General features: G+C 65.0%; 54 protein-coding genes and 2 pseudogenes (1 of these 56 running past the window's edge). 25 read left to right on the forward strand and 31 right to left on the reverse strand.

Annotated elements, in window-relative coordinates:
• Nucleotides 1-307 precede the first annotated feature (307 nt).
• Both QM682_RS10550 and QM682_RS10555 read left to right on the forward strand, forming a co-directional pair.
• Nucleotides 308-1,690, forward strand: coding sequence for an MFS transporter (locus QM682_RS10550; protein WP_415129477.1), 1,383 nt, complete (start codon nt 308-310; stop codon nt 1,688-1,690).
• A 46-nt stretch (nt 1,691-1,736) separates the two neighbouring features.
• A pseudogene (locus QM682_RS10555) lies at nt 1,737-1,960 on the forward strand (MaoC/PaaZ C-terminal domain-containing protein); the annotation flags it as partial.
• 182 nt (nt 1,961-2,142) lie between these two features.
• Here QM682_RS10555 and QM682_RS10560 read toward each other — a convergent pair.
• A complete protein-coding gene (locus QM682_RS10560) occupies nt 2,143-3,306 on the reverse strand; it encodes a M24 family metallopeptidase (protein WP_415129479.1) in 1,164 nt (387 codons plus the stop codon).
• A 12-nt stretch (nt 3,307-3,318) separates the two neighbouring features.
• The gene (locus QM682_RS10565; protein ID WP_415129481.1) at nt 3,319-4,497 is read right to left on the reverse strand and encodes a M24 family metallopeptidase; all 1,179 of its coding nucleotides are present in this window, start codon (nt 4,495-4,497) and stop codon (nt 3,319-3,321) included.
• A gap of 632 nt (nt 4,498-5,129) precedes the next feature.
• On the opposite strand from QM682_RS10565, the gene QM682_RS10570 reads away from it, so the two are divergent.
• The 3 genes from QM682_RS10570 (at nt 5,130) to QM682_RS10580 (ending at nt 7,738) form a co-directional block, all read left to right on the forward strand.
• Nucleotides 5,130-5,927 carry an amino acid ABC transporter ATP-binding protein gene (locus QM682_RS10570; protein WP_415129483.1) on the forward strand — a complete coding sequence of 266 codons (798 nt, stop codon included), beginning with the start codon at nt 5,130-5,132 and terminating at the stop codon, nt 5,925-5,927.
• Nucleotides 5,924-6,583 (forward strand): amino acid ABC transporter permease, encoded by a 660-nt coding sequence (locus QM682_RS10575; protein WP_415129485.1) that lies wholly within the window; start codon nt 5,924-5,926, stop codon nt 6,581-6,583. Before QM682_RS10570 ends, QM682_RS10575 begins: the two co-directional genes overlap by 4 nt.
• A gap of 360 nt (nt 6,584-6,943) precedes the next feature.
• Nucleotides 6,944-7,738, forward strand: a complete 795-nt coding sequence (locus tag QM682_RS10580) for a transporter substrate-binding domain-containing protein (RefSeq protein WP_415129487.1) — start codon at nt 6,944-6,946, stop codon at nt 7,736-7,738.
• An 84-nt stretch (nt 7,739-7,822) separates the two neighbouring features.
• Here the strand turns inward: QM682_RS10580 and pxpB are convergent, their stop codons facing one another.
• The 12 genes from pxpB to QM682_RS10640 form a co-directional block, all read right to left on the reverse strand.
• A complete protein-coding gene (pxpB, locus tag QM682_RS10585; protein ID WP_415129489.1) occupies nt 7,823-8,578 on the reverse strand; it encodes a 5-oxoprolinase subunit PxpB in 756 nt (251 codons plus the stop codon).
• Nucleotides 8,579-8,868: 290 nt separating this feature from the next.
• A complete protein-coding gene (locus QM682_RS10590) occupies nt 8,869-9,285 on the reverse strand; it encodes a DUF1284 domain-containing protein (RefSeq protein WP_415129491.1) in 417 nt (138 codons plus the stop codon).
• On the reverse strand, nt 9,282-9,869 hold the full coding sequence (locus QM682_RS10595; protein WP_415129493.1) for a biotin transporter BioY: 588 nt from the start codon (nt 9,867-9,869) through the stop codon (nt 9,282-9,284). Before QM682_RS10595 ends, QM682_RS10590 begins: the two co-directional genes overlap by 4 nt.
• A 159-nt stretch (nt 9,870-10,028) precedes the next feature.
• On the reverse strand, nt 10,029-10,679 hold the full coding sequence (locus QM682_RS10600) for a GntR family transcriptional regulator (RefSeq protein WP_415129652.1): 651 nt from the start codon (nt 10,677-10,679) through the stop codon (nt 10,029-10,031).
• 175 nt (nt 10,680-10,854) lie between these two features.
• Entirely contained in the window at nt 10,855-11,004 is a 150-nt protein-coding gene (locus tag QM682_RS10605) for a hypothetical protein (RefSeq protein WP_415129495.1), read from the reverse strand.
• Nucleotides 11,005-11,116: 112 nt separating this feature from the next.
• Nucleotides 11,117-12,370 (reverse strand): MFS transporter, encoded by a 1,254-nt coding sequence (locus QM682_RS10610; RefSeq protein WP_415129497.1) that lies wholly within the window; start codon nt 12,368-12,370, stop codon nt 11,117-11,119.
• Nucleotides 12,367-13,062 (reverse strand): ABC transporter permease, encoded by a 696-nt coding sequence (locus tag QM682_RS10615; protein WP_415129499.1) that lies wholly within the window; start codon nt 13,060-13,062, stop codon nt 12,367-12,369. Before QM682_RS10615 ends, QM682_RS10610 begins: the two co-directional genes overlap by 4 nt.
• Nucleotides 12,953-14,098 carry an ABC transporter permease gene (locus tag QM682_RS10620; protein WP_415129501.1) on the reverse strand — a complete coding sequence of 382 codons (1,146 nt, stop codon included), beginning with the start codon at nt 14,096-14,098 and terminating at the stop codon, nt 12,953-12,955. The genes QM682_RS10615 and QM682_RS10620 overlap by 110 nt, the downstream gene beginning before the upstream one ends.
• A gap of 84 nt (nt 14,099-14,182) precedes the next feature.
• Nucleotides 14,183-15,250 carry an ABC transporter substrate-binding protein gene (locus tag QM682_RS10625; protein ID WP_415129503.1) on the reverse strand — a complete coding sequence of 356 codons (1,068 nt, stop codon included), beginning with the start codon at nt 15,248-15,250 and terminating at the stop codon, nt 14,183-14,185.
• Between the two features lie 53 nt (nt 15,251-15,303).
• A complete protein-coding gene (locus QM682_RS10630; protein WP_415129505.1) occupies nt 15,304-16,455 on the reverse strand; it encodes an ABC transporter ATP-binding protein in 1,152 nt (383 codons plus the stop codon).
• An 86-nt stretch (nt 16,456-16,541) separates the two neighbouring features.
• The gene (locus tag QM682_RS10635) at nt 16,542-17,768 is read right to left on the reverse strand and encodes an acyl-CoA dehydrogenase family protein (RefSeq protein ID WP_415129507.1); all 1,227 of its coding nucleotides are present in this window, start codon (nt 17,766-17,768) and stop codon (nt 16,542-16,544) included.
• A 117-nt stretch (nt 17,769-17,885) separates the two neighbouring features.
• Nucleotides 17,886-18,770 (reverse strand): LysR substrate-binding domain-containing protein, encoded by an 885-nt coding sequence (locus tag QM682_RS10640; RefSeq protein ID WP_415129509.1) that lies wholly within the window; start codon nt 18,768-18,770, stop codon nt 17,886-17,888.
• A 102-nt stretch (nt 18,771-18,872) separates the two neighbouring features.
• Here QM682_RS10640 and QM682_RS10645 point away from each other — a divergent pair, with 102 nt between their 5' ends.
• Both QM682_RS10645 and QM682_RS10650 read left to right on the forward strand, forming a co-directional pair.
• A complete protein-coding gene (locus QM682_RS10645; protein WP_415129511.1) occupies nt 18,873-19,385 on the forward strand; it encodes a flavin reductase in 513 nt (170 codons plus the stop codon).
• Between the two features lie 710 nt (nt 19,386-20,095).
• A complete protein-coding gene (locus tag QM682_RS10650; RefSeq protein WP_415129513.1) occupies nt 20,096-20,944 on the forward strand; it encodes a 5'-nucleotidase, lipoprotein e(P4) family in 849 nt (282 codons plus the stop codon).
• A gap of 196 nt (nt 20,945-21,140) precedes the next feature.
• On the opposite strand, the gene QM682_RS10655 is transcribed toward QM682_RS10650, so the two are convergent.
• The 3 genes from QM682_RS10655 to QM682_RS10665 form a co-directional block, all read right to left on the reverse strand.
• Nucleotides 21,141-22,124 carry a formylglycine-generating enzyme family protein gene (locus QM682_RS10655; RefSeq protein WP_415129515.1) on the reverse strand — a complete coding sequence of 328 codons (984 nt, stop codon included), beginning with the start codon at nt 22,122-22,124 and terminating at the stop codon, nt 21,141-21,143.
• Nucleotides 22,125-22,158: 34 nt separating this feature from the next.
• Complete coding sequence (locus QM682_RS10660; protein ID WP_415129517.1) at nt 22,159-23,538, reverse strand: sulfatase-like hydrolase/transferase; 1,380 nt, start codon at nt 23,536-23,538, stop codon at nt 22,159-22,161.
• Nucleotides 23,539-23,615: 77 nt separating this feature from the next.
• The gene (locus QM682_RS10665; protein ID WP_415129519.1) at nt 23,616-24,554 is read right to left on the reverse strand and encodes a LysR family transcriptional regulator; all 939 of its coding nucleotides are present in this window, start codon (nt 24,552-24,554) and stop codon (nt 23,616-23,618) included.
• Nucleotides 24,555-24,648: 94 nt separating this feature from the next.
• Between QM682_RS10665 and QM682_RS10670 the strand changes: the two genes are divergently transcribed.
• The 5 genes from QM682_RS10670 to QM682_RS10690 are packed head-to-tail and all read left to right on the forward strand — an operon-like array spanning nt 24,649 to nt 30,339.
• Complete coding sequence (locus QM682_RS10670; protein WP_415129521.1) at nt 24,649-25,998, forward strand: ABC transporter substrate-binding protein; 1,350 nt, start codon at nt 24,649-24,651, stop codon at nt 25,996-25,998.
• A gap of 10 nt (nt 25,999-26,008) precedes the next feature.
• Nucleotides 26,009-26,938: a carbohydrate ABC transporter permease gene (locus tag QM682_RS10675; protein ID WP_415129523.1), complete on the forward strand. Its 930-nt coding sequence runs from the start codon at nt 26,009-26,011 to the stop codon at nt 26,936-26,938.
• On the forward strand, nt 26,931-27,761 hold the full coding sequence (locus QM682_RS10680) for a carbohydrate ABC transporter permease (protein WP_415129525.1): 831 nt from the start codon (nt 26,931-26,933) through the stop codon (nt 27,759-27,761). Before QM682_RS10675 ends, QM682_RS10680 begins: the two co-directional genes overlap by 8 nt.
• 8 nt (nt 27,762-27,769) lie before the next feature.
• Nucleotides 27,770-28,831, forward strand: coding sequence for an ABC transporter ATP-binding protein (locus QM682_RS10685; protein WP_415129527.1), 1,062 nt, complete (start codon nt 27,770-27,772; stop codon nt 28,829-28,831).
• 5 nt (nt 28,832-28,836) lie between these two features.
• Nucleotides 28,837-30,339: a sulfatase gene (locus tag QM682_RS10690; protein WP_415129529.1), complete on the forward strand. Its 1,503-nt coding sequence runs from the start codon at nt 28,837-28,839 to the stop codon at nt 30,337-30,339.
• Nucleotides 30,340-30,503: 164 nt separating this feature from the next.
• On the opposite strand, the gene QM682_RS10695 is transcribed toward QM682_RS10690, so the two are convergent.
• From QM682_RS10695 to QM682_RS10710, 4 genes are all read right to left on the reverse strand, one after another.
• Nucleotides 30,504-31,322 carry an ABC transporter permease subunit gene (locus tag QM682_RS10695; protein ID WP_415129531.1) on the reverse strand — a complete coding sequence of 273 codons (819 nt, stop codon included), beginning with the start codon at nt 31,320-31,322 and terminating at the stop codon, nt 30,504-30,506.
• Nucleotides 31,322-32,140, reverse strand: coding sequence for a taurine ABC transporter ATP-binding protein (locus QM682_RS10700; RefSeq protein ID WP_415129533.1), 819 nt, complete (start codon nt 32,138-32,140; stop codon nt 31,322-31,324). The genes QM682_RS10695 and QM682_RS10700 overlap by 1 nt, the downstream gene beginning before the upstream one ends.
• Nucleotides 32,137-33,123: a taurine ABC transporter substrate-binding protein gene (tauA, locus tag QM682_RS10705; protein ID WP_415129535.1), complete on the reverse strand. Its 987-nt coding sequence runs from the start codon at nt 33,121-33,123 to the stop codon at nt 32,137-32,139. Before tauA ends, QM682_RS10700 begins: the two co-directional genes overlap by 4 nt.
• Before the next feature lie 248 nt (nt 33,124-33,371).
• Nucleotides 33,372-33,974, reverse strand: coding sequence for a nitroreductase family protein (locus QM682_RS10710; protein WP_415129537.1), 603 nt, complete (start codon nt 33,972-33,974; stop codon nt 33,372-33,374).
• Nucleotides 33,975-34,222: 248 nt separating this feature from the next.
• Here QM682_RS10710 and QM682_RS10715 point away from each other — a divergent pair, with 248 nt between their 5' ends.
• A complete protein-coding gene (locus QM682_RS10715) occupies nt 34,223-34,513 on the forward strand; it encodes a hypothetical protein (RefSeq protein WP_415129539.1) in 291 nt (96 codons plus the stop codon).
• A gap of 244 nt (nt 34,514-34,757) precedes the next feature.
• The gene (locus tag QM682_RS10720) at nt 34,758-34,955 is read left to right on the forward strand and encodes a DUF1127 domain-containing protein (protein WP_415129541.1); all 198 of its coding nucleotides are present in this window, start codon (nt 34,758-34,760) and stop codon (nt 34,953-34,955) included.
• A gap of 118 nt (nt 34,956-35,073) precedes the next feature.
• Here QM682_RS10720 and QM682_RS10725 read toward each other — a convergent pair whose 3' ends face one another.
• Entirely contained in the window at nt 35,074-35,226 is a 153-nt protein-coding gene (locus QM682_RS10725; RefSeq protein ID WP_415129543.1) for a hypothetical protein, read from the reverse strand.
• 405 nt (nt 35,227-35,631) lie between these two features.
• Between QM682_RS10725 and QM682_RS10730 the strand changes: the two genes are divergently transcribed.
• The 4 genes from QM682_RS10730 to QM682_RS10745 are packed head-to-tail and all read left to right on the forward strand — an operon-like array spanning nt 35,632 to nt 38,980.
• A complete protein-coding gene (locus tag QM682_RS10730; protein WP_415129545.1) occupies nt 35,632-36,705 on the forward strand; it encodes an ABC transporter substrate-binding protein in 1,074 nt (357 codons plus the stop codon).
• Nucleotide 36,706: 1 nt separating this feature from the next.
• Nucleotides 36,707-37,747, forward strand: a complete 1,041-nt coding sequence (locus tag QM682_RS10735; protein ID WP_415129547.1) for a FecCD family ABC transporter permease — start codon at nt 36,707-36,709, stop codon at nt 37,745-37,747.
• Entirely contained in the window at nt 37,744-38,538 is a 795-nt protein-coding gene (locus QM682_RS10740) for an ABC transporter ATP-binding protein (RefSeq protein ID WP_415129549.1), read from the forward strand. The genes QM682_RS10735 and QM682_RS10740 overlap by 4 nt, the downstream gene beginning before the upstream one ends.
• 4 nt (nt 38,539-38,542) lie before the next feature.
• Nucleotides 38,543-38,980, forward strand: a complete 438-nt coding sequence (locus tag QM682_RS10745) for a pseudoazurin (RefSeq protein ID WP_415129551.1) — start codon at nt 38,543-38,545, stop codon at nt 38,978-38,980.
• Nucleotides 38,981-39,329: 349 nt separating this feature from the next.
• On the opposite strand, the pseudogene QM682_RS10750 reads toward QM682_RS10745, so the two are convergent.
• Nucleotides 39,330-39,450: pseudogene (locus QM682_RS10750) on the reverse strand (IS5/IS1182 family transposase); the annotation flags it as partial.
• A 154-nt stretch (nt 39,451-39,604) separates the two neighbouring features.
• On the opposite strand from QM682_RS10750, the gene QM682_RS10755 reads away from it, so the two are divergent.
• From QM682_RS10755 to QM682_RS10765, 3 genes are read left to right on the forward strand one after another with little or no spacing between them, the layout of a single operon-like run.
• Entirely contained in the window at nt 39,605-40,096 is a 492-nt protein-coding gene (locus tag QM682_RS10755) for a TRAP transporter small permease (RefSeq protein WP_415129553.1), read from the forward strand.
• Nucleotides 40,093-41,373 carry a TRAP transporter large permease subunit gene (locus tag QM682_RS10760; protein ID WP_415129555.1) on the forward strand — a complete coding sequence of 427 codons (1,281 nt, stop codon included), beginning with the start codon at nt 40,093-40,095 and terminating at the stop codon, nt 41,371-41,373. Before QM682_RS10755 ends, QM682_RS10760 begins: the two co-directional genes overlap by 4 nt.
• Nucleotides 41,374-41,402: 29 nt before the next feature.
• Nucleotides 41,403-42,377, forward strand: coding sequence for a DctP family TRAP transporter solute-binding subunit (locus QM682_RS10765; protein WP_415129557.1), 975 nt, complete (start codon nt 41,403-41,405; stop codon nt 42,375-42,377).
• Nucleotides 42,378-42,429: 52 nt separating this feature from the next.
• Here QM682_RS10765 and QM682_RS10770 read toward each other — a convergent pair whose 3' ends face one another.
• From QM682_RS10770 to QM682_RS10790, 5 genes are all read right to left on the reverse strand, one after another.
• Nucleotides 42,430-43,443 (reverse strand): LacI family DNA-binding transcriptional regulator, encoded by a 1,014-nt coding sequence (locus tag QM682_RS10770; protein WP_415129559.1) that lies wholly within the window; start codon nt 43,441-43,443, stop codon nt 42,430-42,432.
• Between the two features lie 85 nt (nt 43,444-43,528).
• Complete coding sequence (locus QM682_RS10775) at nt 43,529-43,861, reverse strand: hypothetical protein (protein WP_415129561.1); 333 nt, start codon at nt 43,859-43,861, stop codon at nt 43,529-43,531.
• Nucleotides 43,858-44,745, reverse strand: coding sequence for an NAD(P)-dependent oxidoreductase (locus QM682_RS10780; RefSeq protein ID WP_415129563.1), 888 nt, complete (start codon nt 44,743-44,745; stop codon nt 43,858-43,860). Before QM682_RS10780 ends, QM682_RS10775 begins: the two co-directional genes overlap by 4 nt.
• Nucleotides 44,742-45,239, reverse strand: coding sequence for a gluconokinase (locus QM682_RS10785; protein ID WP_415129565.1), 498 nt, complete (start codon nt 45,237-45,239; stop codon nt 44,742-44,744). Before QM682_RS10785 ends, QM682_RS10780 begins: the two co-directional genes overlap by 4 nt.
• On the reverse strand, nt 45,236-45,991 hold the full coding sequence (locus tag QM682_RS10790; RefSeq protein WP_415129567.1) for an SDR family oxidoreductase: 756 nt from the start codon (nt 45,989-45,991) through the stop codon (nt 45,236-45,238). The genes QM682_RS10785 and QM682_RS10790 overlap by 4 nt, the downstream gene beginning before the upstream one ends.
• Nucleotides 45,992-46,113: 122 nt before the next feature.
• Here QM682_RS10790 and QM682_RS10795 point away from each other — a divergent pair, with 122 nt between their 5' ends.
• From QM682_RS10795 to gndA, 3 genes are all read left to right on the forward strand, one after another.
• Entirely contained in the window at nt 46,114-47,061 is a 948-nt protein-coding gene (locus tag QM682_RS10795) for a 2-hydroxyacid dehydrogenase (RefSeq protein WP_415129569.1), read from the forward strand.
• Between the two features lie 9 nt (nt 47,062-47,070).
• Entirely contained in the window at nt 47,071-48,102 is a 1,032-nt protein-coding gene (locus QM682_RS10800; protein WP_415129571.1) for an L-idonate 5-dehydrogenase, read from the forward strand.
• A gap of 102 nt (nt 48,103-48,204) precedes the next feature.
• Nucleotides 48,205-49,605: an NADP-dependent phosphogluconate dehydrogenase gene (gene gndA, locus QM682_RS10805; protein WP_415129573.1), complete on the forward strand. Its 1,401-nt coding sequence runs from the start codon at nt 48,205-48,207 to the stop codon at nt 49,603-49,605.
• Between the two features lie 691 nt (nt 49,606-50,296).
• Here gndA and QM682_RS10810 read toward each other — a convergent pair.
• The 3 genes from QM682_RS10810 to QM682_RS10820 all read right to left on the reverse strand — a co-directional run bounded on the left by QM682_RS10810 (nt 50,297) and on the right by QM682_RS10820 (nt 55,519).
• Nucleotides 50,297-52,894: a DNA translocase FtsK 4TM domain-containing protein gene (locus QM682_RS10810; RefSeq protein ID WP_415129575.1), complete on the reverse strand. Its 2,598-nt coding sequence runs from the start codon at nt 52,892-52,894 to the stop codon at nt 50,297-50,299.
• Between the two features lie 3 nt (nt 52,895-52,897).
• Nucleotides 52,898-54,091, reverse strand: coding sequence for an aminotransferase class I/II-fold pyridoxal phosphate-dependent enzyme (locus tag QM682_RS10815; protein ID WP_415129577.1), 1,194 nt, complete (start codon nt 54,089-54,091; stop codon nt 52,898-52,900).
• A gap of 102 nt (nt 54,092-54,193) precedes the next feature.
• Nucleotides 54,194-55,519, reverse strand: coding sequence for an amidase (locus tag QM682_RS10820; RefSeq protein ID WP_415129579.1), 1,326 nt, complete (start codon nt 55,517-55,519; stop codon nt 54,194-54,196).
• A 107-nt stretch (nt 55,520-55,626) separates the two neighbouring features.
• Between QM682_RS10820 and QM682_RS10825 the strand changes: the two genes are divergently transcribed.
• Nucleotides 55,627-55,637, forward strand: the beginning of a protein-coding gene (locus QM682_RS10825) for a UbiH/UbiF/VisC/COQ6 family ubiquinone biosynthesis hydroxylase (protein WP_415129581.1). Its footprint extends 1,243 nt past the window's final position; 11 of the gene's 1,254 nt are visible here — the first part of the coding sequence; its start codon is at nt 55,627-55,629; its stop codon lies beyond the right edge, outside the window.

The following is a 55,637-nucleotide window of genomic DNA, read 5'->3' on the forward strand; positions in this document are numbered from 1 at the left end:
GAAGATGGCTGCCTGAAGTCTACTTCTGTGCCCCGTTAAAACGGGGAGGATTACCCGACCACCCCAATTTCGGTCGGCTATGGTTCTTGGAAAACGGCGCTGCCCTCGACAGGTTCGGGGGTGAAGGCTTCGTGTCTCCCGGTGTTACGAACGCAACCCTCAGCCCGGAAACGCCATGTGATCTGGTCGCAGGCATGCTCTTGCTCTTGTAATAAAATGTCGCTGGCTCAAGCGTTATTGTCTGGATAGGCTAAATTCAGCAAACAGGCATCCTAAAAGATGCGCATTCGCCTAGAGGAGACCCAGCATGTCATCTATCGACACGACTTTTGATGCCCCCCATCTCCCGACCAATCTGCGACGATCCATCTCGAACACCATCAAGGGTTCGGCCGGGAACTTGGTCGAGTGGTATGATGTCTATGTCTACTCCGTCTTCGCCGCCTCGTTCGAACAGCATTTCTTCAGTGCCGACGACAAGAACGCCAGCATCTACATCTGGGCCATCTTCGCGCTGACCTTCCTGATGAGGCCGGTTGGTTCGTGGTATTTCGGGCGCTTTGCCGACCGCCACGGCCGTCGCGCGGCCCTGACCCTGTCGGTCACCATCATGTCGGCCTGTTCCTTCGTCATCGCCCTGACACCCACGCAGCAAAGCATCGGCTGGCTTGCCGCGGCCGTCCTGATCGCCTGCCGGCTGGTCCAGGGCTTTGCCACCGGCGGGGAATACGGCACCTCGGCCACCTACCTGACCGAGGCCGCCGTGCCCCGGCATCGCGGATTCCTGGCCTCGTTCCACTATGTCACGCTGGTGGGCGGACATGTGTTGGCGCAGGCGCTGTTCCTGGTGTTGCTGCTGGGAACGTCGCATGACGCGATCAGCGCATGGGGCTGGCGCTTTGCCTTCCTGCTCGGCGGCGTGGGCGCGCTGGTCGTGCTGTGGATGCGCCGCACCATGGACGAATCCATGAGCCATGAGGCCATCGAATCCGTCAAGTCGGGCAAGGCCAAGGGCTCCGGCTCGATGGCCGAACTGTTCGGCAGCTACTGGAAGGAACTGCTGGCCTGTTTCCTCATCACCATGGGCGGGACCGTGGCCTTCTACGCCTATTCCGTCACCGGGCCTAGCATCATCAAGTCGAGCTTTGCGGACAACCCGGTTACCGGCTCGGTGGTGACGCTGATCGCGCTGACCATCCTGATGGTGCTGCAACCCGTGGGCGGCTATCTCTCGGACCGCGTGGGCCGCAGGTCGCTGCTGGTGTTCTTCGGCATCGGCGGGGTGGTGTTCACCTGGGTGCTGTTCTTCGTGCTGCCGACGGTGACCAACGCCTTCACGGCCTTCGTCATCCTGACGGTCGGCTTCGTCATCCTGACCGGATACACCTCGATCAACGCGGTGGTGAAGGCGGTGATCTTCCCGACGCATATCCGCGCGTTGGGCGTGGGCCTGGGCTATGCGGTCGCCAATTCGTGTTTTGGCGGGACGGCGCCCCTTCTCTACGCTGCGGCGAAGAGCGGCGGGTATGTTCCGTTGTTCGTGGTCTATGTGACCCTGCTGATTGCCGCTTCGCTGGTGGTCTATGTGTTCCTGCTGCGCAACCAGGGAGCGAACTGGCTCGACGCGCCGGAGGAGATGCGCCGCCGCAAGGACAGCAAGGAACACCGGGTCTTCCCAATGGGCGTGTAACTTCGGAGGCTCGACTCTGGAGCCGCCGCTTGCTCGGGCGGGTTGTCATCTGGATGACAGCTCCGCAAGGACACCATCTTCGAGGGAAGAGTCGCTCATGGCATGCTAGCGGCCGGGCTGATTTCGGCCGTGATCGGCGAGCAACTTCCTGGTTATGATAGTGTCTATTTGGGACAAACGCTGAAGTTTCTGACTCCAGTTCGGCCCGGTGATTTGCTCCGGGCCGAGGTCACGGTCGAAGCAAATGATCACGGCAAGCGGCGTGCGACGGCTTGGGCGGACTGGTCGCCGCCGCCGTTCCAACCCAAGGGCATCCCCACGCATCCTCAACGCCGCTGACGTTGCCCCCTGCGGTTAATCCAGTTTGAGGTATGCTCTGGCCCAAGCGAGAGGGCCAGATATCGCCCGCCGCTGCCCGCCAAAGGGCCCCACCCTTGGGAACGGAAGGCTTCTTAGCGCAGGGTCATGCCGCGCGGCAGGGTCGAGAGTGGCTCGCAACCCGCCTTGGTCACGATGACGGTTTCCGAAACGCCCACCGTGAAGCGGCCATAGTCGCGCAGCGTGGCTGGAAGGTGGAACACCATGCCTGGCTCCATCACCCTTTCAACGCCGGTGAACAGGCTGAGGATATTTCCTTCGCCCCAGTCGGGTGCGAAGGCCACCCCCATCGAATAGCCGATGCGCTTGCGGAAGGCGGCCGTATGGCCTGCCGCATCGATCACCGCCTGGGCCGAGGCATGGGGCGCGCTGCACGGATTTCCGGGGCGGCATTCCTCAAGCGCGGCGGCCAGCGCCTCTTCGGCGCAGGTCATCATCGCCTGTGCGGCAGGGGGCGGCGGGCCGATCCAGACGGACCGCATCAGTGCTGCGTGATAGCGGGCATGGCTTGCCGCCATCTCGATGAAGATCCCGTCACCCGTCTCCAGCACGCGCCGTCGCCAGGTCATATGCGGCAATCCGCTGCGTGGACCAGAGGAGACGAGCGGCTCCATCGCCCAGACCTCGGACCCCGCCGAGATCGCGGCCGAGGCCATGGCGGCGGCGATCCGGTTCTCGTTCACGCCGGCGCGCGCGGTCTCGATCCCGGCGATCAGCCCGGCCTCGGCATAGCGCGCGGCATGGCGGATCGCCTTCAGTTCCGCAATCGATTTCACCGCGCGCAGCGGCGCGACGATGCCCGAGCCGTCGCCGAGCCTTCCGCCGAAAGCCCCCTCGATCCGGGCCATCTGCGTGGGCGCGACGAACCAGCCGTCGCGCTCGATGGCGGGGTCGGAAATGCCCATCTTCCGCGTAAGGGCAAGAAGCGCATCCACCGGATCCTCGCCGTCCTGCCAGACCGCGACATGGTCGAGCCAGCAATTCGCGCGCGCGCCCGCAAGCTCCAACTGGCGCACCAGAAGACAGGGCGCGCCCGTTACCGGCAGGATCAGCGCCTGAAAAGCGAAATAGCCCGCCGTCTGCCGTCCGGTCAGCCAATAGATATTCTCGGGCGCGGTCACGATCAGCGCGCCATGGCCCGCAGCATCGATGGCCGCGCGGGCGCGGTCCTGCCGGGCCGCGAACTCTTCCGCGCCGAAAGCCGCCTCGCGGCCCTTCAGCCAGGCAAAATCCTCCACCCCGTCCATCCTTTACCAGTAATAATGCGGGCTGCGGGTCAGAAGCTCGTTGCCGTCACGTCCGATGATGATGATGTCCTCGAAGAAGGCCGATCCCACGCCGTCCAGCGACAGGAAAGCCTCGACCCCGAAGACCATGTTTTCGACCACCACATCCTTGGGCCGCGACATGACCGTCGAGATGCGCGGCTGCTCAAAGGAAAGCCCGATCCCGTGGCCGAAGAACGGAAAGTTCTTCATGATGGGCGAGATATTGCCCCCGAATGCCTGGGTCAGCCGGTCGCCCTCGGCCGCGATGTCCAGCAGGCGCACACCTGGGCGCATCATTGCGGCAAGGCGCTGGACGATGTCGTTGGTGGCCTCGATCAGGCGTCTTTGGTCAGGGCTTGCCGTGCCCCGCACCGCCGTTCGGCCGGGGTCCAGGTAATAACCCTCATGAAACGCGGCGTGAACCGTGCCCCGCACCATGTCCCCGATCGCGGCGGCATCGTCGGATGAGCCGCTAAGGGGATTGCGATAGTCGTATTGCATCGTGTCGCCGTGATTGGTGCCTATCGCCTGCACCCGGCCGCCACGCGCCACCGTGATCCGGGCCGCCTCGCCCGCGGCCTCGCGTTCGGTCATGCCCGAAAGCAGGCCCTGCATCAGCACCGTGGTCGCCTGGGTCGCGACCTCGCCCGCGATGCGGAAACAGTCGAGTTCGGCCGTGCTTTTGATCTTGCGCAATTCGCGGATCAGATCGTCGCATTCCACCCACTGGATATCCGGCGTGCGCCCGACCAACTGGTTCCAGTATTTCACCGGGATGAACCATGTGCCGCAGATCGCGACCCGGCCCTTGATCCCCTTTGCGACCAGCGCCTCGGCCAGGCCGATGAAGGGGTGATTGTGGCAATGGACATTCGTGACCGACAGACGGTCGGCGCGCGCTTCGGGTTCGTCGATATGCAATTCGGGCTCTTCGCCCCGCCGCAGGATCACCCCCGAGAAGGACCGGGCCGACCAGATCAGCGAATCGGTTCCGCCGCTGACCGAATAGTGGTTGGTCAGATAGAGGATGTCGCCGCAATTGTCGGTTGTGCCGCCACCCCGGCCGAAGACAACGGCTGTCTCGAAGCCGCGCGCGGCCATCAGCTTTTCGGCGCGACGCCAGCGATCCTCGTATTCCGACAAAGAGAAGTAACGTTGCATTGCTCGTGGTCCTGCTGCGGGCAGCCCGCCTTCGTCCGGCATGGCGAAGGCGGCAAGGCTGGCCGGATCGGGAACTTTGAGTATACCAACCGTATCCATGTTACAATTGCCAAGCGAAACTTGCCGTCCGACAAAGAAGATTCTGTCAGATCAGACAGGTTTTATGCGCATTCTGTCATTTAACTGCCCAAATCGGATAAAATTAGCCTAATCAATGTTCATTTTGAAAAATGCATGTAAGAATTCCATCGGTATACCGAAATTGAATTCCCATCCAGCCGCTCAGGCGGCACACCCGGCTGCAACGACAGCCCCAAAGCCGAAGCCCCATTTCCGATGCCGATCTCCCGCCACACGATCCCTGCCTCAGATGGGGCGGCGCTGCCGCTCGGGGCGAGGCAGTTCGCCACGATCCTGAACCGCCACGGGTCGCAGGCTGCGGGCATTTGGGCCTTGGCTCTGGGCGATCGGTTCGAATATTCGGCGCCAAAGCACATGGGCTTGGTCGACGGCGATGTCTTTCTCAGGACGGGCATGAGGGCCGTTCCGATGCGCCGTCGGACGATGACCGGGGATGCAAGTCCCGGACGGCATGGGATCCATGCCGAAACCCCGGACCAAAGGCCGCGGCGATGAAAAGGCCGTCCCCGCATCTGCTGGACCTGCGCGAGATTCGGAAGAGCTTCGGTCAGAATGAGGTTCTCAAGGGCGTCTCGCTGTCCGTCGACCAGGGCGAGGTCGTGTCGATCATCGGCGCCTCTGGCTCGGGCAAATCGACCTTTCTGCGGTCGATCAACGCGATGGAGATGCCGCAATCGGGCTTCATGGATTTCGGCGACTTCAGTTTCGACTACCGGCCGGAATCGCGCGGCTACCCCACCGAGAAGCAACTTCAGAAGTTGCGCGCCGAAATCGGCATGGTGTTTCAAAGCTATAACCTCTGGCCGCATATGACGGTCCTGCAAAATGTGACTCATGCGCCGGTAATGCTGCGCGGCCTGTCCAGGGCGGAGGCGGTGGGCGAGGCCGAGGCCCTGCTGTCGCGCATCGGGCTTTACGACAAGCGGCACAGCTATCCGGCACGGCTGTCGGGCGGTCAGCAGCAGCGTGTCGCGATTGCGCGCGCGCTGGCGATGAAGCCGCGCCTGATGCTGTTCGACGAGGTGACATCGGCGCTGGACCCCGAGCTTGTCCAAGAGGTGCTGAGCCTGATGGCCTCGCTGGCGGCGGATGGAATGACGATGCTGCTGGTCACCCATGAGATCGCCTTTGCCCGCGACGTATCCAGCCGGGTTTTGTTCTTTGATCAGGGGGTGATGGCCGAGCAGGGACCGCCGGAAAAGGTTCTGAGAGACCCCGAAAGCCCCCGGCTTCGCCAGTTTCTGGGTCGGATCCTTCATGAAGGTTTCGGCCGAGAGGACCGGGCATGAAGCGCGACATCTGGAACGACATCCTCGTCTATGGTCCGGGCTTCATGCATGCGGCCTGGCTGGTGATGTGGATCACCATCCTGACCATCATCGTCAGTTGGATCTGCGGGCTGGCCGCTGCCCTGGCGCAAAGGTCTGGATATCGCGCGGTGCGCGGGTTCGCGAGTTTCTACGTCTGGTTCATCCGGGAGACACCCGCGCTGATCCAGGTGTTCATCGTCTACTTCGGTTTCCCGCAGCTGGGCGTCAGGCTCTCGCCGTTCACGGCCGGGGTTCTGGCGCTTGGCATGAACTCGGGCGCCTATGTGGCCGAGATTATCCGCGGCGGTTTGTCCGCCATCCACAAGGGGCAGACAGAAAGCTCGTTGGCGCTGGGGTTCAGCCAGGCCCAGACCATGCGCACGATCATCCTGCCGCAGGTCTTCCGCATCATTCTGCCCTCGATCACCAACGAGGCGATCTCGACGCTGAAGAACACCTCGCTTTTGTCCACGATCACCGTGATCGAACTGACGCTATACGCCCAGACCCTGATTTCGGCGACTTTCCGGCCCTTCGATTTCTATATCGCGGTAGCGGTGATCTATCTTGTCCTGACGACCCTGCTGACCCAATTGGCCGGTTGGCTGGAGCGCCGCTATACAAGGCTCAGTTGAATGTCCGCCCTGGATGCCGATTCCCTGTCCACGCAACGGTTTGTCGGCATGCCGAGCTTCAGGCGGCCATCGGTGGCCATCCCACCCGAAAACCCGGACGCGGCGATTATCGGCCTGCCTTCCAGGTCTGTCACTCCGTTGCGCAGCGGCGCCCGGACGGCGCCCGACACCATGCGCGCCATGCCGCGCCGTCCAGAAGGGGCGGTCCCTCGCGGGACCGGCGGGGCCCGCTTCGCGGCGGGCCGGACCAGATCACGGCATTGCTTGGCGCAACCGTCATGGCCGGGCTTCCTGCCGAGGCCAAGGCGGCAAGGCATGGCCCTGTGACCCAGCAACCGAACATCCAACATCGAGGATCCCATGAACCTGAAATCCCTGACATTCGGTGTGATCACCGCGCTTGCGACCGCCTTCGCCACCACGGCCATGGCCGAGGGTGAGTTGGAGCTTTTGCAGCAGGGCAAGCTGCTGGCGGCAACCGAGGGCACCTACCCGCCCTTCTCGATGCGCGCGCCGGACGGCAAGCTCGACGGGTTGGAAGTCCGCGTCATGGGCGAGATCGCCAAGCGCATCGGCCTGGAATACGAGCCGGTGCTGGTAAAGTGGGAAAGCGTGCTGATCGGTCTGGAGGCCGACCAGTATGACGTGGTCAGCGTCGCGATGGACATCACCGAGGAAAGGCAGAAGGCCGTGACCTTCTCGGACGGGTGGCTGGAATCGGGCGGCCGCGTGGTCGTCAAGACCGGCAGCGACATCACCAAACCCGCCGATGTGAAGGGCCGTCCCGTCGGTGGCCTGGTCGCATCGAACTGGACCAAGATCGCCGAGGAACTGGGCGCCGAGGTGAAGCCCTATAAGGCGGAATCGGATGCGATGCAGGATCTGGTGAACGGCAATGTCGATGCCGTCATCACCGATGCCGTCGCCGCCGGCTATGCGATCAAGGAAGCCAACCTGCCGCTTGCCCTGGTGGAAGAGCCGGTCAGCAGCATCCAGAAAGGCTTTGCCATCAAGAAGGGCAAGCCGAACCTGACCGCAGCCATCAACAAGGCGCTGGCCGATATGGTCGCCGACGGCACATATGCCACGCTGACCACGGAACTCGTGGGCTATTCGCCGGCCCCGGCCGACCCGATCCGCAGCCTTAAGGACTGATCGTCCGGGACGTGCCCGCCCGGCTCATGCCGTGCCGGTTTCACCGATCCGCCGAGGAAGGCGGGCAGGTCGTTGGGGCGCGCGTCAGGGATGCTGCGTGGACTGGGGCATGATTTCCTGCTCCGCGCAGATTTCGCCCGCCGCGGATCGGGCATCGAGGCGATCGGCCTCTGCCTGGGTGACAGGGTGAAAGCGCACCAGATCGCCCGCGCGGAAGACGAAGGCTTCGGCCCGGCCGGGGTCGAAGGCGCGCAGGGGCGTGCGGCCCAGGAAGCGCCAGCCACTTGGGCCGGGCAGGGCGCCGACGCAGGCTTGCGCGCCGCCGATCGCGATGCCCCCGGCGGGGGTCATCTGGCGTGGAACCTTCAGGCGGGGCGTATGCAGAATGTCCGGCAGCCCGCCAAGATAGGTGAAGCCTGGCGCAAATCCGATCATGTAGACACGCAGATCCACCGAACCATGCAGTCCGATCAACTCTGTGGTCGATAGCCCCTTCATCGCCGCCAATTCGTCAAGGTCAAGCCCCGCCTCGTGGCCGTAAAGCACCGGCACATGCCAACGCCGCCGCGTGCCGTCATTCGTCCGCAAGCCCCGCGCCGCGTCCATCAGCGCCTGGCCCAAGGCACGGCCCCGGATCACCATCGGATCGTGGCAGATCATCAGCGAGCGATAGGTCGGCACGCATTCGGTGACGCCGCGAATCGGATGTTCGGACAAGTGGCGATCCATGGCGACCACCAGATCATGCACCCCGGTCGAGATGCCTTCGCCGAACTCAAGGATCAAGGCGCTGTCGCCTGCCGGCAGGATCCGGGGGAAACGGGGCTGGGCGTCCGTCATCGGGTATTCCTTTCTTCGCGCCCAAAGGCGCGAAACATCAAAGCCCGGCCCGCCTTGCCTATATTCTATGCCGTTGGCATGTCAATTCCGGGCGATATCATCTTGCCATTGCGCGGGCGCGTCCGGTGTTTCAACCTGCAAGCCCCATCGTCCTTGTGACACGGCTTTGGGCCAAAACGAAAGCCGATTGGTCGTGGCGTCCGCGCGCGGCGAATTCATGTGTTTGGAATACCCGCATCACCACGCCTGATCATCTCGGTTACGCGCCTGTCCCGCATACCCGGAAGGGATCAAAGGATGGTTCCATCATACCCGTTTGCGGATATGGTTCCGCATAGTTCGTCCCAGTCGCAGCCCGCGCAGGCGGATCGGATCCGCCTTGTGGCGAATGCCGTGCGGAGGCGGCCTGCAAGGGGGGCGTTCAGGATCAGCTTCGATCCGGGCCGCACCAATGTATCCAGCATCCTGCCGATATCCTGGGCTGCCCGTAAATCCCGATCAGTCACGCTTGCGCCGTGGCAATGGGGTTCCATCTCTGTAAGAAGCGGGGCGCAGATGTCGTCTGGTCCGTCGACGATTTCCACCGTCTCTCCTATGGCAAGGCGCTGCGCGATCACCGTCATGTTGGCGGTGAACGCGGGACTGTAGCCTTTGCCAACATAGGTCAGAAGGCAAAGAAGATGATGCGGGCGCAGCCGCACCGTCATATGTCGGCGCGCGTCTGCCGTGTCGACAGCCTGAGCGTTGCCGCGGCAAGCGCGGATTTCAGGAGCCCGCCGACAAGGAACGGGACGACACCGGCCATGATCGCCTGTTTCGCGCCGATCAGAACCGCGAGCCAGGCCGCGCCGAGCAGAAGGCAAAGCGCATTGCCGGCCAGCATGGCGAGGAAGGCCAGACCCGCGCGGCGGCCGTTCCAGCCCCGCTCGGCAAGCCAACCCACCAACATGCCGGCAACCGGGAAGGCGAACAGATAGCCTCCGGTCGGGCCGGCGAAGTGCTGGGCACCCGCGGCGCCGCCGGCCAGGACCGGCAGGCCGAGCGCGCCCTCGACCAGCCAGGCGGCAATCGTGATCCCGCCCAGGCGCCAGCCATAAAGCGCGCCGACCAACGTGACCGCGAAGGTCTGCATGGTGATCGGCACCGGAACCATCGGCACCTCGATATAAGAGGAGAGCGCCAGAAGAAGGCTGCCGATGGCGACCGCCGCGATCTTCCAGGCCAGAGGCCGGCTTTGAAGATCGAGCGGGCTGAACAGCGGTCGGGTATTGGTCGCGGTCATTGATGTCATCCGAGGCTCCTTCATATTATAGATAATATTCTGATTCTATCTCTGAATGAATCCACGGAAGCGTCGGCGATGCAAGGATTCCTTGCATTCATGGATGAATCGGCGTGTGAGGGATGGCCTTGACCCTGCAAGGCGCCGGATCTTGAACCGCGAAAGGCTTTATCGCGGCGCGCGGCTGGCGGCCTGGCGTGCGGGTTTCTGCCCGATCCATTGGACATGGCGTGCAAGAAGGGCCGAGGCGGAAGCCGTGTCCCCGGCGCGCAGGGCCGTCAGAATGGCGCGATGATCGCGGTCGGTGGGGGTATCCCACTCCGCCCGCCATCCCGAGAAAAGAAAACGCGCGCTGGAGGCGTGCAGATCGTCAATCGTTCGCAGCAGGCGAGGCATCCCGCAGGGTTGAAGGATCAGCCGGTGAAACCGGCGATTGGCCTCTTCCCAGGCGTGAACATCCCGCGCCTGATCACCGGCGCGCGTGGCTTCTTCGGCCTCGTCAAGGATGGCTTTTGTCAGGTGTGGCGCGGCCTGGCGCAAGGCAAGCACTTCCAGGGCGGCGCGCATTTCCGCGACTTCGCGCACCTCCTCCATGCTGAATTCGGCGACCCTGACGCCCCTGCGAGGCTCGCTTTGCACCAGTCCTTGCGATTCGAGCCGCCGGAACGCTTCACGGACAGGCACATGGCTGGCTCCGAACTCCTCGGCGATGTGATCCTGCCGAAGATGGGCGCCCGCTTCGATCCGGCCGGAAATGATCCGGTCGGCCAGTTCGCGGCTGATGCGCGCGGCAAGGGGTTCGGATTTGGCGCTCGACATGGGGTCATACATAATATGAGCCATCCGCCCGGTCGAGGGCATATGCGGGACGTGGGCATCGCGCGGCGCTTGGGAGGATCGCATTGCGGTAAATTCATTGCCGGGGAACGGGATAGCGGACTGGGACGGTCTGCAAGCGGCCAGAGCAGAGCGGCTTTACCCGGCCCGCGATCAGCTATGGCGCGATGATGCCGGACAGGTCGTGACCCGAGGCTTTGCCTGCCGGTCTCGACTGGGGGCGGGTGGCCTTGCGCTTGGCGCCGACATAGCCCTTGTCGATCCAACCGAGGTTTCCCGGTGCCGTGAGGCTGGTTGCGTCTGGCATGGTCGTCCTGTTCCCGGCGCCTTCGACCGGCAGTCGGGGCATCATCGCGGCGAAAGCCCCATGTCCCCGATCGCCCCCAGGGATTGCAGAGCCTTTCTGAAGGTTGCGCGGCTCAGGGGTGCCCCGCCGCCTGCCCCGCCGACTGCCCCGCCGGCAGAGCGAAGAACAGCGCGGAGGAGGCCAGGGTGCAGACCGCCAGCCCGGCGAACAGCAGCGGATAGCCAAGGCCGGCATCGACCAGCGCACCGAATGCCAGCGGGCTGGCTATGGTGGCCAGCGTCACGATGGTCTGCGACAGGCCGGCGATGCGGCCAAAGGCGCGGCGGCCGAAAAGTTCGCCCGTCAGCGCGCTGGAAACGGCGGTGCGGCTACCCCAGCTGAAGCCGAAGACCATGGCAAAGATCAGCGCGGGCAAAAGGCCGGACAGTCCCGCCATCAGCGCAAGGCCCAGCCCCGCCGCCAATCCGCCCAGGGCCAGAAAGCGGCTCTTGGGCATCAGGTCGCCCAGCAGACCGCCCCCCAGCCGGCCGGCCAGATTGAACAGGTTCACCACCGCGATGACGATGCCGGCCATGACCCGGCTGTCGGTCGCCTCGACATAGGGGAAGAAATGCACCATCAGCGCCGATTGATGCATTCCGGCCAGCGACATGGCCCCGGTCAGCATCCAGAAGCCGCGGCCGCGCAGGGCCTGGCCCAGGGTCGGGCCGGTCAGCGCCGCCGCCCGCCCCGCCTGCGGCGAGGCGCCAAGGGGGTGCAGGCCCATCTCCTCGGGCGTGCTGCGGACCATCAGCATGACGGGCAGGCCGATCAGCACGATGCCGATGCCGGTTCCCATTGCCGTTGCCCGCCAGCCGAATTGCGCCTGTGCCCAGACGATCAGCGGCAGCACCACAAAGCCCGAGACGGCAAAGCCCGCCACGGCAAGGCCCATGGCGGCGGATCGGCGGTGGGTGAACCAGGCGTTGATCATCTGGCTGACGACCAGCAGGCCCAGCAGGCTGTTGGCGATGCCCATCAGCAGGCAGGCCAGATAGAAGCCAGCCAGGCTATGCACGCGTGCCATCACCGCAAAGCCCAGAAGATAGACCAGCGTGCCCGCCACCATCATCCACCGCGCGCCCAGACGGTCGACCAGCAGGCCCGACAGCGGCCCCAGCAGCGTGTCGGCGGTCTGGATCGAGCGGCCAAGGGCGGTTTGCCCCAGGCTCCACCCGAATTCGGCCCGCAGCGGGGTGGCATATGTCGCCAGCCCCTGCATCGACAGGGACGAGATCACCTGCGCGCAAAAGCCCGCCGCGACGATGACCCAGCCATAGAAAAAGGGCTCCCGCCGCGCGGGGATTGCTTCGTCGGCGCTGCTCATTTCTTCAGGACCTGGGTGCGGGCGCCGAAGAAGGGCAAGGCGATCAGCGGCAGCGCCATCATCAGGGTCGAGACGGCGGCGATCACAGGTTCCTGTTCATACTGGATGCCGAACCAGATTTTCAGCGGCAGGGTTTGCAGGCGCGACCCGGCAATGAAGGACGAGATCACCACCTCGTCGAAGGCATGGATGAAGGCGAAGATCGCCGCCGCGACCACGCCGGGCAGGATGACCGGCATGATGATCCGCCGCGCGGTGCGCAGATGCCCCGCGCCAAGGCTTTGCGAGGCCATTTCCAGCCGCGCGTCAAAGGCGGTCAGCGTGGCGACCAGGATGATGACGACATAGGAAATGCTGCCCGGCGTGATGGCGAGGATCAGCCCAAGGGGTGAGTTCACCAGCCCGAGGGGCGCAAGCACGGTGTAAACTCCGATGGAGCTGACCACCGTGGGCACCACCATGGGGGCCAGCATCAGCGCATAGACTACCGGACGCAGCGTCCTGGCCCCACGCACCAGCGCGTAGGAGACGGTCGCCCCCAGAACCATCGCGATGGCGGTGCTGGCCAATGCGATCCTGGCGCTAAGCCAGGTCGCCTGAAGCCAGAGCGGATCGCCGAAGAACTCGTGATACCAGCGCAGCGACCAGATGTGGGGCGGGAAGTTCAGGAAGCTTTCGCCCGAAAAGGACATCAGCGCCACCAGAATGCTGGGTAGAACCAGAAAGGCGATGGCCAGCGTTCCGACTGTATTGACGAGGATGCGGCCCAGCGGCATGTCCCCGCCCTCGCGCCAGGCGATGCGGGACCAGCGGGCGGCGGGCCAGCGCATCGCGCCACGCCGGCACGGGGCGCGGGCCGCGGCTGATGGGGCGGGGTGCCCGGCGGCGGAACAACAGCCGCGCCGCGACATAGACCAGCCCGGTGCAGGCCAGAAGGATCAGCGCGATGGCCGAGGCGAAGCGGAAGTCCAGCGAACTGTTCAGAACCGAGGTGATGAGGTTCGACAGCATCAGGTCCGAGGGGCTGCCAAGCGCCTGTGGCGTGATGTAGAAGCCCAGCGACAGGGCGAAAACCAGCGTCGAGCCGGCGGCAAGGCCGGGCAGTGTTTGCGGCAGAAAGACCCGGAAGAAGCTGCGGGCCGGACCGCCTCCAAGCGCCTGCGCCGCGCGCAGTTGCGCCCGGTCGATGCCCTGCACCACCGAATAAAGCGGCAGCACCATGGCGGGCAGCATCAGATGCACCATGCCGATCATCGCGGCGGTGGTGGTGAACAGGATTTCCAAGGGCCGGTCGATCAGCCCCATCGACATCAGCATGTTGTTCAGCGGCCCGGTTTCGCCCAGGATCACCATCCAGGCATAGGTTCGCACCAGAAGGCTGGTCAGATAAGGCAGTATCACGCAGGCCAGCAGCACGCTTTTCATCCGTCCATGCGCGTTGGCCAGCATCATGGCCACGGGATAGCCCAGCACCAGACAGATGCCGGTTACGGAAAGGCTGGCGACAAGGGTGCGGACCAGAACCTCGACATAGGAGGGGATCTCGAAGAAGCGCCGATAGCTTTCCAGGCTGAACTCGGCGCCGCCCGTGCTGATCGCCGCCATCCTGAGCAGCGGAAAGGCGAAAAGCAGCAGCATGAACAGCACCGCCGGCAGAAACAGCAGGTCGGTGCGTTTGAGGACCGCGTTTTTCAGGGTCGCGATGCGTCGGGGCAGGGTGGCATCCATCGGTATTCCCGTCGAGCTTGTGGGCTTGTGATCACAAAGGCGCGGATGCCCCGCCGCAAGCAGGGCATCCGCCAGTCGCGGGGGTTATTGGGTGATCCAGACGTTCCAGCGCTGCTGGACTCGTTCGGCATTGCTAAGCCCGTCCTCGCCAACCTCGGCATACCATTGGCCGTTCAACTGGTAGGCGTTCTTGATGTTGTCGGGATGGGTGACCAGTTTGCGCGCGGTTTCATCCGGCAACAGGGCGACGGCCTTGGTATTGGTGGGCGCAAAGCCCGAGATTTCGGCCATCTTCGCCTGTTGCGCGGCCTTGGTCGCAAATGCCAGGAACTTCATGGCGTTTTCGGGACGGGGCGCGCCCTTGGGCACGGTCCAGTAGACGCCGTAATATTTGGCCTGGTTGAAGGTCAGATCGGTGGTGCGGCCTTCGCTTTGCAAGGCATGGACGCGGCCGTCGAAATTCATGCCCATGTTGGCGACATTGGTGTTGAAAAGTTGCAGCACCTCGTTGCCGTTGCCCCACCATTTGCGGATTTCGGGCTTGATCTCGTCCAGCTTGGCGAAGGCGCGGTCCACGTCGAGCGGGTAGAGTTGATCCATCGGCACGCCATCGGCAAGCAGCGCCTCTTCCAGCGGGCCCTGGGTGCCGATGAAGGATTGCAGCGTGCGTTTGCCAGGGAACTCCGCGACATTCCAGAAATCGGCGTAGTTCCGAGGTTTCTTTTCGGCGGTGGAATCATAGCTCAGGACGAAGGATGCGGTGACATCGCCGACACCCCAGGCCGGGCGCAGTCCTTCGGGAATGCCCGACAACTCCTCGGGATCGAAGGCGGAATAGTCGATCGGGATCAAATAGCCCAGCTTGTCCAGCATGATGCCGTCGGCCTCGGTCTTCAGCGCCAGGTCGAAATCGACGGTGCTCGATTCCACCGCCAGCTTGTGCTTGGCGGCCGGAACCTCGGATTTGATCGCCGTGACCTTGAGGCCGGTTTCGGCCTCGAAAGGCTTCACGAAAGCCTCGATCTGCGAATCTGCGAAGGTTCCGCCCGAAATCATGATGACCAGATCTTCGGCGGGGGCCGATCCGGCCGCAATGAAGGTGGCGCTGGCGAAGACAAGCGAGGCGAGGGGGAGGGGGATCTTTCTGCGCACGGGATGTTTTCCTGTTGGGATCGCTGTCGTTTTCGTTGAGGGGAATCGTGCTTTCAGCCGCGCACGATCCGAAGGTCGTCGGGGTGGATGATCACGTCCACGGAAGTGCCGCGTTCGATGGCCGCATGGCGCATCGAGGAGGGGACAAGGCAGAAGACCTGAACCCCGCCGCCGCAATCGACCCAATAGCGGAAGGCGTTGCCGATGAAGATTGATCGTGTCACCTGCCCGCGCAGCATCACCGACCCATTGCCTGCATGGGGCTGACCGCAGGGCGCAAGGCCGATGGCTTCGGGGCGGGCCATGACCTGCACTTCCTCGCCCGCGGTGGCGGGGCCGGGCAGGCCCACCTCCAGCATGTCGCCATTGGAGATGGCGACGCGGGCGCGGCCGTCCCCGACCTGTGCGACGCGGCCGGTGAAGAATACGGATTCGCCAAGGAACCGCGCGACAAAGCCGGTCGCGGGGCGGTCGTAAAGGTCACGCGGGGTGCCAAGCTGAACCAGCCTGCCCTCCTGCATCACCGCGATGCGGTCGGACATGGTCAGCGCCTCGCCCTGGTCATGGGTGACATAAACGATCGTCGTGGCCAGTTCCTCATGCATGATCTTCAGTTCGATCTGCATTTCTTCGCGCAGGTTGCGGTCCAGCGCCGAGAGCGATTCGTCCATCAGCAGCACCGGCGGGTTGAAGACCAGCGCCCGCGCCAGGGCGACGCGCTGCTGTTGGCCGCCCGAAAGCTGGGCTGGATAGCGGTCGGCGAATTTCTCCATCCGCACGCGGGCCAGCGCGGCCTTGATCAGCCGGTCCTGCTCGGCTGCGGGAATGCCGCGCGCATCCAGCGGATAGGCCAGGTTCTGCACCACGGTCATGTGCTGAAACAGCGCGTAGCTCTGGAACACGATGCCCTGATTGCGCCGGTGCGGCGGCACGCGGTTCAGGTCGCGTCCGCCGACGCGGATCGTGCCGCCGGTCGGCGCCTCGAACCCGGCCAGCAGCATCAGCAGGGTGGACTTGCCCGAGCCCGACGGGCCAAGCAGTGTCAGGAACTCGCCAGGGGCGATGTTCAAGTCCACCCCGTGCAGGGCGGCGAATTTGTCGTAAAACTTGCTGACCTTCTCGAACTCGACGGTTGCGCCACCACTCTGGCGGTTGCCGGCGAGAGGAAGGGGGGATGTGGTCAGGCTGGGGGTGATCGAGTTCAAGAACGCTTCCCTTTCTGGTCGTCAAGGTAGGTCTGTGACCGCCACCCTCCTCCCCCGAGCGTGGCGGCGGTCGGTGCAGGTCTGTGTCAGGTCACGAAATTCGCAGGCGGTTCGACCCCGCCCAGCACATAGGCTCCGATCTGGCGCAGCTTCACATCCTGCGAGTCATGGGTGCTGAGCGTGCGGGCATTGCGCCAGAACCTGTCGAGCCGGAACGAGTTCGAGGTCGAAAGGCCGCCGCAAAGCCGGTGCAGTTCGCCCGAGGCCAGAAGCGCCGCCTCGACGATGGCGACCTTGGCCTGCATCATCGCCAGCGAGACATCGGCGCGCTTGCCACCGTATTGCGAGAAACGCACCACGGCGCGGGCCGCCTCGCGGTTGGCGGAGCGGGCGGCGTTCAGCGCGGTGGAATAGCGCCCGACATGGAACTGCATGATCGGATCCTCGGTGGCGTCCTTCCAGTTGGGATCGAAGGGACGCACGCGGGTGCGAACATAGTCGCACATCGCATCCAGCGCGCCGATTCCCATGCCCAGGATCATCGCCCCCATCAGGATCTGCCCGGCCGGCCCCGAGATCGACTTCGGATCGTTCGGGTTCGACCGGCCGGTGCTGCCCGACCAGTGGCTGCCGTCGGGGATGAATACGTTTTCAAAGGTGATCGAGGACGAACCCGAGGCGCGCTGGCCCATGTTGTCCCAGTCGAAATTGCGGGTTACGCCGGGTGTATCCAGCGGCACCAGCGCCCAGTGCATCCCGCCGTTCTCCACGGTTTCGAAGCCGTCCATCAGCATCGGCACCACGCCATAGGCAGCACCTTCGCAGCCGGTGGCGAAGTATTTCGCCCCGTTGACCAGCACACCGCCATCCACCGGGGTGCAGCGCGTCTTGAACGAAAAGCGCACCTTGGTGGGTTCGGCGGCAGGAGAGCAGAAGGTGGCGGTTCCTGCCAGAACCTCCTGCGTCAGCCCGGCGCGGCGTTCGGGCGACAGGCCGCTGCCGGTCAGCATTTCCAGGCACAAGCTGCGGTGAACGTTGAAAATCTGCGCCGTCGAGCTTTCGCCGGTGGCCAGTTCGGTGAAAATCTCGGTGATCTCTTCCCAGTGCAGCAGGGGGTTTTCTCCGATCATCCCCCCAAGATGATCGGGCAGGCAGATGCCGCCCAGCCCGGCGTCGAAGATCATCTTCATGTTCGCCGCAGGATAAATCCCCTGGCGGTCGACATCGGCAGCGGTTCTGCCCATCTCGACCCGCAGGCGCCGGGCGGCATCGACCAGCGCGTCAATCGGGGGAGTTTCCAGGGGTTTCGCCATAACTTGCATCGCAGACCTCGGTTTACCTTGAGGCGAGCCTGCGAAGCGCAACCGACACATTCAAACGATGAATTCTCATGGGCGCAGACCGTTCAGGAATAGCGCCGGGCTGGCCCGTCACAACTCCTGGGCCAGAAGCCAGTCGTGCAGAAGCGCAACCGAGGCCAGGCTCTTGCGGTCGTTGCGGACCATCAGCAGGAAGCGGAAGATCAGCTTTTCCGTTTTCTCGAAAAGGTTTACCAGTTGGCCGCTGGCAAGCTGCTGGCGGGCGAGCAACTCGGGGATCAGCACCACGCCCACATCGGCGCAGGCCGCATCCAGTTCGTGCTGGTATTGCTCGAACCGCCAGCCGGAATAGGGCGCGTCCAGCCGGAAGCCCGCGACCTCGGCCCAGTCCGCCCAAATTCCGGGCAATGTCATGGACTGGATCAGATGCGCGCGGTTCAGATCGGCGGGTTCGACAAGGTTCAGCCGGTCGCGATATTGCGGTGAACAGACGATGGCGCTGTTGGTGGTGACCAACTCGTCGGCCATGGTGCCGGGCCAGGCCGCATGGGCGATGGTGATCGTCATGTCATTGGCCGAATCCTGGCGCTCTTTGGGCGAGATCTCGGTCACCAGTTCCACGTTGATATGTGGATGCCTGGCGCGGAAGCGTGCCATCAGCGGCACCAGCACACAGGAGGCGAGCGAGGGAGTCGAGCAGATCCGCACCGTGGTTTCCGTGGTGTCGAGGTTGATGATCCGCGCACTGGCGGTCGCCAGTTCCTCCAGCGCGGTGACGACCAGCGGCAGATAGGATTCGCCCGCCCGCGTAAGCGCAAGCGTCTTGGGCAGGCGTTCGAACAGCCGGGTATTCAGCAGTCCTTCCAGCGCCTTGATCTGGCGGCTGACGGCGCTTTGCGTCAGTGCCAACTCGTCGGCGGCGCGGCTGAAGCTGAGATGGCGCGCCACTGTCTCGAAAGCCAGCAGCGCCCCGGTCGAGGGGATAAGACGACGCATGGGGTGGTAGTCCCTGAAGGAATGGGCCGATGCAAATATGTCGTTTTACGGCGGCGGAAGAAAACACCCAAAATGCGTGCATCTTATTTTGAAAGGGTCGCCATGTCCGCGCCGGTCAGCCAGAACGAGTTCCGCGAAGCCATGTCCCGCCTTGGCGCGGCGGTGAATATTGTCACCAGCGCCGGGCCTGCGGGGCGGATCGGGCTGACGGTTTCGGCGGTATGCAGCGTCACCGACGCGCCGCCCAGTCTGTTGGTCTGTATCCGCAGGGCCAGCGTGCTGCATGATGCCTTTCTTCGGAACGGCACGCTTTGCGTGAACGTGCTGTCGGCGGGGCAAGGCGATCTGTCGCCGCTGTTCGCGGGGCAGGGGGCGCTGACGATGGACGAACGCTTTGCCCACGCGGACTGGACCGAGATCACCACCGGCGCTCCGGCGCTGACAGGGGCGGCGGTGGCCGTGGACACCCGGATCGCGCAGGCGATCGAGGTGGGCACCCATTCGGTGCTGGTCTGCCATATCCACGGTTTGCGTCTGCACGACCGGGTGTCGGGTCTGATGTATTTCGGCCGTGGCTATCACCGGCTGACCCCGCAGGATGCGGGCTGCGCCTGAGGTCGCATCCTGGGCGGTCAGCCGCCGTGGGCGACCGTGTGGATCGATGCAATAGAGTGCCCATATCGGAATATGACACGCTGCTTTCAGTCTGGTCCCGACGAATCCGAAAGGAAATCGTAAAGAAATCATGGTGCTGCGGGTTTGCCAAACCATCCCGTCTTGGGATCGATCAGGATCGGCATCGACCTGCGCCGCTCCGACGTGAGCGATATGCGGGATCGGCCTGTTCGATACGACTTTTTGACCGAATGGGCTATTCTATTGAATCCTTATACCGCGAGATTGGCGCAATGGGGGCGGTTTTTGTGGCTAGGCTGATCTCAATGAGATTATATCCATTCTATATGTAGGTTAGTTAATTATTTAAATTAGAAATCGTTTTTCAAACCATATTGCGCGTGCGGCGGTTTGGATCATTGTGTGGATGCATAAAGCAATTATGCAGATCCGGGCTGTGTCCATATAGGAAAATCTACATCATCTGCCTGAATCTGTATGCGTCCTTGTGGACATTTTTATGCTCGGGAATTCAGCCTGTCGAATTGATCCGGCATGCCCGATCCCATGCTTGCGGCATGGCACGGAGCGAAGGGCATCGGTGGTGATCGCGCAGTTGTCGCCCAAAGAATGTGCAGGCCCTGACGTTCCCCCTTCCCTGATCGCCGTATTTTGGTCAATATCAATGCGATGGACATGAAGGGAAACAGATGATGCCAGGAAAACATTTCGTCTTGCGGCAGGTGGCTGCGGTTGCGCTGGTCGCCTCGGGGATGATCGGGGCTGCCACGCTGTCCGCGCAAGCTGACGAAAAGCCGGATCCGACGGCGAACGCGCTGCTTTACGCGGTGGCCTGGAAGCAGACAGCGGCCGAATATCGCGCGCTCTACCATCAGGGCTATAACATCGCCCGTGATCGGGTGGACGCCGCCTTGGCCGCCCGGAAAGAGGGTGACAAGCCGCTGGCCGTCTTCACCGACATGGACGACACGGTGCTGCTGCCCCTGCCTTACTGGGCGCGGCTGATCGAAAGCGGCCAGGATTTCTTCGACGATGCGATCTGGGACGAATGGGTGCCGCAAAACGATCTGGTCGTCGCGCCGGGGGCCAAGGCGTTCTTCGACTATTGCAAGGAAAAGGGCGTCGAGGTCTTCTATGTCACCAGCCGCGACCAGGGCGAGAACACCTATCAATACGCGCTGGATAACCTGAAGGCGCTTGGCCTTCCCTTCGCGGACGAGGATCACCTGACCGTCCTGACCGACAGTTCCAACAAGGAGCCGCGCCAGAAGGAACTGGCCGAGAAATATACGCCCGTCGTCTTGCTGGGCGACAACCTGAACGATTTCCAGCGCAAGTATTACCTCAAGGGCGACGTGCCGGGCCGCATCGCCGCGATGGAGGAGGACCGCGAGGAGTTCGGTCGCCGCTTCATCCTGTTCCCGAACCCGACCGACGGTCACTGGATGGCCGCCGTCTTTGGCGACAGCGAACCGGCCGAGTCCCCCGAGACCCGCGCCCGGCTGCTGGAAGCCGCCAAGACCGTGCAAAAGCCCTGATCGCTTCGGTTTCGCGGCCGCAGCTTGCGCGCCGCGAAATCGGGTTCAGTTCTTTCCGGCGCCGCGTTCCATCATCGGTTTCGCGGCGCGCAGAGCCGCACCGACCGCAGTTCGCTGCCGGCTTGAACCTGGTCCGTGGCCTGGCCTTTCGCGCCCCGCTGCCGGTCATGCCCGGCAAAGGCGGTCTGCTATTCGGTCATGATTCCCCGCGCTGAAACCCCGCGTGTTCACTCTGCGGGGATTGGCTGGCCGGTTTATGCGGCTGAATGGATGCGGCGCAGCGAAATCCCATATGGCCGGTGGTGCTGTCCTCATCATTGTGGCTGCGGGCGGCCAGCCGGTAGCGGTTGCAGTAGGAGGCATGGCACAGATAGGAGCCCCCCTTGATGACACGGGCCCGGCCGGCGTGGGGGCCGGATGGGTTGTGCCGGGTCTTGGGGTGGGCCGGGACATGCCAGGACGCGCTCCAGTAATCGGCGGTCCATTCCCAGACATTGCCGGACATTTGCCACAGACCATAGCCATTGGGCGCAAAGCTGCGGACCGGGGCGGTCGCGAGATACCCGTCCTCGGCGGTATTGCTGGCCGGAAAGTCTCCCTGCCAGATATTGCAGCGATGCCCGCCGTCCGGCGTCAGATCGTTGCCCCAGGGGAATCGCTGACGGTGCAGCCCGCCTCGGCCGGCTTTTTCCCATTCCGCTTCGGTCGGCAGACGCTTTCCGGCCCAGGCGGCATAGGCCACGGCATCGCGCCACGAGACATGGACGACGGGGTGATCCTGCCGGTCGTCGGTCGAGGATCCCGGCCCCTCGGGTGCCTGCCACGAGGCGCCCGAGACGGCCAGCCACCAGGGCACCGTGGGAACGGAAGCCCGCATCACGGCATGGGCGGCCTTTGGGTGCAGCGCGGCGTAGAAGACATAGGACCAGCCGAAGGTCTCGGCATCGGTGCGATACCCGGTCGCGGTCACGAAACGCGCGAACTGGGCGTTGGTCACGGCTGTTTCGTCGATCAGGAAGGCATCCAGATCGACCTCGCGCACCGGGCCTTCGCCGTCCGCATCAAAGCCCTCGCCGCTGTCCTCGCCCATCAGGAAGGGGCCGGCGGGGATCAGCACCATGCCGCCGTGGTCATGCCCGGCGGAAAAGTGCGGCAGCGGCTCGGCGGCAGGCCGTGGCAAGCCCCCCCGGCCCGGTGCGCAGCATGTCTTGCGCTCAGGCGCCTCCATGGCTGCGCCCCACCAGACCTTTGCGGTAATCGTCCAGCAGTTGCGCCGGATGCAGGCGATGCTGCCGCTGCTCGCGTTCGGGATGTGCCGCGATCCGGGGCTGGCGTCGTTCGACCCGCTCTATCCAGTCCAGCAAGCGAACGCGCAGATCGGCGGATACCGCGGCAAATGCCGGAAAGCCGATCAGGTTCACCATCTCATAGGGGTCCGCGTCCAGATCATATAGGAAGCTTTCGTTATAGCTGTCGGCCGCCTCGTCCGTTCGGGAATCCAGCGCGGTCACGCCGTATTTCCATCGCTGCGTGCGAATGGCGCGGCCGGTTTCGGTTTCCGAGATCTGGATGAAGCTTTCCTTGCGCCAGTCGGTCTTGGGATCGCGCAGCAACGGTAGGATCGAACGGCCCTCCATTCCCTTTGGCACCGTCAGGCCGGCGGCGTCGATCAGCGTCGGCGCGATGTCCGTGGTATTCACCAGCGCCCGCACCTGTCCGCCGCTGTCGAAACCTGGTCCGGTCAGGGCCATGGGCACCCTGATCGAAACATCGTGGCAGGATCGCTTGTATTCGTCGTTGCGCGTCTTGAAGTGACAGCCGTGATCCGAGGTGAAAAGCACGATGGTATTCCTGGCGAGATCAAGGCTTTTCAGCGCATCGAGCAGGCGCCCGAAGGCTTCGTCCAGCCGCTTGACCATCCCGTAGTAGCCCGCCAGATGCCAGCTTGACGTGCCCTGCAATGCCTGAAGGTCGGGCGGGGTCCACAGGTCGCGCTGCATTTCCTCGCGATACCCGGTCGGGGCGGGATAGTCGTCGGTATGGTTCTGGTGATGCGGTTCAAGGAACGAGACGAACAGCAGGAACGGTTCGGCCTGATGGGCGTCGATATAGCGGATCGCGGCGTCCGTCATCGCGTCCACGCGATAGCCGGGCAGCTTATGCTCGATGCCGTCGCCGTCCGTCAGGCGGGTATCATAGGCGTCCGAGACGAATTCCAGGTGGTTCGCGCCCAGCCAGTCCCGATAGCCGCCGCGCGCATCCCTGGGAACGGGATCGGCTCCGGCAAGATGCCACTTGCCGATATAGCCGGTGCGCCAGCCGCCCTCGGCGAAGATCTGTGCCAGGGTGGGGATCTGCGGCGAGAGTGCGATTTCGTTGCGCCAGACCCCGGCCGAGGTGGCGTATCGTCCTGTTTGCAGCGCCGCGCGTGCCGGGCCGCAAAGGGGTTGGCACGCAAGAGCCTGGGCGACATGCGTGCCTTCGCGGGCGATGCGATCGAAATTCGGGGTCAGCCCCATCGGGTTGCCATGCAGGCCCGAGGTATCGAACCGTTGCTGGTCCGTAAAGAAGACGATGACATTGGGGCGGGACATTACCGGCTCCGGCTTGGGATCGTGGCGGACCCTATGCCGCGCGATGGTGCGGCGGAAATGAAATGGCTGGGCGCCTGTCATAACTGGAATTCATGGCGCAATGGTGTCGAAAGCTTGTCCAGCAACGCGATTGCCCGCTGCATGACCGGAAAGCCGCGCGCGCTTTCGCGCAGCCAGATGCCGGACTGAAAGCTCCAGAGCGGGCCGGGCAGGGCAAGTCGCCTAAGGCCGCGTTCCCTGGCGAGATCGCCGATCGGATGGGCGGCGGCGATCAGCGCGACGGATGCCGAGACCAGATCCAGGCAGGCTTCGATGCTGTGGGCGACAAAGCCGATCCGCGGAGGCGCCAGGCGAAGATCCGCGAAGGCGCGGCCCAGGCGATCCTCGGTGAAGCTGTCGCGGTGAAAGGTCGCCCAGGGGTAAGGCGCCGTTTCGGCCAGGCTTGCCGCCGGCTGGTGAAAAAGCGGGTTCTTCGGTCCGGCGAAAACGTGGACATCCACGCGCAGCAGCGGATGGACCGCGATGCCCGGCGGAGGCGGACCGACCAGAGCGCCCAGGATCATGTCCACGTCGCCCCGGATCAGGTCGGGCATGTTCGGTTCTGTCAGGTCGGCGCGCAGGTCGATCTGCGTGTCGGGAAATTCCTCGTGCAGTCGGGCGGCCAGCGCCATTGAGATACCCGCCAGATAGGCGACCCCGGCCACGATCCGCAGGACGGGCTTCTGACCACGCGACTGGGCGGTCATTTCCTCGGCGGCGAAACGATACTGGTTCTCGATCGATTCGGCTCTGCTCAGGAAACACTTTCCGGCCTCGTTCAGGAACATTCCGCGCGCGGTCCGTTCGAAAAGCGTGGTTCCCAGCTCTGATTCGAGCCGCCGGATCGTTTTCGTCACGGCGGGCTGCGTCAGACCAATTTCCTCGGAAGCGGCGGTCAGATTGCCTTTTCGTGCCACGGAAAGAAAGGCTCGCAGATTTCTGTCCATCTCATTCCCAGAAGTTATGGCCGAAGCCATCCGATTTCATTTTACTTCACCCCCAGGGTTGAGCTTTGTCAATAATATCTATCGCGCCAGTCGTGTTTGTGGCGCCAATCGAGAGAGACAAGAGATGACCCGTCAAATCAAGGCCGCGGTGCGGTTGGGTGCGGTGCTTGCCGCTACTGCTTTCGTCGCCTGTCCGGTGCTGGCCGACGAGTTCCCCGAGGTCGGAGAGCAGGTGCCGATCACCATCCTGATCAATGCCTCGCCCTGGTTTTCCGGTTACGAGGCGGCGGTCGCGCTTTATTCCGAGCAGACCGGGAACGAAATTGATCTGGACGTAACGCCCTATTCGGGAATGCTGGAAAAGGCGCGTAACGCCGTGCGGGGTGCGGAAAGCACGCATCAGCTTCTGAATATCGACGCCGCCTGGTTAGTCGAATTCTACGAATCCGATACACTGACGCCGCTTAAGCAGATCGACCCGGATTTCAGCCTGCCGGAACAGGTTTTCCAGTGCGGCCAGACACATTGGTGGAACGCCGCTAAACGCTGGCGCACGGCCGAGGGCGGGACGATCTTTGGCGTGCCTCCGAACTGCAACACGCATATGCAGGTCTATCGCAAGGATGTCTACGACAAGGCCGGCCTGACGCCCCCCGCCACGGTCGACGACGTGTTGGCAAGCTGCAAGGCCATTCAGAAGGCGACGGACCTTTATGGCTATGTGACCCGAGGCGAGCGCGGCTCGATCCGGTTCGAGTTCTCGCCCTATCTTGCGGCATATGGCGGCAATATCGCCGCCGATATGGAAAACGGCGACTATACCGTTACCATCAACAGCCCCGAAGCTTTGGCGGCCTTGGACAAATTCATCGAAATCATCCGGGATTGCGGGCCCGAGAACGTGGCGGCGCTGACGCAGAACGACGTGATCCAGTTGATGCAGACCGGAAAGGCCGCTGAAATCCAGGTGGTCGTCGCAGCCATGTCAAGCCTGACGGATCCCGCGAAATCCGTTGTCGCGGGCAAGCTGGGCGCGGTGCCGAATCCGCGTGCCGGGGATACGAAACTGCCCTCGCCGCTGGGGAACTGGGTTTCGGTGATCCCGCAGAATATCTCGGCCGAGGAAAAGCAGGCCGCGTTGGCCTTCCTGAAATGGTTCGTATCCAAGCCCGCGCAGGAAGCCTATGCCGAGGCCGGCGGCGTTCCGGTGCGGGCCGATGTGCTTGAGGCGCTGAAGGGCGACCCGGATTATTTCTGGATCGACGGCTATCTTGCGAACCTGCAAGACGCTTTCAGCCCATATGGCTATGCGGAAGCGGCCGAGGTGGACAATGTTCTTGGCCTGCGGCTTAACCAGGCTCTGATCGGAGAGATCACCACCACGGCGGCCCTGAACACCGCCGCCCGCGAGATCGAGACGATCTTCCAGCGGACGGGCCGCAAGACCGGCCGTCTGCCGGATCTGCCGGAATAAGGGCGGCGCGATGACCTTGACGGAAACGAAACAGGGGCGCCCCGCCGCGCCCCGCCGGGATCCGCGTGGATTGCGGGCCTTTCGGCGTTTCGCGCTGCTGCCGGCGGTGATCGTGCTGGTGCTGCTGACCGTGGTGCCGGTGGTCAACCTGATGCTGATGGCCATGGCCGAGATCAGCTTCAGCCGGGGAAGCCTGAACTGGAGTTTTGCCCCCATGAGGAACCTGGCCATGCTGGCCGGGGACCGGCTGTTCCTGACGGCTATCTGGAACACATTGGTCTTTGTCGTGCTTTCCGTGTCGGCCGAGATGGCGCTGGGCATCGCGCTGGCCGTCCTTGCCGCCTCGGTGCGACGCGGCAAGGGGGTGATCCGAACCATCACGATCCTGCCCATCCTGGTATCGCCCGTCGCCATCGGGGCGATGTGGCGGCTGATGTATTCCTATGATTTCGGTCTGCTCAACCAGATCCTTGCGGGATTGGGGCTGTCGCGCGTCCAATGGCTGTCCGACACCTCGATCGCGCTGCTGTCGGTCGTGGTGGTGGACATCTGGCACTGGACCCCGCTTGTCTTCCTGATCCTGTTCGCGGCCGTCGAGGGGTTGCCGCGCGACGTGATCGAGGCGGCGCGGATCGACGGTGCGACACGCTGGCAACTGCTGCGCCATGTCATCCTGCCCTTGCTGGCCCCGGCCATCGCCGTGGCCTTCATCTTTCGCGCCATCGCGGCCTTCAAGGTCTTCGACCAGATCGTCCTGCTGACCGGGGGCGGCCCCGGCACATCGACCGAAGTGCTGAGCCTGCGGCTTTACAAGGTCTTCTTCGAGCAGAACAACATGGGATATGGTGCGCTGCTGTCGGTGATGACGATCGCCATCATCCTGGCCTTCCTGCTGACGGCATGGACCGCCCGACGCGCGACGGAGGCCCGTCATGCTTGAGCTTCGGGGGCGCAGCCTGATCCTTGGCCACGTTCTGCTGGCCCTGTCGGTCATCTTCACGCTGGCGCCGTTTCTTTATATTCTCGCCACATCGCTCAAGACCGAAATCGCCATCGCGACGGGTCAGATCCGGTTCACGCCGACCTTGGCGAACTATGAACAGGTCCTGTTCGGCCGCCGCTCGAATTTTCCGCGCAATCTGTGGAACAGCTTGGCCGTGGCCGCGATCTCGACCGCTTTGGTGCTGGTGATCGGGCTGCTGGCCGCCTACGCGCTGGAGCGTCTGAAATACTCGCGCCTGATCGGACGGCTGTTCCTGGGATGGACGCTGATCTTTCACATCATGCCCACGCTGGCGCTGGCCGGGCCCTGGTATCTGATGTTTCGGGGTGTCGGGCTTTACAACACTCCGGCGGCCCTGGTGCTGACGCATCTGGCGCTGAACCTGCCGCTGACGGTCTGGCTGCTGATGGGCTTCGTCCGCGACATCCCGCCCGAACTGGAAGAGGCGGCCCGCGTCGACGGCTGCAAGCCTTCGCAGGTCTTTCTCAGGGTGGTGCTGCCCCTGATCGTGCCCGGTCTGATCGCGGCCGGAGTGCTGGCCTTCACCTTTTCGTGGAACGAGTTCTCGACCGCGCTGACGCTGACCTCGCGCAAGGCGGCGACGGTGCCGGTGGGCATCGCCCAATTCGCCCAGCAATTCGAAATCCAGAACGGCCCGATGGCCGCCGCGTCCATGATCGCGATCCTGCCCGCCCTGCTGCTGATGATCTTTGGGCAGCGTTTCGTGGTCCAGGGCCTGACCGGCGGTGCGGTGAAATAGGACATGACATGGCAAACCTGAATCTGACCGGCATCGTCAAGAGCTTCGGCAAGGCCGAGGTGCTGGCCGGCATCGATCTTGAAGTGCGCGACGGCGAATTCCTGGTGCTGGTCGGTCCCTCGGGCTGCGGCAAGTCCACGCTTCTGCGCCTGATCGCGGGGCTGGAGGACGCCGATGCGGGGGGCATCCATATCGCCGGGCGCGATGTCACCGGGCTTGAGCCGCGCGAGCGTGATATCGCCATGGTGTTCCAGTCCTATGCGCTTTACCCGCATATGACCGTGCGCGAAAATATCGGCTTCGCCCTGAAGCTCTCGGGCCTGTCTCGCGCCGGGATTTCCAGCGCGGTCGAGGATGCGGCGGACCTGCTGGGCCTGCGGGACCTTCTGGATCGCAAGCCACGCGCGCTTTCCGGTGGTCAGCGCCAGCGCGTCGCGATGGGCCGCGCGATCGTGCGCAAGCCCGCGCTGTTCCTGTTCGACGAGCCATTGTCGAACCTGGACGCCCGCCTGCGGGTGCAGATGCGGACCGAGGTGCGCAGCCTGCATGACCGATTGGGCGCCACCTCGGTCTATGTCACCCATGATCAGGTCGAGGCGATGACCATGGCCGACCGGATCGTGGTCCTGGACCGGGGCCGTATCATGCAGATCGGCGCACCGCTCGACCTTTACGCGCGTCCGGCGAACCGTTTCGTCGCCGAGTTCGTGGGCGCGCCCGGCATCAATATCCTGCCGGGGCGGATCAGGGGCGGCGGGGTGTATCTGGGCGATCTGCTCCTGGCTTTTCTGCAAGAGGCGGACGGGGCCGTCGATATCGGCATCCGCCCCGAGGATCTGGCCGAGGCCCAGCCGCAAAGTCCCGGATCGTTCGCCGTCCGCGCCCGGATCGTCGAGCATCTGGGGGCCGAGACCTATTTCTTCGGCGATCTCGACGGTCGCCAGATCTGCTGGCGCCGCCCCGGCTCGGATGGCCGCACGGGCCAGACGCATTGGCTGCGCCCAGATCCCGCGCGCGTCCATCTTTTCGATGCCGCCACCGGCACCACCCTTGAACCCGTGAAGGACTGACTACGATGAAAGTGGTTTTTATCCTGTTCGACAGCCTTAATCGCCGCGCGCTTGGCCCTTATGGCGGCACCGAGCAGCCCACGCCCAGCTTCGACCGCCTGGCCGCGCGTTCGCAGGTCTATGACAAGCACTATGTCGGCTCGATGCCCTGCATGCCCGCGCGGCGGGACATGATGACCGGGCGGCTGTCGTTCCTGCATCGTAGCTGGGGGCCGCTTGAGCCGTTCGACAATGCCTTTCCCGAAATCCTGCATGACGCCGGCGTGCATTCGCATCTGGTCACCGATCATTACCATTATTGGGAAGATGGCGGCGCGACCTATCACAACCGCTATACGAGCTTCGATTTCGTTCGCGGGCAAGAGGCCGATCCGTGGAAGGTGGACAAGTCGAAGCCGCTGGACGAGATTTCTCGGAAATATCATCCCAAGCAGCGGGGCGGCGGCGTCAAGGGCATTTACGAGCCCTATATCGTGAACCGCGAGTTCATCACCGAGGAACAGGACTTCCCCTCGCACCGCACCTTTGCGCGGGGGCTGGACTTCCTGTCACGCAATCATGCGGCCGAGAACTGGCTGTTGCAGATCGAGACCTTCGATCCCCATGAGCCATTCCATGCGCCGGATCGCTTCAAGGATGCCTTCCGCACGGGCTGGAACGGTCCGATCCGCGATTGGCCGACCTATGGCCGAGGCAATGACGATCCGGGCGAGGCCGAGGAACTGCGCGCGAATTATCGCGCCACGCTGGCCCATTGCGACGAATTGCTGGGCAAGGTCCTGGATGCCTTCGATGCGCATGACCTATGGAAGGATACGGCGCTGATCGTGACCACGGATCACGGCTTCCTTCTGGGCGAGCATGATTTCTGGGCCAAGAACCGGATGACGATCTATCAGGAGATCGCCAATATTCCGCTGTTCATTCACGATCCCCGCGCGCCTCAGGCTGGCCGGGTGCGGGATGTCACGCAGTCCATCGACATCGCGCCCACGCTTCTGGCGCTGTTCGGCCTGCCCCCCGCGCCCGAGATGAAGGGCCGCTCTCTGGTGGGCGAGGCGCATCACGACGCGGTGATCTTCGGCTATTTCGGGGGCGCGGTGAACATCACCGACGGGCACCATACCTATCACCGCTATCCCGACAGCATCGAGGATCAGGAGATCCACCAATATACCCTGATGCCGACGCATCTGAAAACCCGCTTTACCCCCAGGGAACTTGCCGGGGCGACGCTGCACCCGCCCTTTTCCTGGACGAAAGGGGTTCCCGTGCTGAAGGTGCCGGTCATCCACCGTTCGCCCTTCTATACGAATTACGGCCCCGGTTCCTTGCTGGAAAGCGAGACCCGGCTTTACGATGTCGATAGCGATCCTGGGCAGGGGAAGCCTTTGGACGATCCCCGGACAGAGGTGCGTCTGATCGAAAGGATGCGAGAGCTGATGATCGAAAACGATGCGCCGCCCGAGGCTTACAGTCGCATCGGCCTGGGCGGACCGGGGGAGTAAGGCGTTTGCGGCATCGCGTCTGGGATGGCCGATGCCGTGATCGGCAAGGGCTGGCGCGATGCCCGTGTCCCGGCGGCCGGATTCAGCGGGCCGCCATGGTCCAGCCGGCGCACTTGGCTGAACCTGTGGAGATCAAAGGATTGCGGGACGGGCCGCCGTTCCTTTCACGTTCTGCCGATCCAGGGCAGGAAACGCTGCTCGATATAGCGAAGCGCCAGTTCTGAAATGATCGCCAGTGCCGAGATCACCAGGATTCCCGCGATCACCATGTCGGTCACCAGGAATTGCGCGGCGGACTGGATCATATAGCCCAGCCCACGGGTTGCGGCGACCAGTTCCGCCGCGACCAGTGTGGTCCAGCCGGTGCCAAGCGCGATGCGGACGCCCGAAAGGATCGAGGGCAGGGCGGCGGGCAGCATGACCTCGGTGATCATCTGGCCGCGCGTGGCGCCGAAGGCGCGGGCCGCGCGGATCTGGCCCTCGGTCGCCGCGCGGGCGCCCGCGACGGTCGAGATCACGATCGGCGCCAGCATGGCGATGCCGATGACCAGCACCTTGGACGGCTCACCGATGCCGAACCAGATGATGATCAGCGGCAGATAGGCCAGCGGCGGCAGCGGGCGGATGAACTCGACCAGCGGGTCAAGGATGCCCCGCCCGATACGCGATGTGGCGATCAGCAGTCCCGCCGGAATGCCGACGGCCAATGTGCAGACCAGCGCCACGAAGACCCGCCAAAGGCTGGCCCCCATATGCGCCCAAAGTGTCGCATTGGCATAGCCGTCGGTCGCCGCCCGCTGCAATGCCGCCCAGACCCGGCCGGGCGAGGGCAGGAAAACCGGAGAGGCCCAGCCTAGCGCCGATGCCGCCGTCCACAGCGCCAGCAACGCGGCGATGGTCGCCAGCGTGGGCCATCCCCGCAGGGAAAGGCGGCGGCGCGCGGGTCGGGGGGCCGGGGCGGGAATCGATGTCGCGTCGGTCATCAGTCATAATCTCCGTGAATGGCCGCAAGCAGGCGTTCGCGGGCGTCGATGAAGGCCGGCTCGGATTTCAGGGCGCGGGGGTCCTCGCCGGCCAGGAAGCGCCGCCCGAAGTCGAGGTCCTGCTGAAGGACGATTCGCCCCGGTCCCGGCGCCAGAACCACGACCGAGGTGGACAGAAACACCGCCTCTTCGATGCTGTGGGTGATCAGCAGCGCGCCCGCATGGCTTTCGCGCCATAGTTTCAGCAGCAATTCGTGCATGCGGTCGCGGGTCATCGCGTCCAGCGCGCCAAGCGGTTCATCCATCAGCAGAAACGCGGGCTCGGCAGCCAGGGCGCGCGCGATGCCGACGCGCTGGCGCTGCCCGCCCGAAAGCTGCCAGACGGGTTTCCCCTCATGTTCGGCCAGCCCGACCTGCGCCAGCCAATGCCTTGCGCGCTCCAGCCGCGCGGCACGCGGCATGCCCGCCAGTTTCAGCGGCAGGGCCACGTTTTCCCCGACGCTGCGCCATGGCAGCAGCGCGTCGTCCTGGAAGACGACGGCACGGTCAGGCCCCGGTCCGGTGACAGGCTGGCCGTCGATCGCGATCCTGCCGGATGTGGGCGCGACGAATCCGGCGGCGAGGTTCAGCAGCGAGGTCTTGCCCGAGCCGGATTGACCCACGACCGAGATGAAGCCGCCGCGAGGCAGGGTGAATGTCACGTCGCGCAGGACCGTCTGCCCATTGTCATAGGCAAGCGACACCCGCGACAGGCGAAGCTCGGAGATGCCCGCGCCAGCAATGGTGGGTGTGTCCGTGTGTTTGGTGTCCAGGCTCACTTTGCGGCCGCTTCGGCGAAGCTGCCATCGACATAGGGCGAATAGTCGTTCAGAGCCTTGGCCGAACCCTGCTCTTGCAGGAAGGTCGCCGTCGAGGCGATGGCCGCGGCCGTGGCCCCGCCAAGGAACCTTTCGGAAGCCTGATCCTTTAGCCCGGCAAAGTCATAGCCCTTCAGCAGGGCCGGCACATCCGCCGCCGGCGCGCCCGTCAGTTCCGCGATCTTTTTCGCCTGCCCGCTGTCGGCCCCCCATGCGTCGGGATCGGCCAGATAGCTGTCAGTCGCCTCGCCCGTCACCTTGACGAAGGCGGTCACGATATCGGGGTGCTCTTTGGCGTAATCCTTGCGCACGATCCATGCGTCGAAGGTCGGACCGCCCCATTCGGCCACGTCCGCGCTGTCGGCCAGCACGGTTCCGCCGGTCGTGCGCGCCTGGTTCAGGACCGGGTCCCAGATATAGGCGCCGTCGATATCGCCCCGCTCCCAGGCGGCGGCGATTTCCTGCGGGCGCAGGTTCAGAAGGCTGACGGAGGAAGCCGGGATCCCCCAATGCTTCAGCGCCGTCAGCAGCGAATAATGCGCGGTCGAGACGAAGGGCGTGGCGATCTTCTTGCCATTTAGATCCTCGGGTTTCTCGATGCCGCGCACGACAAGGGCCTCGGCCGATGCGATATTGCCGACGACATAGATGGTCGAGATCGGCAGTTCCTGCGATGCGGCGGCGGTCAGCGGCGAAGAGCCGACATAGCCGATGTCGATCGAGCCGGAGGCGATGGCGGCGATCACATCCGCGCCGCTGCCGAACAGATGCCATTTCACATCGACCCCGGTCGCGGCCTCATAGGTCTTGTCGGCCTGGGGCACCCGCGATGGTTCGACGATCTGCTGCCACCCTATGCGGAGGGTGTCGGCGAAGGCGGGGGCCGAGATGCCCGTGGCAAGTGCCGCAAGGGCAAGAGAGGCCGAGAATGTCCGAAGTGTCATTATTCTAACTCGCTGATGGGCCGTTGGCGCATTTTTATTCACTACAGAGTTAGTCGAGATTTTGGCGGTGAACCATTCTCGAATGACGCATGTCTTGAGAGAGATTTTCCAGTTCGGGCGGCGTGTTGGAACAATGGTTCTCTTTCATCGCCAACGCGCGTCCAGGGGCGGCGCCGACCGTGCCGGGCCACGCCACTCATATCATTGAGTCGAAATGAAAAGAGGGCCGCCAGGCCCTCTTTTGATCGTTATTTCCCCAGCGTGATGAATCGCTCGCCGTCGTCTATGAAGGTCTTTGGCGGGATTTCAGCCTCGTTTGTGCCGAAAGGCATCTGCGCGATCAGCTTCCAGCTTGAGGGCACGCCGAAAGCCTGCGCCAGGGCATCGTCGGCAATCGGGCTGTAATGCTGCAAGCTGGCGCCGATCCCCGCCTCGGCCAGCGCGGTCCAGACGGCAAGTTGCGCCATCCCCGCCGAGTGGGCGGAGAAGCCCGGAAATGCAGCGGCGTAAAGCGAGAATTTCTCTTGCAAGTCCCGGATCGTGTCCTGATCCTCATAGAACAGCACGGTGCCCGCGCCTGCCGCGAAGCTTTTCATCTTTGCCTCGGTCGAGGCGAAGGCGTCTGCGGGCACGATCTTGCGCAGTTCCGCTTCGATCAGGGACCAGGCTTTCTCGCTTTCCTCACCGAACAGGATGACGGCGCGTGAGCTTTGCGAATTGAAAGAGGAAGGTGACAGGCGGATCGCCTGCTTGATCACGCCCTCAACCTCATCATGGCTCAGAGGGATGGATTTGCCGAGGGCATATTGCGTCCGCCGTTTGGCAAGCAGTTCGATTGTTTGACTGGTCATTCAGATGCACTTCCGGGCTTTGGGGGAGAGAGAGGGGCAGAAAAGTTAGATCAGAGTATTTCTGCTCTGCATCGCAGCAGGCTGCAACCCCTGCCTTGCCGGCATGCAGGCGTCGTTTCCAGGCGTTGGCGATACCTGGCAGACAGCCGCCTCCGCCCCGCCTGGTCGCTTCCTCTTGGCTGTTCCGGTTGATTTTGTTCCCTGTATGTTCTATATCGGGTTCATAGACGAGAGAAGGGAGATCGCCGATGGAAATCACCCCTTTTGCCCTGCCGGTCACGCCGCGTCAGATCGCTTATGCCCGCTCTCTGGCCATGCGGAACCGGACGCTGCTGCCCTGGGATGTTCAGCAGGATCGCCGCTCGCTAAGTGCCTGGATCGACGCCCAGGCCAGGCTGAAGCCTGTCGCCGGAAACGAGCCGACTTCGCGGCAGGTGGCCTTTGCCGAGCGGATCGCCCGCATCAAGCGCCGCGCGGTGCCGGACGAATGCTTTCGTGACCGGGGGCTGCTCTCACGCTGGATCGACAGCAATCGCTGAGGGAAAGGTTGGCCGCCGCATCCAGTGTCGCACTTCGCTGGCCCGCAAGCCGAGGCCGGAGCGGGCCTGGCCGTCATCCATGCGCCAGCCCGCAGAAAGAGTGCGGGAGCCTTTGGTGACGCTGCGGCGTGGGCTGCATGACGGCTTTGCGGAATCATGCCTACTGTTCCGGGATTGCCCGGATTATATCCGTCTTGTCCGAAACTGGCCCAATGATTGGGCAAGATGAAAATAAGGTGCCGAGATGTCCGTTGTCGAAATGAACCATAGCCATGCTGCCACTACGGGCGTTGGTGGGGTCTTCGCGCGCGTGACCGCAATGATCGCTGCCTGGAATGACGCCCGCATCACCCGCCGCGAGTTGAACGCGCTGTCGGATCATGACCTTACCGATATCGGCCTGACCCGCGGCGATATCGAACGGGTTGCGCGCGGCATTTAAGGCGACCATCAGCAATGAACGGACCCCGTGACGATGGCACGGGGTTTTTTCATGCGCATGAGGTCGATGCCCTCGGCAGGCCCCGGCCCGGCCATTGTTTCATTCCTGTGGGCGGCGGCTATTTCATCGGGGCGACGATTCTGGCGGCTTCCATCCTGACCAACGCCGGCAGGCTGGAACGGATCCGCGCCGTGAATGCTGTGCCGAAAGCCCTGCGTGGCTTGTCATCCCAGCCCCAGAGCCATGCTGCGACATCGGTATCGTAGAGCATGACCCATTGCCTGCATGTGAAGATCCAGACCACCCCGCCGAGATTCGCTTCTGGGGGATTTCGAGCATCTGGGGTTCCGGCATGTAGCGCCGCGTCGTGATCGGCGGGATCAAGGCCACTTGCCGTCGCGGTTCATCGCGGTGACCACGATATAGGCCGAAGCCTCTTTCAGCCCTCGCTCACGCCTTTCCCTGCCCTTTCCACAAGAACGCATAGCAAAGGATCCTGACGGGCTTTCGGCGGGGCGGCAAGCGCGTCTGGCCAGCGTCTCTATGCCGGCACATTACTTGACAAAAAAATAAGTAATTTTACTGATATGCGGGACATCCATTAAGTAACTGGATTAACGAGGATATAATGACCCTTTCTGCTTGGACGCGCCGAAGTGCCGTTGCTTTGACTGCCATGTGCCCTGCGCTTTTCGGTGCGGCTTTCGCCGATGAGAAGACCATCACCGACATCATGGAGCGCGAGGTGACGCTGGACCTGCCGGCCGAGCGGGTCTTCCTGGGCTTCTACTACCCCGACTATATCGCCGTCGGCGGGGTCGAAAGCTTCGACAAGGTTGTCGGCTTCTCGCGCGAGGTCTGGGAGGGCTGGACGCCGGCGCAATGGGATCTGTATCGCGCCGCCATGCCCAAGCTGGAAGAACTGCCCGATGTGGGCGAGGTCGAGGCGGGCACCTTCTCGGTCGAAAAGCTGCTGGCGCTGAACCCCGATGTCGCGGTGCTGGCGGAATGGCAGTTCATGGCGCTTGGTCCCGACGTGGACCGGATCGAGGAAGCCGGCATCAAGGTCGTCGTGGTCGACTACAATGCCGAGACGCTGGAACGCCACCTGGCCTCGACCCGGCTTTTCGGCGAGATCACCGGCAACACCACGCGCGCCGAGGAAATCGCCGGCACCTATGAAACCGCCGTCACCGAGGTGCAGCGCCGCATCGCGGAGGCGGGCCGCGAAAAGCCGCGCTTCTATGTCGAATTCGCCAACAAGGGTCCGGCGGAATACAGCTTCACCTATGGCAAGAACATGTGGGGCGCGCTGTCCGACACGGCCGGGGCGGAAAACATCGCCAAACCCTTCGTGGAATGGTGGGGGCCGATGAACCCCGAGCAGGTGCTGACCTCAAAGCCCGAGGTGGTCCTGCTGGCGGGGCGCGAGACCGAGCTGAAGAAAAACGAGGAAGCCCTGGTCATGGGCGTGAACATCGACAAGGCCGAGGCGGCACGCCGCCTGGAAGGCTATACCAAGCGCCCCGGCTGGGCCGAACTGCCCGCCGTGCAGAACGGTCAGGTCTATGGTGTTTATCAGGGCGCCTCGCGCACCATCGCGGATTATGCGATGGTCCAGTTCATCGCCAAGGCGCTTTATCCCGACCTGTTCGCGGATCTGAACCCCGAGGCGGAGTATCTGGCCTTCCATCAGAAATACCTGCCCATCACGCCGAAGGGCACCTTCACCCTGAAGCTTGGCGAATGAGGTGAGCCTGCCCGAGAGCTTTGCCTCGGCCATCGCCGACCAGCGCCGGAGCGAGTTCCGGCGCTGGCGCATCGTGGCGGGTTTTGCCGTGATCTGCCTGATCAGCCTGGTGCTGGATGTGGCGACCGGCCCCTCGATGCTGCCGGTCCGCGATGTGCTGGCCGCCCTGTTCCGCCGCGAGGGGGTCGAGCCGATGACCATGGTTATCGTCCACGACCTGCGCCTGCCGATGGCGCTGATGGCGCTGGTCGTCGGCGCGGCGCTTGGCGTCGGCGGGGCGGAAATCCAGACGCTGCTGAACAACCCCATGGCCAGCCCCTATACCCTGGGCCTGGCCGCCGCTGCGGGGCTTGGTGCCTCGCTGGTCATCGCCTTCGGCACCTTCGGGCTGCCCTTGGCCGTGGCGGTGCCGGTGGGCGCCTTCGCCGTCACCATGATCGCCGCGTCGATCCTGTTCGGGCTGGCCTCGCTGCGGCGGATTTCATCCTCGATGCTGGTGCTGGCGGGGATTTCGCTGCTGTTCCTGTTCCAGTCGATGCTGTCGCTGGTGCAATACCTGTCCGCCCCCGAGGTCAGCCAGCAGATCCTGTTCTGGCTGTTCGGCAGCCTGACCAAGGCGACATGGATGAACCTGTCGGTCACCACCGTCGTCACCGCCGCTTGTGTCGTCCTGCTGTTCCGCGATGCCTGGAAACTGACGGCGCTGAAGCTGGGGGAAACGCGGGCGGCCTCTCTGGGGGTCAATGTGGCGCGGCTGCGCTTCACCACGCTGGTGATCGTCGCGGTGATGACGGCGACGGCCATCGCCTTCGTCGGCATCATCGGCTTTGTCGGGCTGGTCGCGCCGCATGTCGCGCGGATGCTGCTGGGCGAGGATCAGCGGTTTTTCCTGCCCGGCGCGATGATGGCGGGGGCGGCCTTCCTGTCGGTGGCCTCGGTCCTGTCCAAGGTCGTCATCCCCGGCGCGCTGTTTCCGGTCGGCATCGTGACATCTTTCGTGGGCGTGCCCTTCTTTTTCTGGATCATGCTGAGGGCGAAATGAGCGTGCTTGCCATCCACGACCTGACGCTGATGCGCGGCCAGACCTGCACCGCGCGGGATGTCTCGCTCAGCTTCCGGCCCGGCGAGGTCTGTGCGATCCTGGGGCCGAACGGCACCGGGAAATCCTCGCTGATCAAGGCGATCTTTGGCGAGCTGACGCCCAAGGCCGGCCGCATCAGTCTGGGCGATCAGGTGCTGTCGCGCCGCAGCCTGTATCGCTGGCGCCGGATCATCGGCTATATGCCGCAGGACACCGGGGTCGAGGCGGCGCTGTCCACGCTGGACGTGGTGCTGCTGGGCCGGATGGACGCGCTGCACATGCATCTGGGCGATGACGACCTGCACGCGGCGCTGTCGGCGATGCGCGCCGTCGGCATCGACCATCTGGCGCAGCGCGACGTGCAAAGCCTGTCGGGGGGCCAGCGCCAGCTTGCGCTCTTCGCGCAGGTCATGCTACGCGACCCGCAGGTGCTGCTGCTGGACGAGCCGGTCAGCGCGCTGGACATGCACCACCAGATGGTGCTGCTGGACCATGTGCGCGAGGAAACCCGCAAGCGCGGCCTGATCACGGTGATGGTGCTGCACGACCTTAGCCTTGCCGCGCAATTCGCCGACCGCATCACGCTTCTGGGCGAGGGCCGCGTCGTCGCCGAGGGCGCCCCCCATGACGTGCTGACCCCCGAAATCATCGGCCCCCTTTACCGCGTCGCGGTCGAGCGGCTGACCGACAGCCTGGGCCATCCGGTCATCCGTCCGATGGCCCGCCAGCCCCTGCAACCGATTGGACAGTGAAACCATGAAGACCCTGCTTCTTTCCGCCGCACTGACGCTGACAGCCGCCTCGGCCCATGCCGCCAATCACGAAATCAAGATGCTGAACTTCGGCGAACAGGGCGGCATGGTCTTCGAGCCCGGCTTCCTGAAGGTCGCGCCCGGCGATACCGTCACCTTTCAGCCGACCAATTCCGGCCATTGGGTCAAGGGCCTGATCCAGCCCGAGGGCGCCGACCCGCTGGAAAGCAAGCTGGACCAGCCCTATACCGTCACCCTGACCCAGGAGGGCGTCTATGTCTATGCCTGCCCGCCGCACATGATGATGAGCATGGTCGGCGTGATCCAGGTCGGCGCCGCCTCGAATATCGACCAGGTGCGCGAGGAACTGCCCGGCCACGCCCGCCGCATGTTCCAGAACAAGGGAAGGCTTGACGGCTACCTTGCCCAGATCAAGGAGTGATCTCACCTTGACGGCGCCCTAAAGACCAGGCCCACCCGCGGGCCGGGTCTTCGGCCGCTCATCCGGGCTTTCGGCGCAAGCGGGATATTCGGTCTGTCCCGCTTGCCGAAAGACGAACCCTTCGCCCGCGGCGGCTGCGTGCCGCCGCTTTCATCGGCTGATTTCGCGCGGCCCCCTGAATGAGGGCGCTTTCCTTTTCGATCCAAGCGGCTTTGATCACGGACGCGCCTTGGCCGTGACGCCAGCCGTCCCGACATGATCGATTGCGATCAGCAGATGTCCCTGAGATAGCGCCCCTGTCCCTACATGTCCCTGACATATTCCGCATCGGCGACGTGGTGGGGTTAGTGCGGTTGTAGAGGGTCTTGGGCGTGCCATAAGCGTCGGCGGCACCGCAATCCATTGCGATTGATGAAGACGATTCCGCTTAAAGCTCGCCGGTCATCGACCCGCCGCTTGCCCCGGCGCCTCTCTCCGTGGCCACCACGCTTTGCCGCCTTGAAACGAGTTTTTCCGAAGCGCCCAAGGAATGATTGACTTGCTGAAATGGTAACGTTACCAAATAGGCTGTCGAGGGGCGGTCCGCAAGGCTGACCGATCTCATCTTCTGGGAGGAAAGAGGAGATGAAGGATTTTCTCGTGGCGCTATGGCGCTGCATAGATTGGATCATCGCCGGGCTATTGCTGGCCATGATCCTGCTTGTCTTTACCAATGTGGTGCTGCGCTATGGCTTTGCGTCGGGGCTGCGCGCCTCGGTCGAGCTGTCGCGGCTGGCTTTCGTCTGGATCGTGATGATCGGTTCGGTCTCGATCCTGCGCCGGGGCGGGCATCTGGGCATGCCCGAGTTCGCCGAGGCTTATATGCGTCCGTTCCTGCCCGTGCTGAAGCGGATCAACTGGGCGGTCGTGCTGGGCTGTTCGGTCATGATCGCCTGGGGTTGCTGGCGCGCCACCCTGTCCAACTGGCATAACATCTCGCCCATCACGGGGCTGCCGAACGGGCTGTTCTTCCTGTCGGGCCTGGTCTCGGGGATGATGATGGCCGGAATTTCCATCTTCCGGCTCGTCAATCCCGATTCCGAAGAGCCGGCACAGCATGGCGGAGACATCGCATGACGCTGATCATCTTCCTGGGCGTCCTGATGGGCGGCATCCTGATCGGGTTGCCGGTGGCCTTCGCGCTGCTGCTTTCTGCCGTCGCGATGATGTTGCAACTGGACATGTTCAGCGTCGACATCATGGCGCAGTCGCTGATCAACGGCGTGGACAGCTTCCCGTTGCTGGCCATTCCCTTCTTCCTGGTCGCTGGCGAGGCCATGTCCCGAGGGGGCCTGTCGCAGCGCATCGTCAACCTGGCGATGATGCTGATCGGCCATCGCAAGGGGGGCTTGGGCTATGTCGCGATCATTACCTCGGTCGTGCTGGCGGGGCTTTCCGGCTCGGCGGTGGCGGATGCGGCGGCGCTGGTCTCGATCCTTTATCCGATGATGAAGAAGGCGGGCTATCCGCAGGACAGCAGCCTGGGCCTTCTGGCCTCGGGCGGGCTGATCGCGCCGGTCATTCCGCCGTCGCTGCCGCTGATCCTGATCGGCGTTTCGGGCAATATCTCGATCGGCAAGCTTTTCATGGCGGGGATCGCGCCTGGCCTGATGATGGGGCTGGTGCTGGTCGCCACCTGGTGGTGGATCGTGCGCAAAAAGGACATGAAGTCCCTGCCTCGCGCCACCTGGCCCGATACGCTGGTCGCGCTGAAATCCGGCTTCTGGGCGCTGCTGATGCCGGTCATCATCATCGGCGGCATCCGCACCGGCATCTTCACCGCCACCGAGGCGGCGGTGGTCGCGGCGGTCTATGCGATCTTCGTCTCGATGGTGATCTATCGGGAAATGAGCTGGCGCGACCTGCTGGAGACGCTGATCAGCGCTGTCAGCACCACGGCGATGGTGATGTTCCTGGTCGGCGCGGCGATGGTCGTCTCGTGGCTGATCACCGTGGCGCAACTGCCCCAGCAGCTTGCCGGCGTGCTTGAGCCGTTCATGGACAGTCCGCGCATGCTGATGCTGGTCATCATGATCATCGTCTTCGTGGTCGGGACCGCCATGGATCTTAGCCCGACGGTGCTGATCCTGGTGCCGCTGTTCATGCCGGTGGTGAACGCCGCCGGGATCGATCCGGTCTATTTCGGGCTGATGTTCGTCATCAACTGCTCGATCGGGCTGATCACGCCGCCGGTGGGCACGGTGCTGAACGTGGTCTGCGGTGTCGGGGGCGCAAGCATGTCCTCGGCGCTGCGGGGCGTGATGCCCTTCATGATCGCTTATACGCTGCTGATGTTCCTGTTCATCCTGGTGCCTGAACTGATCACCGTGCCGGCCAAATACCTGGCCGGCTGACCATCTGAATTCTTAGGGAGGAAAACCGTATGAAGACCATTTTCAAGGCTGTCGCGCTGGCATCCGCGCTGGCGCTTGGCACAACTTCGGCCTGGGCCGATGCCACGCTGAAGCTGGCCCATGCCGCGCCCGATACCGATCTGCAACAAAACCTCGCCCTGTTCTTCAAGGAACAGGTCGAGGCGCGCACGAACGGTTCGGTCAAGGTCAACATCTTCCATTCGGGCCAGTTGGGCACGGATGCGGCGATGATCGACGGCACCCGCGCGGGCATCATCGACATCGCCATGTCGGGGTTGAACAACTTCACCGGCCTGGTGCCGGACGCGGGCGCGTTCGAACTGCCCTTTATCTTCCCGGACCGGGAATTCGCCTACAAGGTCCTGGACGGCGAGATCGGGCAGGGCGTCTCGGCGCAGTTCACCCAGCACGGCATGAAGATGCTGGGCTATCCCGAGAACGGCTATCGCAACATGACGAACAGCCGCCGCCCCATCGTCAAGCCCGAGGATGTCGCGGGCCTGCAAATGCGGGTGAACAACTCGCGCGCGCTCAGCGACATGTTCCAGATCCTGGGCGCGACGCCGCAGCAGATCCCGGTGGCCGAGCTTTACACCGCGCTTGAGACCGGCGTGGTGGATGCCCAGGACCATCCCATCGGCATCGTGCTGTCCTTCAAGTTCTTCGAGGTGCAGAAATACCTGTCCCTGACCCAGCACGCCTATTCGGCCCTGGCCCTGGTGATGAACGACACGAAATTCAACAGCCTGACCCCGGATGAGCAGAAGGTGATCACCGAGGTCGCGGCCGAGTCCATCGCCATGCAGCGCAAGCTGGCGCAGGAGAAAGAGGCCGCCATGATCGAGGAACTGAAAGGCGACGGCATGGAGGTCAATGACGACGTGGATTCCGCCGCCTTCCAGGAAAAGGTCAAGCCGGTCTGGGATTCCTATATGGCCCAGAACGGCGACGCGGTTGTGAAGGCGATCGCGGCGCTTCAGTGACAAGCTGCGGGAAAAACGGGAAAGGCGGGGCCGCGTGCCCCGCCTTTTCAATTCAGGACGCCGACTGGCGCAGCAGCAATTCGGTCCTGATCTCGATGGTCTTCGGTCCGTCCAGCCTGCCCGCCAGGGCATCGCCGATCAGTCCGGCGGCGGTTTCGCCGATGCGATAGGGAAAGGGATTGATGGTGGTCAGCGGGGGAACGCAGACCCCGGCGATTTCGTAATCGCCAAAGCCCGCGATGGTGACCCGGCCGGGCACCGGCACCCCGCGCCTTTGGCATTCGCAAAGCGCGCCGAAGGCCGAAAGGTCCGAGACGCAGATCACCGCCTCGGTATCGGGCATCCGCTCCAGCAGCCGCGCCATGGCCTCGCCGCCCTCGCGCATCGAGATGGGGGGCGTGCCCGCGTCGATCAGCCGCGTCGTGGGCAGGCCGTGGCGCTGCATTGCCGCGATGAAGCCCGCGCGCCGGTCGGTGCCGCGCGTGTCGCGATGTGCGTCGCCGCCGATGAAGGCGATGCGGGTCTTGCCGCGCGCGACCAGGTGATCGACCATTCCGCCCACCGCCGCCGCGTTGGAAAAGCCCACCACATGGCCGATGGGGGCGGCGGGCAGGTCCCAGGTCTCGATCACGGGAATGCCCGCGCCCAGCAGCATCTGCCGCGCGCGGGGGGTGTGCTTGCCGCCGGTGACGACGATGGCCTGCGGCCTGCGGCGCAGGAACTGGCCGATCAGTTCTTCTTCCTTGCGGATGTCGTAATCGGTATAGCCCAGCAGGATCTGCAAGCCGTGCTGCTTCAGCCCGTCGGTCAGACCGCGCAGCGTCTCGGCGAAATTCGCATTGTTCAGCGAGGGGATCGTCGCCGCCACGAAATCCGTGCGCTGCGAGCGCAGGTTCGAGGCGGTGCTGTCAAACACATAGCCTAGCTCATCCGCCGCGCGCATGACCGCCGCGCGAGCCTGGGCGCTGACCGTGCCGCCGCCCTTGAACGAGCGGCTGACCGTCATCGGCGAGACGCCCGCCAGCCGCGCGACATCGATCATGGTGGGGGCTTTGCGTGCGGTCATGGCTGGGCCTTGGTGTGGCTTTTCTGGAAACCAGAAAAGCCGCCGGGCCTGCCAAGTTCAAGCCGCCGCGCAAGTTTCCCCGCGCTCACAGCGGAAAATCATGCGCCTCGGTGACATGGTGATGGATGCGCCCGGTGAAGAACCGCGCCAGCACCGCGTCGGTCGCGGCCTTGGCCTCGGTGCGGGCGGGGCTGGCCAGGGCCTTTTCCACGGTGTCCAGGTCGGGATAGCTGATCGCCAGCACCATGGGCAGTTCCGGGGCGCCTTCGTCGCGGAACTCGGCAAAGCCGATGCGCACGGCGAGCGCGCCGGGAAAGGCTTTCCATTTGGGCAGGACCTCGGCCAGCACGGCCTCGCGGAAGGCCGCTTCCTGACCTTCATGGATCTTGCCCTCGAACAGCGCATAGCGGGTGATCATTGCAAATTCTCCTTTGCTGGACCCTTGAAATATTCCATCAGCGCGGCCTGATCCTCGCCGCCAAGGCCGGCGGCGGTCAGCATGCGGTGGACCTCGGCGCAGATGGCCGTCAGCGGCATGGCGGTATGGGTCAGCCGCGCCAGGTCGCGCGCGCCGTCCAGATCCTTGACCATGTTGTCGATCCGTCCGGTCCTGCGGTAATCGCGCGCGGCATAGCGCGGCATGTATTCCTGCAACAGCGCGCTGTCCGCGCGGCCGCCCTTCAGCGCCTGCGGGATCTTGGCGGCATCCACGCCCGCGGCCTCGGCCAGCGCGGTCGCCTCGGCCACGGCCAGAAAGCCCAGCCCGCACAGGACCTGGTTGATCAGCTTGGTCGTCTGGCCCGCGCCCGGCCCGCCCATGCGGGTCTGGTTCGAGGCGACGTTCGCCAGCACGGCCTGCGCCTCGGCCACATCGGCCTCGGCGCCGCCCTGCATCAGCGTCAACTGCCCCAGCGCCGCCTTGGGCGCCCCGCCCGAAAGCGGGCTGTCCACCCAGCGCAGGCCGCGTTCCGCCGCCTCGGCGGCCAGCGCCTTGGTCGATTCGGGGTCGATCGAGGACATGTCGATGATCAGCGCGCCCGCGCCCGCGCCCTCGGCCACGCCGCCGGGGCCGAACATGGCCGCGCGCACGATCCGCACCGCGTTCAGCGACAGGACCACCGCACGGGCGCCGCGCGCGGCCTCGGCGGCGCTGGCGGTCGCTCGCGCGCCAAGGGCGGTCAGCTCGGCGACCTTGGCCGTGTCTAGGTCGAAGACGTGCAGATCGGTCCCGGTCGTCGCCAGCCGCGCGCCGATGGCGCCGCCCATGGCCCCGGCCCCGATCAGGGCGATATGTCCGCTCATTCCTCGGCTCCTTGCAGATATGCGGCGATGCTGGCGGTCAGTTCCGCCGGGGTCCGCGCGATGTCCACGGTCAGCGCCTTTTCTTCGGGCGCGGGCGGCTCAAGCGTCGCGAACTGGCTGTCCAGCAGCGAGACCGGCATGTAATGCCCCGGCCGCGCCGCCATCCGCTTGGCCAGCACCTCGCGCGATCCGCTTAGATGGACGAAGCGCACCGTGCCGCCCGCGCCCGCGCGGATGCGGTCGCGATAGACCCGCCGCAGGGCCGAGCAGCCGATGATCACCGGGGCCTGATCGGCCAGAACCCGGGCCACGCGGTCCAGCCAGGGCCAGCGGTCCTCGTCGGTCAGGGGGATGCCGGCGCGCATCTTCTCGACATTGGCGGGGGTGTGCAGGTCGTCGCCATCGACATAGGCAATGCCCAGATGCTTCGACAGTGCCGCGCCGATGCTGGACTTGCCCGAGCCGGACACCCCCATCAGGACGATGCGCATCATAGCGACACCGAGATGCCGCCATCCACGAAAAGCGTATGCCCGTTGACGAAGCTCGCCGCGTCCGAGGCCAGGAAGACGCAGGCGCCGACCAGTTCCTCGACCTTGCCCCAGCGGCCCGCCGGCGTGCGCCCGCAAAGCCATTCGGTGAATTTCGGATCGGCGACCAGCGCCGCGTTCAGGGGCGTCTCGAAATAGCCGGGCGCGATGGCGTTGCAGTTCAGCCCGTGCTTGGCCCAGTCGGTCGCCATGCCCTTGGTCAGGTTGCCGACGGCGCCCTTGGTCGCGGTATAGGGCGCGATTCCGGGCCGGGCCAGGGCGGTCTGGACGCTGGCGATGTTGATGATCTTGCCATGCCCGCGCCCGATCATATGCCGCGCCACCGCCTGGCCGACGTGAAAGACGCTGGCGATATTGGTCTGCAACAGCCGTTCGAAGGCGTCCGCCGGGAAATCCTCAAGCGGGCTGCGATGCTGCATCCCGGCATTGTTCACCAGGATGTCGATGGCGCCATGCTCGGCCTCGAAACGGTCCACGGCGGCGCGCACGGCCTGATGGTCGGTCGCGTCGAAGGCCAGCGTCCCGGCGCCCGGAATTTCCGCTGCGGCCTGCGCAAGCCTGCCCGCATCGCGGCCGTTCAGCACCACCTGCGCGCCGGCCTCGGCCAGCCCCCTGGCCAACGCGAAGCCGATCCCCTGCGAGGAACCCGTCACCAGCGCGCGCTTGCCCGTCAGGTCGAAAAGTGAATTGCCCATCCTGTCCCCTCCCTCATGCCGGAGGCGTGAAAAGGCCCCTCGACAAATCGCTGGGTTAAGCTATGGTATCGTTAACATACAAAGTCAAGATGACGGAGCGTCTTGGCGCGAGGAGGAAAAGAATGACGAAACCCGAGATTCTGCAAATGGGTCCCTATCCCGAATGGGACCAGGGGCCGCTGGACCAGGCTTTCCAGGCGCATCGCTATTTCGAGGCGTCGGACAAGGCCGCCTTCCTGGCCGAGGTCGGCCCCCGCGTGCGCGCCATCGCCACGCGGGGCGAGTTGGGCGCGAATGCCGAGATCATCGCGGCCTGTCCGAAGCTTGAGGTGATCAGCGTCTATGGCGTTGGTTTCGATGCGGTGGACCTGGCCGCCTGCCGCGCGCGCGGCATCCGCGTGACGAATACGCCCGATGTGCTGACCAATGACGTGGCAGATCTGGGCGTGGCGATGATGCTGGTGCAGTCGCGCGGCATGATCGGGGCGGAAACCTGGGTGCGCGACGGTTCCTGGGCCGCCAAGGGGCTTTATCCGCTGAAGCGCCGGGTCTGGGGCCGCCGCGCCGGCGTGCTGGGCCTGGGCCGCATCGGCTATGAGGTCGCCAAGCGCCTGGCCGGCTTCGACATGCAGATCGCCTATAGCGATGTCGCGGCCAAGGACTTCGCGCCGGATTGGGAATTCGTCGCCGATCCGGTGGCACTGGCCGAACGCTCGGATTTCCTGTTCGTGACGCTGGCGGCCTCGGCCGCGACGCGCCATATCGTCAACACGGCGGTGATCGAGGCGCTTGGTCCCGAAGGGATGCTCATCAACATCTCGCGCGCGTCGAACATCGACGAAGAGGCGCTGCTGGACGCGCTGGAGGGCGGCAGGCTTGGTTCGGCCGCGCTTGATGTGTTCGAGGGAGAGCCGGCGCTGAACCCGCGCTTCCTGGCGCTGGACAATGTGCTGTTGCAGCCGCATCACGCCTCGGGCACGATCGAGACCCGCAAGGCCATGGGTCAGCTCGTGCGCGACAATCTGGCCGCGCATTTCGCCGGCCAGCCCCTGCCGACTCCGGTGCTGTGAGGTCATGCCATGAAAGCCATCGTCATCCATGCCGCCCATGACCTGCGCGTCGAGGAGCGCCCCGAGGAGCAGCCCGGCCCCGGCCAGTTGCGCCTGCGCCTGGCGGCGGGCGGGATCTGCGGATCGGACCTGCACTATTACCACAATGGCGGCTTCGGCACCGTCCGCCTGCGCGAGCCGATGATCCTGGGCCATGAGGTCTCGGCCCATGTCGAGGCCCTGGGCGAGGGTGTGACCGGCTTTACCCCCGGCCAATTGGTCGCGGTGTCCCCCTCGCGCCCCTGCCATCATTGCGACTATTGCGAGCAGGGCCTGCCGAATCACTGTCGGAACATGCGGTTCTATGGCTCGGCCATGCCCTTTCCGCATATCCAGGGCGCGTTCCGCGAGGTGCTGATCGCCGATGCCAGCCAATGCGCCGACGCGACCGGGCTGACGCCGGGCCAGGCCGCCATGGCCGAGCCTCTGGCCGTCACGCTGCACGCCACGCGCCGCGCGGGCGACATCATGGGCAAGCGCGTGCTGGTCACGGGCTGCGGTCCCATCGGCATGCTTTCGATCCTGGCCGCGCGCCGGGCGGGCGCGGCGCAGATCGTGGCGACGGACCTGTCGGATTTCACGCTGGACATGGCGCGGCGCATCGGCGCCGACCGGGGCATCAATCTGGTGCGCGAGCCGGACGGCCTTGCCGAATATTCGGCGGGCAAGGGCCATTTCGACGTGCTTTACGAATGCTCGGGCGCGGCCCCGGCCCTGATCGCGGGCATCGGCGCGCTTCAGCCGCGCGGGATCATCCTGCAACTGGGCCTGGGCGGCGACATGACCTTGCCGGTCAATGCGATCACCTCCAAGGAGTTGGACCTGCGCGGCTCGTTCCGTTTCCATGCCGAATTCCCGATGGGGGTCGAGATGATGCGCAAGGGCCTGATTGATGTCAGCCCGCTGATCAGCCATACCCTACCCTTGTCTCAGGCCGAGGATGCCTTCCGTCTCGCCTCGGACCGTAGCCAGGCCATGAAGGCGCAGATCGCCTTCACCTGACCTCAGCGAGATTTCGCAAGGGCGCATGTCCTGGGGGCTGCGCCTCTCGTCTGGAATGGCCGGCGGGTCTTCCTGCGCGGCCTATTGAAGAAAGGAATGACCATGAGCCATTCGCAAATCGGCCTTATTGGTCTTGGGACGATGGGCGCCGCCTTGGCGCTGAACATCGCGGAGAAGGGGTTTCCGATCGCGGTGTGGAACCGCACGACCGAGGTGACGCGGCGCTTTCATGCCGATGCGGGGGCGCTTGCCGAGCGGATCACGCCGACGGAAAGCCTGCGTGATCTGGTCGCGGCCATCGCGCGCCCGCGCGCGATCATCCTGATGGTGCCCGCGGGCCAGGCGGTGGACGACCAGATCGCGGCGCTGGCGCCGCTTCTTGAGGCCGACGACCTGATCATCGACGCCGGCAACGCGAATTTCCACGACACCAATCGCCGCGCGGCGGCCGGGCTGCCGATGCGGTTTCTGGGCATGGGCGTTTCGGGCGGCGAGGAAGGGGCACGCCACGGCCCCGCCATCATGGGCGGCGGCGACCGCGCCGACTGGGAGCGCATCGCGCCGGTCATGGAGGCCATCGCCGCGCGGGCCGAGGACGGCACGCCCTGCGCCACCTGGATGGGCGAGGCGGGGGCGGGGCATTTCGTCAAGGCCGTCCATAACGGCATCGAATATGCCGACATGCAGATGATAGCCGAGATTTATGGGCTGCTGCGCGACGGGCTGGGCCTGGACGCGCCGGCCATCGGCCAGGTCTTCGCCGACTGGGACCGGGGGGTGCTGCGGTCCTATCTGGTCGAGATCTCGGGCGCGGTGGCCGGGGCGGTGGACCCTCTGACGGGGGGGGCGATGCTGGACGCGATCCTGGACCGCGCCGGCCAGAAGGGCACCGGGCGCTGGACCGCGATCGAGGCGCAGCACCTGGCCGCGCCGATCCCGGTGATCGAGGCGGCGGTGATGGCGCGCAACGTCTCGGCCCGGCTGGATGAGCGGCGGGCGGGCGAGGCGTTCTACGGCGCCGCGCCCGAGGCGCTGGATCTGGACATCGCGGCGCTGGAGCAGGCGCTGATCGCGGGCAAGATCCTGTGCTATGCGCAGGGTTTCGCGATGATCGAGGCGGCGGGCCGGGCCTTCGGCTGGCGGCTGGACCTGCCGGCGATCGCGCGGGTGTGGCGCGCGGGCTGCATCATCCGCTCGGAGATGCTGAACGACATGGCGGGGGCCTTGGCCGAGGATGCGGGGCGCAACCTGATCCTGGCGCCGTTCTTCGCCGGGAAGATCCGCGCGGGGCTCGGGGCGCTTCGGCGGACGGTGTCAGAGGCGGTGCTGCATGGGCACGGGGTTCCGGCGCTGGCCTCGGGGCTTTCGTGGTTCGAGCTGATGCGCACGGCGCGGGGGACGGCGAACATGATTCAGGCGCAGCGCGATTTCTTCGGCGCGCACGGGTTCGAGCGCCTGGACGGCCGCGACGCCCCCCACGGCCCCTGGGCCGCCCAGGGCTGACCCCGGCGCCCTGGCCCGAAGCCCTGGCCCGAAGCCCAGGAAAGAACGGGCCAGGGGCGCAATCTTTGCCCGCCAACGGAATGGCGGGCAAGGCCGTTGGGGGCGATCCGGCGCCAGCCTTCGGGTGGCCGCATTCGCCCTTGATACTGTCGCCGGTCGTATCTGGTCGGCTTCCCGCATTTGCCCCTGGGCCGAATGAGGGCGCATGATGTCGCGCGGCGCTTTTCCAGCTTGCCCAGGCCGGGCGCGGGTCCACCCCTGCAACCGGCCTGCGCGAGGGGGCTGGCGGGTGCCTTTGCGGGGTGGTTCGCATCCGGGCTTTTAGGCGGCCCTTTCGGGTCGGGCTTCGCCATCGCCTTGATTGCCGCAAGCATCACGGCGCGCTGTTTCATCCCGCTGCGATCCTTGCGCGGGACGCATGAAGATCCGTGGCGAAACCGGCGCCTATGCCGGGCGGCATTCCTGCCCAAGCTGCGGCCTGTCCGCCTTCGGCCAGGGCGGCGATGAAATCGCATTGCACCAGGACACCCGGCCTTTGCGCTGAAGCGTCGCTGTCCCCGCGATCGCGAGGGCGGCGGCTGCGCCAAGGAGTGATCCGGGCGCGGCGGCGCAATGAAAGCCGGGCAACGAAAAAGGCCGGGCATCGCGCCCGGCCCCAGCCTTTGGATCCCAGCCTTCGATCCGCTGGCGATCACACTTCGGGGACCAGCACCTCGCGCTTGCCGACATGGTTGGCGGAACTGACCACGCCCTGTTCCTCCATCTGCTCGACCAGGCGCGCGGCTTTGTTATAGCCGATGGCCAGCTTGCGCTGGATATAGCTGGTCGAGCATTTGCGGTCCTTGGCGACGATGGCCACGGCCATGTCGTAAAGCTCGGCATCGCCGCCCTCGCCCGAGGAAAGGCCCAGCACCTGGTCGATGCTGTCGGCGCGTTCCTCGTCCGGGCCTTCGACCACGCCGGACATATAGCTGGGCGGGCCGAAGGACTTCAGGTGGTTCACCACCTCCTCGACCTCCTCATCCGAGCAGAACGGGCCATGGACGCGGATGATCTTGGAGCCGCCCGCCATATAAAGCATGTCGCCCTGGCCCAGAAGCTGCTCGGCCCCCTGTTCGCCCAGGATGGTGCGGCTGTCGATTTTCGAGGTGACCTGAAAGCTGATCCGGGTCGGGAAGTTCGCCTTGATCGTGCCTGTGATCACATCGACCGAGGGCCGCTGGGTCGCCATGATCAGATGGATGCCCGAGGCGCGCGCCATCTGCGCGAGGCGCTGGATGCACGCCTCGATTTCCTTGCCGGCGACCATCATCAGGTCGGCCATCTCGTCGACGATGACGACGATATAGGGGAAGGTCTCGGGCTGGAATTCCTCGGTCTCGAAGATCGGCTCTCCGGTATCCTCGTCGAAGCCGGTCTGCACGGTGCGGCGGAACATCTCGGACTTGTCCAGCGCCTCGCGGACGCGGCCGTTGTAGCCCTCGATATTGCGCACGCCCATCTTGGACATGCGGCGGTAACGCTCCTCCATCTCGCCCACGACCCATTTCAGCGCGACGACGGCCTTCTTGGGGTCGGTGACGACCGGGGACAGCAGATGCGGGATGCCGTCATAGACCGACAGTTCCAGCATCTTGGGGTCGATCATGATCAGCCGGCATTCCTCGGGCGTCAGCTTATACAGAAGCGACAGGATCATGGTGTTGATCGCGACCGACTTGCCCGAGCCGGTGGTCCCGGCGATCAGCAGGTGCGGCATCTTGGCCAGGTTCGCCACGACGGGACCGCCGCCGATGTCCTTGCCAAGCGCCAAAGGCAGCGGCTGGGTGCCGTCGCTATAGGCTTGCGAGGCCAGGATCTCGCGCAGAACGACCTTTTCGCGGCGCAGGTTCGGCAGTTCGATCCCGATGACCGAGCGGCCCGGCACGGTCGAGACGCGGGCCGACAGCGCCGACATGCTGCGCGCGATGTCGTCGGCCAGGCCGATCACGCGGCTGGCCTTCAGCCCCGGCGCGGGTTCCAGTTCGTAAAGCGTGACCACGGGGCCGGGGCGGACCTCGGTGATCTGGCCCTTGACGCCGTAATCGTCCAGCACCGCCTCAAGCATGCGGGCATTATCGGTCAGCGCATCCGGCGAAAGCTGGTGATGGCCGGTATCCGAGGGCGCCGCCAGAAGCGATAGCGGCGGATGCTCGTAATGGCTGGCCAGGGCGGCAGGCGCGGGACGGGAAAGGGGGCTGGCCGGGATCGGGCGCGGGCGCGGCATGACGCGCGGGCCGTCGGCGGATTCGGGCAAGGGCCGATCCTCGTCCTGCTCGGGTTGCGCCTGAGGCTGGGTTTCGTATTGGGCTTCGTATTCGGGCTGGGGCTTGGCGGCGACACGCGCTGTCAGCCGTGCCGTGACCGAGGCAAGGGCCGAAGGCTTTTCGGCCAGATCGGCGCGGGGCGCGACGGCGGGGTCTGGCGCCTCGTCCCCGTCCAGCGGCGTGGGTGCGAAATCCGGGGGCGGGGTGCCAAAGACGCGGCGGGGCGCGGCCTCGGCTTCCGGCTCGGGCAGGCTGGTCGCGTCGGCGCGGGCCACGCGGTCGCGGCGGGCATCGGCGCGGCTTTTCAACCCGCGCGCGGTGCCCGAGGACAGGCGCGCGCCCTTGTCCACGGCGTGCAGCAGCATCAGCCGCGCGGTTGCCAGCCCGTCACGCAGGAACTGGCCCATGATACCCAGCTCCTTGCGGTCGAAGCCCAGGACGAAGCTTAGGAAGGCCAGGGCCGCCGCCGCCGTCAGCAGCGCCAGCACCTTGATCCCGATCGCGGCCTTGACCGGCAGGATCGAGAGCATCGCCCCCATCAGCATGTCGCCCAGATGCCCGCCCAGGCCGAAGCTTTGCGTCCAGCCGGCGGGCGGCGTCATCGAGGTCGCGTAAAGCGATACCAGCACCATGCCGATGGGCAGGAAGATGCCGCGCATGACGCGCTCTTCGCCCCGGTGCAGCATCAGGCGCAGTCCCCAGGTCACGGCGCCCAGGACCAGGACCCAGGTGCCGGTGCCGGTGATCATGAACAGCGCCGAGGCGACATAGGCGCCGGGCCGGCCCAGGAAATTCTCGGCCGGCTGGTCGGTCGCGGACATGAAGCTGGGATCGTCGGGGGTATAGCTGATCAGCATCATCGCGATCAGCAGCCCCAGCACGACCAGCCCCGCGCCCAGCAATTCCTTGCCGCGCCGTTCCAGCGCCGCCTGGGTGGATTGGTCGAACAGCGGATCGCGGTGTTTTGCCTGCCAGCTCGCCATGCGTCAGCCCCCTTGATATAGACAGTTCTTCAGACGGTTCAGCGCCGTCTCGGTCGGGCCGGCCGGATCGACCAGCGCGACGCGGATATAGTCACGGCCCGGATTGCCCTGGGCGGTGTCGCGCGACAGATAGGCGCCGGGCAGCACCTGGATGCCCGCCTCGGCCCAAAGCTTTTTCGCCGCGTCCTCGCCGGTGCCGACGGCCTGGGGCACGCGCAGCCACAGGAAAAAGCCCCCCTGCGGCGGGGCATAGCCCGGCACGTTGCCCAGCACCCGGTCGGCCACGGCGTATTTCTGTTGGTAAAGCGCGCGGTTCCTATCGACATGGGCCTCGTCCGCCCAGGCGGTGGCGCTGACGCGTTGCGCGGGCAGCGGCACCGGCGCGCCGGAATAGCTGCGAAGGCGGCGCAATTGCGCGATCTGGCCGGCCCCCCCGGCCGCAAAGCCCGAACGCAGCCCCGGCAGGTTCGAGCGTTTGGACAGCGAATTGAACATCACCACCCGGTCGGCCAGCCCCATGCGGGTCGCCACGGCCAAGGCGCCGGGCGGGGGCGCGTCGCGCCAGATCTCGGAATAGCATTCATCGGAAAAGACCAGGAAATCATGGCGCTCGGCCAGGGCGATCAGGTCCTGAAGATAGGTCTCGTCCGCGACCGAGCCTTGCGGGTTCGCGGGCGAGCACAGATAGGCGATGGCCACCCGGTCCAGCACCGCAGGGTCCAGATCGCCGTAGCGTGGCAGGAAGCCCGTCTCGGCGGTGGCGGGAACGAAGATCGGCTCGGCGCCCACGGCGGCGGCGGCCACCGCATAGACCTGATAGAACGGGTTCGGGATCAGGATCGCCGCCCGCCCGCCGGCCTTTCCCTCGGGGCAAAGCGCCAGGGCGGCGTTGAACAGCCCCTCGCGCGTGCCGTTAAGCGAGGTGATCCGCGCCGGCTCGACCTCGATCCCGTGGCGGCGCCCGATCCAGCCCGAGATCGCGGCCAGCAATTCCGGCGTGCCCTCGTTCGGGGGGTATTTGCCGAATTCGGCCATGCTGTCGGCAAGGATGCGCGCGGTGAATTCGGGAATCGCGTGGCGCGGCTCTCCGATGGTCATGATGACGGGATCCGCCGCGGGGGAAATGCCCGCAAGCAGCGTCCTCAGGCGTGGGAACGCGTATTCCGGCAGGTTCGAGAACCGCTCGGGTATTGCCATGACTGCCTCTCAATCGGGGTCGTGCCGCCCCGTTCCGAGGGAAGGATAAAGCCAAACCCCCCTTGCGTCCAGAGTTTCAGGGGAAATCACTGGGCCGCGGGCCTAACGCAAGGCAGCCTCGGCGGCGCTGGCCGCGACCAGAAGCGCGCGGTCGCGCCCGGCCGTGCCCATCAGCATGATGCCGCAGGCCGGATGCCCGGTCGGCAGGCTGATCACGGGCAGGCCCAGAAGGTTGCCGATCCGCGTATTGCGCAGGGTCAGCAGGTTTTCCCGGGCGAAATAGGCCGGGTCCGCCAGAAGCCGCGCCGCATCGGGCGGCAGGATGGGCGAGGTCGGCAGGATCACCGCGTCATGGCCCGCGACCAGCCGCGCCCAATCGGCGCGGATGCGGGAAAGCCGTTCCCATCCGGCGATGTAATCGGCGGCGCGGATGTCGCCCCCGCCCCGGAAGCGTTCCAGGATCGGCGGATACATCAGCTCCGGCGCATCCTCGATCTGGTCCTGCCAAAGGCCGTAAGCCTCGGGGGCGAAAAGGGTGGGGGCCAGTGCCATGGCCTCGGCCACGCAGGGGGGCGCGATATGGCCGATGCGCGCGCCTGCGCGGGCAAGGCGGTCCACCGCGTCCTGAAAGGCCGCGACCGGGCCTTCGCGGGCATCCTCGAAGGGCACGCCGTCCAGGACCAGCAGCCGCAGCCTGCGCGGATCGGCGCCCGTCAGGTCCGGGGTCTTGTCGCCGCGCAGCACGGCGTCGATTTCGGCGCAGTCCTCGACGGTGCGGGCCAGGGGGCCGGCCACGTCGAAGCGGCGGCAAAGCGGCACCACGCCCTCGTCGCTGATCGTGCCCTGCGTCGGTTTGAAGCCCACCAGCCCGTTCCAGGCCGCCGGCACCCTGATCGAGCCGCCCGTGTCCGAGCCGACAGCCGCCGCCGCCAGCCCCAGCGCGACCGAGACCGCCGCCCCTGAACTTGACCCCCCCGGCACCAGCGCCGGGTCGATGCTGTTCGGCGGCGTCGCCGTCATCGGGTTCAGCCCCAGCCCGGAAAAGGCCAGTTCCGTCATATGGGTCTTGCCCAGGCACACCATGCCTTGCAGCGTGGCATTGGCCAGGATCCGCGCGTCGCCCGCCGGAACCCGCCCCGCCAGCAGCCGAGAGCCGGCCTCGGTCGCGATGCCCGCGCTGTCGATATTGTCCTTCCAACTGATCGCCACGCCGTCCAGCAGGCCGCGGCGCAGCCCGGCCTTGGCCCGGTCATGGGCGGCGATGGCCTCGGCCCGTGCGCGGGTCGTGGTCAGGCGGGCAAAGATCCGGTCCGAGTAATTGTGCCGCGCCGCCGCGTCCAGATAAGCCTCGGTCTGTTCGACCGGGCTCAGCAGCCCCGCCAGAATCGCGCGGCCCTGCTCCGCCGCCGATGCCTTCAGCCAATCCATGCCAGTTTCCCCGGTAACGCCCTGCAAGGCGCAAGGCTAGACCCGCCCGGCGGGCTTCGCAATGGTGCCGCATGGACATTGCTCTCCGCTCGGGCATAGTGCGGCGCATGGAACGTGA

Source organism: Paracoccus sp. (in: a-proteobacteria) (genome assembly GCF_047605025.1).
In the GTDB taxonomy this organism is placed as follows: domain Bacteria; phylum Pseudomonadota; class Alphaproteobacteria; order Rhodobacterales; family Rhodobacteraceae; genus Paracoccus.

Bases quoted from the DNA above. Each gene is read 5' to 3' on its own strand.
- QM682_RS10550 (WP_415129477.1), top strand. From the start codon at position 308: ATGTCATCTATCGACACGACTTTTGATGCCCCCCATCTCCCGACCAAT.
- QM682_RS10565 (WP_415129481.1), bottom strand. From the start codon at position 4,497: ATGCAACGTTACTTCTCTTTGTCGGAATACGAGGATCGCTGGCGTCGC.
- QM682_RS10570 (WP_415129483.1), top strand. From the start codon at position 5,130: ATGAAAAGGCCGTCCCCGCATCTGCTGGACCTGCGCGAGATTCGGAAG.
- QM682_RS10575 (WP_415129485.1), top strand. From the start codon at position 5,924: ATGAAGCGCGACATCTGGAACGACATCCTCGTCTATGGTCCGGGCTTC.
- QM682_RS10580 (WP_415129487.1), top strand. From the start codon at position 6,944: ATGAACCTGAAATCCCTGACATTCGGTGTGATCACCGCGCTTGCGACC.
- pxpB (WP_415129489.1), bottom strand. From the start codon at position 8,578: ATGACGGACGCCCAGCCCCGTTTCCCCCGGATCCTGCCGGCAGGCGAC.
- QM682_RS10590 (WP_415129491.1), bottom strand. From the start codon at position 9,285: ATGACGGTGCGGCTGCGCCCGCATCATCTTCTTTGCCTTCTGACCTAT.
- QM682_RS10595 (WP_415129493.1), bottom strand. From the start codon at position 9,869: ATGACATCAATGACCGCGACCAATACCCGACCGCTGTTCAGCCCGCTC.
- QM682_RS10600 (WP_415129652.1), bottom strand. From the start codon at position 10,679: ATGTCGAGCGCCAAATCCGAACCCCTTGCCGCGCGCATCAGCCGCGAA.
- QM682_RS10605 (WP_415129495.1), bottom strand. From the start codon at position 11,004: ATGCCAGACGCAACCAGCCTCACGGCACCGGGAAACCTCGGTTGGATC.
- QM682_RS10610 (WP_415129497.1), bottom strand. From the start codon at position 12,370: ATGAGCAGCGCCGACGAAGCAATCCCCGCGCGGCGGGAGCCCTTTTTC.
- QM682_RS10615 (WP_415129499.1), bottom strand. From the start codon at position 13,062: ATGTCCTTTTCGGGCGAAAGCTTCCTGAACTTCCCGCCCCACATCTGG.
- QM682_RS10620 (WP_415129501.1), bottom strand. From the start codon at position 14,098: ATGGATGCCACCCTGCCCCGACGCATCGCGACCCTGAAAAACGCGGTC.
- QM682_RS10635 (WP_415129507.1), bottom strand. From the start codon at position 17,768: ATGGCGAAACCCCTGGAAACTCCCCCGATTGACGCGCTGGTCGATGCC.
- QM682_RS10640 (WP_415129509.1), bottom strand. From the start codon at position 18,770: ATGCGTCGTCTTATCCCCTCGACCGGGGCGCTGCTGGCTTTCGAGACA.
- QM682_RS10645 (WP_415129511.1), top strand. From the start codon at position 18,873: ATGTCCGCGCCGGTCAGCCAGAACGAGTTCCGCGAAGCCATGTCCCGC.
- QM682_RS10650 (WP_415129513.1), top strand. From the start codon at position 20,096: ATGATGCCAGGAAAACATTTCGTCTTGCGGCAGGTGGCTGCGGTTGCG.
- QM682_RS10660 (WP_415129517.1), bottom strand. From the start codon at position 23,538: ATGTCCCGCCCCAATGTCATCGTCTTCTTTACGGACCAGCAACGGTTC.
- QM682_RS10665 (WP_415129519.1), bottom strand. From the start codon at position 24,554: ATGGCTTCGGCCATAACTTCTGGGAATGAGATGGACAGAAATCTGCGA.
- QM682_RS10670 (WP_415129521.1), top strand. From the start codon at position 24,649: ATGACCCGTCAAATCAAGGCCGCGGTGCGGTTGGGTGCGGTGCTTGCC.
- QM682_RS10675 (WP_415129523.1), top strand. From the start codon at position 26,009: ATGACCTTGACGGAAACGAAACAGGGGCGCCCCGCCGCGCCCCGCCGG.
- QM682_RS10680 (WP_415129525.1), top strand. From the start codon at position 26,931: ATGCTTGAGCTTCGGGGGCGCAGCCTGATCCTTGGCCACGTTCTGCTG.
- QM682_RS10685 (WP_415129527.1), top strand. From the start codon at position 27,770: ATGGCAAACCTGAATCTGACCGGCATCGTCAAGAGCTTCGGCAAGGCC.
- QM682_RS10690 (WP_415129529.1), top strand. From the start codon at position 28,837: ATGAAAGTGGTTTTTATCCTGTTCGACAGCCTTAATCGCCGCGCGCTT.
- QM682_RS10695 (WP_415129531.1), bottom strand. From the start codon at position 31,322: ATGACCGACGCGACATCGATTCCCGCCCCGGCCCCCCGACCCGCGCGC.
- tauA (WP_415129535.1), bottom strand. From the start codon at position 33,123: ATGACACTTCGGACATTCTCGGCCTCTCTTGCCCTTGCGGCACTTGCC.
- QM682_RS10710 (WP_415129537.1), bottom strand. From the start codon at position 33,974: ATGACCAGTCAAACAATCGAACTGCTTGCCAAACGGCGGACGCAATAT.
- QM682_RS10715 (WP_415129539.1), top strand. From the start codon at position 34,223: ATGGAAATCACCCCTTTTGCCCTGCCGGTCACGCCGCGTCAGATCGCT.
- QM682_RS10720 (WP_415129541.1), top strand. From the start codon at position 34,758: ATGTCCGTTGTCGAAATGAACCATAGCCATGCTGCCACTACGGGCGTT.
- QM682_RS10725 (WP_415129543.1), bottom strand. From the start codon at position 35,226: ATGCTCTACGATACCGATGTCGCAGCATGGCTCTGGGGCTGGGATGAC.
- QM682_RS10730 (WP_415129545.1), top strand. From the start codon at position 35,632: ATGTGCCCTGCGCTTTTCGGTGCGGCTTTCGCCGATGAGAAGACCATC.
- QM682_RS10740 (WP_415129549.1), top strand. From the start codon at position 37,744: ATGAGCGTGCTTGCCATCCACGACCTGACGCTGATGCGCGGCCAGACC.
- QM682_RS10745 (WP_415129551.1), top strand. From the start codon at position 38,543: ATGAAGACCCTGCTTCTTTCCGCCGCACTGACGCTGACAGCCGCCTCG.
- QM682_RS10755 (WP_415129553.1), top strand. From the start codon at position 39,605: ATGAAGGATTTTCTCGTGGCGCTATGGCGCTGCATAGATTGGATCATC.
- QM682_RS10760 (WP_415129555.1), top strand. From the start codon at position 40,093: ATGACGCTGATCATCTTCCTGGGCGTCCTGATGGGCGGCATCCTGATC.
- QM682_RS10765 (WP_415129557.1), top strand. From the start codon at position 41,403: ATGAAGACCATTTTCAAGGCTGTCGCGCTGGCATCCGCGCTGGCGCTT.
- QM682_RS10770 (WP_415129559.1), bottom strand. From the start codon at position 43,443: ATGACCGCACGCAAAGCCCCCACCATGATCGATGTCGCGCGGCTGGCG.
- QM682_RS10775 (WP_415129561.1), bottom strand. From the start codon at position 43,861: ATGATCACCCGCTATGCGCTGTTCGAGGGCAAGATCCATGAAGGTCAG.
- QM682_RS10780 (WP_415129563.1), bottom strand. From the start codon at position 44,745: ATGAGCGGACATATCGCCCTGATCGGGGCCGGGGCCATGGGCGGCGCC.
- QM682_RS10785 (WP_415129565.1), bottom strand. From the start codon at position 45,239: ATGATGCGCATCGTCCTGATGGGGGTGTCCGGCTCGGGCAAGTCCAGC.
- QM682_RS10790 (WP_415129567.1), bottom strand. From the start codon at position 45,991: ATGGGCAATTCACTTTTCGACCTGACGGGCAAGCGCGCGCTGGTGACG.
- QM682_RS10795 (WP_415129569.1), top strand. From the start codon at position 46,114: ATGACGAAACCCGAGATTCTGCAAATGGGTCCCTATCCCGAATGGGAC.
- QM682_RS10800 (WP_415129571.1), top strand. From the start codon at position 47,071: ATGAAAGCCATCGTCATCCATGCCGCCCATGACCTGCGCGTCGAGGAG.
- gndA (WP_415129573.1), top strand. From the start codon at position 48,205: ATGAGCCATTCGCAAATCGGCCTTATTGGTCTTGGGACGATGGGCGCC.
- QM682_RS10810 (WP_415129575.1), bottom strand. From the start codon at position 52,894: ATGGCGAGCTGGCAGGCAAAACACCGCGATCCGCTGTTCGACCAATCC.
- QM682_RS10815 (WP_415129577.1), bottom strand. From the start codon at position 54,091: ATGGCAATACCCGAGCGGTTCTCGAACCTGCCGGAATACGCGTTCCCA.
- QM682_RS10820 (WP_415129579.1), bottom strand. From the start codon at position 55,519: ATGGATTGGCTGAAGGCATCGGCGGCGGAGCAGGGCCGCGCGATTCTG.